This is a genomic window from uncultured Agrobacterium sp. (assembly GCA_913777615.1).
In the GTDB taxonomy this organism is placed as follows: domain Bacteria; phylum Pseudomonadota; class Alphaproteobacteria; order Rhizobiales; family Rhizobiaceae; genus Agrobacterium.
In genome coordinates this window covers 345,150-402,145 of record CAJYTK010000011.1, presented here as the reverse complement: position 1 = coordinate 402,145, position 56,996 = coordinate 345,150, and the positions used below count along the sequence as shown (strand labels likewise).

General features: G+C 57.3%; 55 protein-coding genes and 2 tRNA genes (2 of these 57 cut by a window edge). 22 read left to right on the top strand and 35 right to left on the bottom strand.

Annotation, left to right across the window (positions count from 1 at the left end):
- Both QZ862_RS10955 and QZ862_RS10950 read right to left on the bottom strand, forming a co-directional pair.
- A protein-coding gene (locus QZ862_RS10955) for an iron-containing alcohol dehydrogenase (protein WP_296035530.1) crosses the window boundary here: on the bottom strand, positions 1–107 show its start. Its footprint begins 1,054 nt before the window's first position; 107 of the gene's 1,161 nt are visible here — the first part of the coding sequence; the start codon lies at positions 105–107; its stop codon lies beyond the left edge, outside the window.
- 20 nt (positions 108–127) lie between these two features.
- A complete protein-coding gene (locus tag QZ862_RS10950; RefSeq protein ID WP_296099790.1) occupies positions 128–1,582 on the bottom strand; it encodes an NAD-dependent succinate-semialdehyde dehydrogenase in 1,455 nt (484 codons plus the stop codon).
- A gap of 89 nt (positions 1,583–1,671) precedes the next feature.
- Between QZ862_RS10950 and QZ862_RS10945 the strand changes: the two genes are divergently transcribed.
- Complete coding sequence (locus tag QZ862_RS10945; protein WP_296099789.1) at positions 1,672–2,448, top strand: IclR family transcriptional regulator; 777 nt, start codon at positions 1,672–1,674, stop codon at positions 2,446–2,448.
- Between the two features lie 75 nt (positions 2,449–2,523).
- Here QZ862_RS10945 and QZ862_RS10940 read toward each other — a convergent pair whose 3' ends face one another.
- From QZ862_RS10940 to QZ862_RS10930, 3 genes are all read right to left on the bottom strand, one after another.
- Positions 2,524–2,958, bottom strand: coding sequence for a pyridoxamine 5'-phosphate oxidase family protein (locus QZ862_RS10940; RefSeq protein WP_296099788.1), 435 nt, complete (start codon positions 2,956–2,958; stop codon positions 2,524–2,526).
- Between the two features lie 51 nt (positions 2,959–3,009).
- The gene (locus QZ862_RS10935; RefSeq protein ID WP_296099787.1) at positions 3,010–3,837 is read right to left on the bottom strand and encodes a DUF1206 domain-containing protein; all 828 of its coding nucleotides are present in this window, start codon (positions 3,835–3,837) and stop codon (positions 3,010–3,012) included.
- 146 nt (positions 3,838–3,983) lie between these two features.
- Positions 3,984–4,904 carry a LysR family transcriptional regulator gene (locus QZ862_RS10930; protein WP_296021593.1) on the bottom strand — a complete coding sequence of 307 codons (921 nt, stop codon included), beginning with the start codon at positions 4,902–4,904 and terminating at the stop codon, positions 3,984–3,986.
- Positions 4,905–5,000: 96 nt separating this feature from the next.
- On the opposite strand from QZ862_RS10930, the gene QZ862_RS10925 reads away from it, so the two are divergent.
- Both QZ862_RS10925 and QZ862_RS10920 read left to right on the top strand, forming a co-directional pair.
- The gene (locus QZ862_RS10925) at positions 5,001–5,330 is read left to right on the top strand and encodes a nuclear transport factor 2 family protein (protein ID WP_296099786.1); all 330 of its coding nucleotides are present in this window, start codon (positions 5,001–5,003) and stop codon (positions 5,328–5,330) included.
- Entirely contained in the window at positions 5,327–6,115 is a 789-nt protein-coding gene (locus QZ862_RS10920; protein WP_296099785.1) for an SDR family oxidoreductase, read from the top strand. The genes QZ862_RS10925 and QZ862_RS10920 overlap by 4 nt, the downstream gene beginning before the upstream one ends.
- 209 nt (positions 6,116–6,324) lie before the next feature.
- Here QZ862_RS10920 and guaA read toward each other — a convergent pair whose 3' ends face one another.
- The 22 genes from guaA to dnaN all read right to left on the bottom strand — a co-directional run bounded on the left by guaA (position 6,325) and on the right by dnaN (position 30,425).
- Positions 6,325–7,902 (bottom strand): glutamine-hydrolyzing GMP synthase, encoded by a 1,578-nt coding sequence (gene guaA, locus QZ862_RS10915; RefSeq protein WP_296099783.1) that lies wholly within the window; start codon positions 7,900–7,902, stop codon positions 6,325–6,327.
- Between the two features lie 82 nt (positions 7,903–7,984).
- A complete protein-coding gene (locus tag QZ862_RS10910) occupies positions 7,985–8,623 on the bottom strand; it encodes a 5'-methylthioadenosine/S-adenosylhomocysteine nucleosidase (RefSeq protein ID WP_296099782.1) in 639 nt (212 codons plus the stop codon).
- Positions 8,613–9,071: a PaaI family thioesterase gene (locus tag QZ862_RS10905; protein WP_296099780.1), complete on the bottom strand. Its 459-nt coding sequence runs from the start codon at positions 9,069–9,071 to the stop codon at positions 8,613–8,615. The genes QZ862_RS10910 and QZ862_RS10905 overlap by 11 nt, the downstream gene beginning before the upstream one ends.
- Before the next feature lie 111 nt (positions 9,072–9,182).
- Positions 9,183–10,985: an NAD(P)/FAD-dependent oxidoreductase gene (locus tag QZ862_RS10900; RefSeq protein ID WP_296099779.1), complete on the bottom strand. Its 1,803-nt coding sequence runs from the start codon at positions 10,983–10,985 to the stop codon at positions 9,183–9,185.
- Positions 10,986–11,100: 115 nt separating this feature from the next.
- Complete coding sequence (locus QZ862_RS10895) at positions 11,101–12,174, bottom strand: 2,3-butanediol dehydrogenase (protein ID WP_296099777.1); 1,074 nt, start codon at positions 12,172–12,174, stop codon at positions 11,101–11,103.
- Positions 12,175–12,328: 154 nt separating this feature from the next.
- Positions 12,329–14,209, bottom strand: a complete 1,881-nt coding sequence (locus QZ862_RS10890) for a sigma-54-dependent Fis family transcriptional regulator (protein WP_296099776.1) — start codon at positions 14,207–14,209, stop codon at positions 12,329–12,331.
- A gap of 117 nt (positions 14,210–14,326) precedes the next feature.
- Positions 14,327–14,779 (bottom strand): TspO/MBR family protein, encoded by a 453-nt coding sequence (locus QZ862_RS10885; protein ID WP_296021629.1) that lies wholly within the window; start codon positions 14,777–14,779, stop codon positions 14,327–14,329.
- Between the two features lie 143 nt (positions 14,780–14,922).
- Complete coding sequence (locus tag QZ862_RS10880) at positions 14,923–16,014, bottom strand: DUF1513 domain-containing protein (protein WP_296099773.1); 1,092 nt, start codon at positions 16,012–16,014, stop codon at positions 14,923–14,925.
- Between the two features lies 1 nt (position 16,015).
- Positions 16,016–17,137, bottom strand: coding sequence for an imelysin family protein (locus QZ862_RS10875; protein WP_296099771.1), 1,122 nt, complete (start codon positions 17,135–17,137; stop codon positions 16,016–16,018).
- On the bottom strand, positions 17,137–18,657 hold the full coding sequence (locus QZ862_RS10870; protein ID WP_296099769.1) for a di-heme oxidoredictase family protein: 1,521 nt from the start codon (positions 18,655–18,657) through the stop codon (positions 17,137–17,139). Before QZ862_RS10870 ends, QZ862_RS10875 begins: the two co-directional genes overlap by 1 nt.
- A gap of 96 nt (positions 18,658–18,753) precedes the next feature.
- Complete coding sequence (locus QZ862_RS10865; RefSeq protein ID WP_296099767.1) at positions 18,754–20,031, bottom strand: imelysin family protein; 1,278 nt, start codon at positions 20,029–20,031, stop codon at positions 18,754–18,756.
- A gap of 135 nt (positions 20,032–20,166) precedes the next feature.
- A complete protein-coding gene (locus tag QZ862_RS10860; RefSeq protein WP_296099765.1) occupies positions 20,167–21,456 on the bottom strand; it encodes an RsmB/NOP family class I SAM-dependent RNA methyltransferase in 1,290 nt (429 codons plus the stop codon).
- Positions 21,457–21,603: 147 nt separating this feature from the next.
- Positions 21,604–21,972, bottom strand: coding sequence for a septal ring lytic transglycosylase RlpA family protein (locus tag QZ862_RS10855; RefSeq protein WP_296021545.1), 369 nt, complete (start codon positions 21,970–21,972; stop codon positions 21,604–21,606).
- 381 nt (positions 21,973–22,353) lie between these two features.
- A complete protein-coding gene (locus QZ862_RS10850; RefSeq protein WP_296099764.1) occupies positions 22,354–23,232 on the bottom strand; it encodes an SDR family NAD(P)-dependent oxidoreductase in 879 nt (292 codons plus the stop codon).
- Entirely contained in the window at positions 23,233–24,369 is a 1,137-nt protein-coding gene (gene queG / locus QZ862_RS10845) for a tRNA epoxyqueuosine(34) reductase QueG (RefSeq protein WP_296099762.1), read from the bottom strand.
- 82 nt (positions 24,370–24,451) lie between these two features.
- A complete protein-coding gene (locus QZ862_RS10840) occupies positions 24,452–25,144 on the bottom strand; it encodes a glutathione S-transferase family protein (RefSeq protein WP_296021539.1) in 693 nt (230 codons plus the stop codon).
- Positions 25,145–25,813: 669 nt separating this feature from the next.
- Entirely contained in the window at positions 25,814–26,794 is a 981-nt protein-coding gene (locus tag QZ862_RS10835) for a complex I NDUFA9 subunit family protein (protein WP_296099760.1), read from the bottom strand.
- Between the two features lie 118 nt (positions 26,795–26,912).
- Positions 26,913–27,200: a DUF1330 domain-containing protein gene (locus tag QZ862_RS10830; RefSeq protein WP_296021534.1), complete on the bottom strand. Its 288-nt coding sequence runs from the start codon at positions 27,198–27,200 to the stop codon at positions 26,913–26,915.
- Positions 27,201–27,231: 31 nt separating this feature from the next.
- Positions 27,232–27,939: an orotidine-5'-phosphate decarboxylase gene (pyrF, locus tag QZ862_RS10825; RefSeq protein WP_296021563.1), complete on the bottom strand. Its 708-nt coding sequence runs from the start codon at positions 27,937–27,939 to the stop codon at positions 27,232–27,234.
- A gap of 5 nt (positions 27,940–27,944) precedes the next feature.
- Positions 27,945–28,526: a histidine phosphatase family protein gene (locus QZ862_RS10820; protein ID WP_296099759.1), complete on the bottom strand. Its 582-nt coding sequence runs from the start codon at positions 28,524–28,526 to the stop codon at positions 27,945–27,947.
- 15 nt (positions 28,527–28,541) lie between these two features.
- Entirely contained in the window at positions 28,542–29,135 is a 594-nt protein-coding gene (gene pmtA, locus QZ862_RS10815; protein WP_296099757.1) for a phospholipid N-methyltransferase PmtA, read from the bottom strand.
- 171 nt (positions 29,136–29,306) lie between these two features.
- The gene (gene dnaN / locus QZ862_RS10810) at positions 29,307–30,425 is read right to left on the bottom strand and encodes a DNA polymerase III subunit beta (protein WP_296099755.1); all 1,119 of its coding nucleotides are present in this window, start codon (positions 30,423–30,425) and stop codon (positions 29,307–29,309) included.
- Between the two features lie 292 nt (positions 30,426–30,717).
- On the opposite strand from dnaN, the gene rsmI reads away from it, so the two are divergent.
- The 9 genes from rsmI to QZ862_RS10765 all read left to right on the top strand — a co-directional run bounded on the left by rsmI (position 30,718) and on the right by QZ862_RS10765 (position 38,366).
- Positions 30,718–31,614, top strand: coding sequence for a 16S rRNA (cytidine(1402)-2'-O)-methyltransferase (rsmI, locus tag QZ862_RS10805; protein WP_296021561.1), 897 nt, complete (start codon positions 30,718–30,720; stop codon positions 31,612–31,614).
- On the top strand, positions 31,604–31,972 hold the full coding sequence (locus tag QZ862_RS10800; RefSeq protein ID WP_296021526.1) for a YraN family protein: 369 nt from the start codon (positions 31,604–31,606) through the stop codon (positions 31,970–31,972). The genes rsmI and QZ862_RS10800 overlap by 11 nt, the downstream gene beginning before the upstream one ends.
- 11 nt (positions 31,973–31,983) lie before the next feature.
- Positions 31,984–32,538, top strand: coding sequence for a sugar O-acetyltransferase (locus tag QZ862_RS10795; RefSeq protein WP_296099753.1), 555 nt, complete (start codon positions 31,984–31,986; stop codon positions 32,536–32,538).
- A 142-nt stretch (positions 32,539–32,680) separates the two neighbouring features.
- Positions 32,681–33,979: an extracellular solute-binding protein gene (locus QZ862_RS10790; RefSeq protein ID WP_296021522.1), complete on the top strand. Its 1,299-nt coding sequence runs from the start codon at positions 32,681–32,683 to the stop codon at positions 33,977–33,979.
- A gap of 357 nt (positions 33,980–34,336) precedes the next feature.
- Positions 34,337–35,188 (top strand): ABC transporter permease subunit, encoded by an 852-nt coding sequence (locus tag QZ862_RS10785; RefSeq protein WP_296099893.1) that lies wholly within the window; start codon positions 34,337–34,339, stop codon positions 35,186–35,188.
- Between the two features lie 11 nt (positions 35,189–35,199).
- On the top strand, positions 35,200–36,042 hold the full coding sequence (gene ugpE / locus QZ862_RS10780) for a sn-glycerol-3-phosphate ABC transporter permease UgpE (protein ID WP_296021520.1): 843 nt from the start codon (positions 35,200–35,202) through the stop codon (positions 36,040–36,042).
- A 12-nt stretch (positions 36,043–36,054) separates the two neighbouring features.
- Positions 36,055–37,158: a sn-glycerol-3-phosphate import ATP-binding protein UgpC gene (locus QZ862_RS10775; protein ID WP_296099751.1), complete on the top strand. Its 1,104-nt coding sequence runs from the start codon at positions 36,055–36,057 to the stop codon at positions 37,156–37,158.
- A gap of 87 nt (positions 37,159–37,245) precedes the next feature.
- Positions 37,246–37,827, top strand: a complete 582-nt coding sequence (locus QZ862_RS10770; RefSeq protein ID WP_296099749.1) for an XRE family transcriptional regulator — start codon at positions 37,246–37,248, stop codon at positions 37,825–37,827.
- Between the two features lie 11 nt (positions 37,828–37,838).
- Positions 37,839–38,366 carry a GNAT family N-acetyltransferase gene (locus QZ862_RS10765; protein ID WP_296099892.1) on the top strand — a complete coding sequence of 176 codons (528 nt, stop codon included), beginning with the start codon at positions 37,839–37,841 and terminating at the stop codon, positions 38,364–38,366.
- A 34-nt stretch (positions 38,367–38,400) separates the two neighbouring features.
- Here QZ862_RS10765 and QZ862_RS10760 read toward each other — a convergent pair whose 3' ends face one another.
- From QZ862_RS10760 to QZ862_RS10735, 6 genes are all read right to left on the bottom strand, one after another.
- Positions 38,401–40,908, bottom strand: coding sequence for a HAMP domain-containing methyl-accepting chemotaxis protein (locus QZ862_RS10760; RefSeq protein WP_296099746.1), 2,508 nt, complete (start codon positions 40,906–40,908; stop codon positions 38,401–38,403).
- A 244-nt stretch (positions 40,909–41,152) separates the two neighbouring features.
- Positions 41,153–41,329 (bottom strand): hypothetical protein, encoded by a 177-nt coding sequence (locus QZ862_RS10755; RefSeq protein ID WP_296099741.1) that lies wholly within the window; start codon positions 41,327–41,329, stop codon positions 41,153–41,155.
- Positions 41,330–41,736: 407 nt separating this feature from the next.
- The gene (locus QZ862_RS10750; protein ID WP_296021511.1) at positions 41,737–41,925 is read right to left on the bottom strand and encodes a Trm112 family protein; all 189 of its coding nucleotides are present in this window, start codon (positions 41,923–41,925) and stop codon (positions 41,737–41,739) included.
- Positions 41,926–41,934: 9 nt separating this feature from the next.
- On the bottom strand, positions 41,935–42,606 hold the full coding sequence (locus tag QZ862_RS10745) for an LON peptidase substrate-binding domain-containing protein (RefSeq protein ID WP_296099738.1): 672 nt from the start codon (positions 42,604–42,606) through the stop codon (positions 41,935–41,937).
- A 74-nt stretch (positions 42,607–42,680) separates the two neighbouring features.
- Positions 42,681–43,649, bottom strand: coding sequence for a thioredoxin (gene trxA, locus QZ862_RS10740; protein WP_296086282.1), 969 nt, complete (start codon positions 43,647–43,649; stop codon positions 42,681–42,683).
- Positions 43,650–43,704: 55 nt separating this feature from the next.
- On the bottom strand, positions 43,705–44,217 hold the full coding sequence (locus QZ862_RS10735) for a prolyl-tRNA synthetase associated domain-containing protein (protein WP_296099734.1): 513 nt from the start codon (positions 44,215–44,217) through the stop codon (positions 43,705–43,707).
- A 253-nt stretch (positions 44,218–44,470) separates the two neighbouring features.
- On the opposite strand from QZ862_RS10735, the gene QZ862_RS10730 reads away from it, so the two are divergent.
- From QZ862_RS10730 to QZ862_RS10720, 3 genes are all read left to right on the top strand, one after another.
- Positions 44,471–44,545: transfer RNA gene (locus QZ862_RS10730), tRNA-Gly, on the top strand.
- Positions 44,546–44,757: 212 nt separating this feature from the next.
- A tRNA-Gly gene (locus QZ862_RS10725) sits at positions 44,758–44,832 on the top strand.
- Between the two features lie 129 nt (positions 44,833–44,961).
- Complete coding sequence (locus QZ862_RS10720; protein ID WP_296099732.1) at positions 44,962–46,020, top strand: D-alanyl-D-alanine carboxypeptidase family protein; 1,059 nt, start codon at positions 44,962–44,964, stop codon at positions 46,018–46,020.
- Here the strand turns inward: QZ862_RS10720 and QZ862_RS21325 are convergent.
- The gene (locus QZ862_RS21325) at positions 45,902–46,198 is read right to left on the bottom strand and encodes a hypothetical protein (RefSeq protein ID WP_363315920.1); all 297 of its coding nucleotides are present in this window, start codon (positions 46,196–46,198) and stop codon (positions 45,902–45,904) included. The genes QZ862_RS10720 and QZ862_RS21325 overlap by 119 nt on opposite strands.
- A 210-nt stretch (positions 46,199–46,408) precedes the next feature.
- Complete coding sequence (locus tag QZ862_RS10710; protein WP_296035615.1) at positions 46,409–47,293, bottom strand: AraC family transcriptional regulator; 885 nt, start codon at positions 47,291–47,293, stop codon at positions 46,409–46,411.
- A gap of 197 nt (positions 47,294–47,490) precedes the next feature.
- Here QZ862_RS10710 and QZ862_RS10705 point away from each other — a divergent pair, with 197 nt between their 5' ends.
- From QZ862_RS10705 to QZ862_RS10675, 7 genes are all read left to right on the top strand, one after another.
- Positions 47,491–48,945 (top strand): alpha-glucosidase/alpha-galactosidase, encoded by a 1,455-nt coding sequence (locus tag QZ862_RS10705; protein ID WP_296099728.1) that lies wholly within the window; start codon positions 47,491–47,493, stop codon positions 48,943–48,945.
- Between the two features lie 111 nt (positions 48,946–49,056).
- The gene (locus QZ862_RS10700) at positions 49,057–51,138 is read left to right on the top strand and encodes an ABC transporter substrate-binding protein (RefSeq protein ID WP_296099725.1); all 2,082 of its coding nucleotides are present in this window, start codon (positions 49,057–49,059) and stop codon (positions 51,136–51,138) included.
- A gap of 114 nt (positions 51,139–51,252) precedes the next feature.
- Entirely contained in the window at positions 51,253–52,257 is a 1,005-nt protein-coding gene (locus QZ862_RS10695) for an ABC transporter permease (RefSeq protein WP_296099722.1), read from the top strand.
- Positions 52,258–52,259: 2 nt separating this feature from the next.
- Positions 52,260–53,381 (top strand): ABC transporter permease, encoded by a 1,122-nt coding sequence (locus QZ862_RS10690; RefSeq protein WP_296099718.1) that lies wholly within the window; start codon positions 52,260–52,262, stop codon positions 53,379–53,381.
- A gap of 18 nt (positions 53,382–53,399) precedes the next feature.
- Positions 53,400–55,055: an ABC transporter ATP-binding protein gene (locus QZ862_RS10685; RefSeq protein WP_296099715.1), complete on the top strand. Its 1,656-nt coding sequence runs from the start codon at positions 53,400–53,402 to the stop codon at positions 55,053–55,055.
- A gap of 20 nt (positions 55,056–55,075) precedes the next feature.
- Entirely contained in the window at positions 55,076–56,428 is a 1,353-nt protein-coding gene (locus tag QZ862_RS10680) for an alpha-glucosidase/alpha-galactosidase (RefSeq protein WP_296021487.1), read from the top strand.
- Between the two features lie 188 nt (positions 56,429–56,616).
- Positions 56,617–56,996, top strand: partial view of a hypothetical protein gene (locus QZ862_RS10675; protein ID WP_296099713.1) — the 5' portion only. Its footprint extends 70 nt past the window's final position; 380 of the gene's 450 nt are visible here — the first part of the coding sequence; the start codon lies at positions 56,617–56,619; its stop codon lies off the right edge, out of view.

The following is a 56,996-nucleotide window of genomic DNA, read 5'->3' as shown; positions in this document are numbered from 1 at the left end:
TTGCGCTGCGCGAACCGGACAGCCAGTATTTCACCAAGCTTTGCAGCTCCGCCCCACGCGATTTGCATGGAGGGAACGGTTCGAAACTCGAAGGGATTGATCGTCATAGTGTCCTCCCGATCATGTCTCAGCTGAGAGCCGAGCAGAGATATTTGATTTCAAGATATTCATCGATGCCGAAGTGGGAGCCCTCGCGGCCAAGACCGGATTGCTTGACGCCACCGAATGGGGCAACCTCATTGGAGATCATGCCGGTGTTGTGGCCAACCATTCCATATTCCAGAGCCTCCGCGACGCGCCATGTACGGCTGAAGTTCTCGGTGTAAAAATAAGCAGCCAAGCCGAACTCTGTGTCGTTGGCCATGGCAATCACCTCATCTTCCGTCTCGAAACGAAAGAGAGGGGCGACGGGCCCAAAAGTTTCCTCGCGCGCCACCTTCATCGCCTGTGTCGCACCGGTAATGACAGTCGGCTCGAAAAAGGTACCGCCAAGTGCGTGTCGTCCACCGCCGGTAAGGATGCTGGCGCCTTTCGCCACAGCGTCGGCGACGTGCTCCTCGACCTTCTTGACGGCGTCCTCATCGATCAATGGACCGATGGTGACGCCCTCCTCGACGCCGGCTCCGACCTTCATCGCCTTCACCTTCGCGGCAAGTTTTTCCGCAAAGGCGTCAAAAATTCCAGCCTGAACGTAAATTCGATTGCTGCAGACACATGTCTGTCCGGCATTGCGATACTTCGATGCGACAGCGCCCTCGACTGCGGCGTCGATATTGGCATCGTCAAAGACGATGAAGGGCGCATTGCCGCCGAGTTCAAGCGAAAGCTTTTTTATTGTCGGGGCTGATTGCGCCATCAGCACGCGCCCGACTTCTGTCGATCCGGTGAAGGAAATCTTGCGCACCGTGTCACTCTCGGTGAACACCTTGCCGATCTCCCGTGCCTTTCCCGTCACCACCTGTAGCACGCCAGCTGGAATGCCAGCCTCTTCGGCAAGCACGCCGAGAGCGAGCGCTGTAAGCGGTGTTTGCTCGGCAGGTTTGACGATCATCGTGCAGCCTGCGGCAAGTGCCGGCGCGGCCTTGCGAGTGATCATCGCAGCCGGGAAATTCCACGGCGTGATGGCTGCACAGACACCGATCGGCTGCTTGAAAATGGTGATGCGTTTGTCGGTCGTCGGTGCGGGGATAGTGTCGCCATAGACCCGCTTCGCCTCCTCGGAAAACCACTCCACGAAGGAAGCAGCATAGAGCGCTTCACCCTTGGCTTCGGCGAGCGGCTTACCCTGTTCTGCCGTCATCAACGCTGCGAGATCGTCGGCATGTGCGACCATCAGCTCGAACCAGCGTCTCAAGACAGACGCGCGCTCCTTTGCAGAACGGCTTCGCCAGCCGACGAGGGCTTTCTCCGCTGCTTCGACCGCATGCTCCACCTGAATTGGGGTCAGAGAGGGGACTTCAGCGATAACCTTGCCGGTTGCCGGATTTTCAACCTTGATCGTTTCAGAACTATCCGATTGAATCCACTTTCCGTTGATCAGACATGCATCTGTAAGAAGGCGAGGGTTCCTCAACTTGAGCACCGCATGATCTCCTGTTAAGTTCATCTAATTGAACTACGATCCATATATTGAACTATGCCGACTGCTGCCGACCCTGTCAAGGAGATGATATGCAAAATGACGAGCCCGACTCATCGTCCGCTCAAACCGTGCCGGCGCTACGTCGAGCGGTCGCAATTCTCGATATTCTCGCATCGGGCAAAAATCTGACAGCCGCTGAAATTGCGCGAACTCTCAGCCTTCCGAAGAGCACGGCACATGGGCTGCTGGCGGTGATGGGCGAGTTGGACCTGGTAGGCAAGTCGCCCGATGGCACGTTGAAGATCGGGCCTCACCCGCTTCGATGGGCCAACGCCTTTCTGTCGCAGCTCGATATCGTCACCACATTTCAGGAAGTGCTTGCGCGGGACCGTAAGCTCGACCCTTATACCGTAACGCTCACAGTTCGCGAGGGAGCGGAAGTGGTCTATGTCGGCTGTCGCAATTCGGATCAGCCGTTGGGGCAGACCTTCCGTATCGGCATGAGATTGCCAGCGCCGTTTACGGCAACGGGCAAGATACTTCTATCGGATCTCAAGCCTGCTGAACTCGATCGTCTGCTGACCGATTTTCCCAAGCCGCTGACACCGCGCAGTGTAGGCAGCGTTGAGGAGCTTAAGCGTGAGCTCGAGGTCACACGAAAACGAGGCTTTTCCGTTGATGACGGGCAGATCCGCGAAGGAATGATTTGTATCGGGGCCCCACTTCGTGACCATTCCGGCGCGGCCGTTGCCGGGATCGCGATCAGTATTTTACGCAGCGAAGCGAGCGATGATAAAATAGCGGAACTGGGAGCGCAGTTGCAGGCGATCGCCCAAGGCATGTCGGAGGGATTGGGGGGAGGCTGATGACCGTCCATACCTGCACGGGCGGGGAGTGTTCAGGTAACATCTGCAATCCGCTCTCCGCCCCCACCATATCACTTACAACTCGATTGCTCCGTTCTCCTCACCGTCCCAATATTGCACGCGCACGCCGCGCACCTTAATCAGGACCAAGCCAGGGGTATCGACGCCTTCGGTGAACCAACGATCTAGATCTGAAACCCAATGGCGTTCGAAAGCGGACTTATCCTCGATGAGTTCTGCTGCGCCTTCGATCGAGATGAACATGCCGGGCTTGCCAAGCAGGCTTGGCGGCTCAGTGAAGGAAAGAGTCACCTGGGGATTGCGATTGATATGGGAGACCTTGTGCGTGTCCTTCAGCGAGAAGAACCAGGAATCGCCATCATAGTCTACATCGCCATTGTTGCTCATGGGGCGGTTGGTGATTGCACCGGAGGAGCCATGTGTCGCCATCATGCAGAAGTCGATCTTCTTCATCGTTGAGGCGATGTCTTCGATTGTTTCACTTGTCATGGAGGGCTTCCTTTTTAAACGTTGAATCGCCGGAAAGTGGTACGTCTCTTGTTACCGGCCAGGGAGCGCAGATCGTACTGACCGAGTGACCGCGCTCAAGGACGGGCTTGGGATCGTGCGGTAGCGGGCTTCGATGAGATTGTAGATGCCAAAGGCCGCGAGCCCCGCGGCTACGCAGATGTAGAGTGCGCTGCCGAACGGCATCTGTCTTAGCCATTGCATCGCGTCGCCCATGCTGCCGGCCTCCTGTGGATCGACATTCATTCCGGCCGTGATGAAAAGGATGCCGATGATCGCAAACACCAGACCGCGTGCTACGAGCCCGTAGATGCAAATCCAGGTAGCGACCGCATTCTTGTCCGGGATGCGCAGATAGCGCTCGAACTTTCGCGTCAGTCCCTTGGCTGCAGTGACACCGCCGCCGATGACGAATCCAGCGCCGACCGCAATCAGAAGATAGGATCCGAAGGGCTGCGACATGATCCATTGGGCGAGATCTTTCTCACCCGAGCCTTCATCGCCGCCACCGGCAAGGAAGCTGTGGCCGAGCGCGAAGCCGGCAAGACCAAGGTATGTCACAGCACTTCCCACTAGCGCCGTTCGAATGACCAGGCCTTTGGCACTGGTGCCATGATCGTCCGTATCGGCAATGGCTTGCGCCAGACGCCAGCAGACGAAGCCGAGAAGGCCGATGCCGATGGCGCCCACCCAGATGCGTCCGAACGGCTGGCTCAACAGCGTCGAGATCGCCGATTTCGTTTCGGTTTTCTCGCCTGCCACGCCGGACAGGAGTGCCAGCCCGCCAACGAGCATGAAGACGATGCCGCGTGCGGCGTAACCGCTCTTGGCGAGTAGATCGAATCGGAAGGTTGAAGGCATGGCGGGTCCGCGGTGCTGGGAACTATGGGTCCCTAACGCGCCGTGCGATTGAAAGGTTGAGCTGTGGGTGAGAAAAAGTGTCGACGGCATCGTTGCCACTTCGCGTCGATGCACGCTTCACGACTGGTTTCAACAAGGATCGACGGCTAACCGCTCGAGCGCTGTGCTAGTCGTCCTGCCGCGTAGTCTCGTGCCAGTGCGATGAAGGCTTGGAAGGCTGCTGAGGAATTGCGCCGATTATAATAATAAAGGCAGAGCGGCACGAGCGGTGGAGTCCAGTCTTCGAGGATGCGAACAAGCCGTCCTGCGGTTATGTCTTCGCGGACATCGGCCTCCATAAAATAGCCGATCCCAACACTGTTGATTGCCGCGATCCGGGCCAATGAGGCTTCATCCAGCGTGATTGGTCCTTCGACATCAAGATGCAGCTCTTCTCCGCCCTTCTCAAATCGCCATCGCAGCAGGGCTCCATCTGGGAGGCGTCCGCGAATGCATGGGTAGGCCAGCAGATCCTGCGGCACTTGGGGAACATTTCGTTCTTCGAAAAAGGCGGGTGAGGCGACAACCGCCATGCGTCGCATTTTCCCCAGCGGTATGGCGATCGCGTCATTTGGCACAAGGTCCGCGCTGCGCAATCCCAGATCGAAGCCCGCCGCCACGACGTCGACAAGCCGACCCTCGGTCACAAGGTCGATGTGGACTTGGGGAAAGCGCTGAAGATAGCTCAACACCAGCGGCACCATGATCTCGCGCGCCGCAGTGGCAAACGCGTTGATACGCAAGGTGCCTGACGGCGTTTCCTGTTGAGCCCGTGCCGTGTTCATCGCATTTTGAATATTTTCCAGCGCGGGCTTGATTTGCGCGACAAAGATGCGCCCCGCATAGGTGAGCGAGACACTGCGTGTGGTGCGATTGAAGAGACGCACGGCGAGCTCCCGCTCAAGCTTGCCCACGGCGCTGCTGATAGCAGTGGTCGACATGCCGAGCTCCAAGGCCGCGGCTCGGAACGAGCCGCACCGGACGATGGCTAAGACTGCCTCGAGTTCAATGAGAGAGTGTCGCGTCATTGTCCCGATTTTCGTTACGCCCAATGCCGATCTATCTCGCTTATCGGGAGAAAAGTCCATGGCTAAATTAGCGTCATCACCAACAAGGAGATGGCCATGTCACTGAACATACCCAAACCAGTCGCCGAGTATATCGAGGCAAATGCCCGCCTCGATCTTGAGGGCATGATGAAGCATTTCGCCAAAGATGCCGTCTTCATCGATAACGGCAAACACTATGTCGGGCTTTCCAAAATCCGCCAGCTCCTTGAGGAAGAAGCGATCGCGGTGAAGGCGATCTTCGAGCCCGATACCGCTCGGGAAGAAAATGGCGACTTCATCCTAGAAGGCCCCGCTCACGGTGACTTCCCCGGCAGCCCGCTTCGCTTCACCTATCGTTTCACGATGGCGCAGGATGCCATCAAGACGTTGGAGACCAGGATATGATCATCCAGGCAAACCCCGATGAATTTGCGGGCAAGCGCGTGCTCGTCAGCGGCGGTACGAAGGGTCTCGGCCGCGCCACGGTAAAACGCTTTCTCGCCGGCGGCGCTCGCGTTGTCACAACCGCGCGCACAATCCAGGATCCCATTGAGGGTGTGGACTATGTTCAGGCAGACCTGACGACCGCCAAAGGCAGCGAAACGGTCGCCAAGGCGGCAATCGAGCGGCTTGGCGGTATCGACATTCTTGCTCATGTCATCGGCGGTTCCAATTCACCGGCAGGCGGCTTTGTGGCCTTGACGGACGAGCACTGGCTTGCCGAGCTGAACCTCAACCTGTTGGCAACGGTCCGGCTTGACCGGCTGTTGATTCCGCAGATGCTCGAGCGCAGTCAAGGCATCGTCGTGCATGTCACCTCCATTCAGTCGGTGTTGCCGCTGCCGGAATCCACGACAGGCTATGCCGCCGCGAAAGCTGCGCTGAGGACCTACAGCAAGTCGATCTCGAAGGAGCTCGGTCCCAAAGGCGTGCGGGTCAATTCCGTTTCGCCAGGCTGGATCATGACGCAGGGCGCCGGAGACTTTCTCGACATGCTGCGGAGCGCCAATGGCGGTACGATCGAGGATGCGCGCCAGTTCGTTCTCGACGCCTTGGGCGGGATATCGATCGGCCGCGGAGCCGAGCCGGAAGAGGTCGCGGATCTTATCGCCTACCTCGCCTCCGACCGCGCTGGCGCAATCCACGGGGCCGAGTTCGTCATCGATGGCGGTACGATCAAGACAGTCTGAGGCGGATCGCCAACCTGTCTACGACTGGACTGTGGTCATAACGATGGTCGACTGCAAGGCAATGATCATGAGCGCAAAGAGAGCGCAGGATATCCGATATATCCCACCATGTCTCCTCAATCGGCCAGATCTGCAAAGCCAAAAGCCCACAATATGCGGGCTTTTGGTATTCTTTCAAAGCTTGCTTGAGTCTAAACCGGGATGCGAGATCATTCCCACTCGATGGTGCCCGGCGGCTTCGACGTCACGTCGTAGACCACCCGGTTGATGCCCTTGACTTCGTTGATGATGCGGGTGGCCGCACGACCGAGGAAGTTCATGTCGTATGGGTAGAAGTCCGCCGTCATGCCATCCACCGAAGTGACCGCGCGCAGTGCGCAGACGAAATCATAGGTGCGATAGTCGCCCATGACGCCGACGGTCTGAACCGGAAGCAGTACCGCAAAAGCCTGCCAGATGGTGTCGTAGAGGCCAGCCTTGCGGATTTCGTCGAGATAGATCGCATCTGCCTTGCGCAGAATATCCAGCTTCTCGCGGGTGACGACGCCGGGGCAACGGATCGCAAGGCCGGGACCGGGGAAGGGGTGACGACCGATGAAGCTTTCCGGCAGGCCGAGTTCGCGGCCAAGAGCGCGGACTTCGTCCTTGAAGAGTTCACGAAGTGGTTCGACCAGCTTCATGTTCATGCGTTCAGGCAGACCGCCAACATTGTGGTGGCTCTTGATCGTGACGGACGGGCCGCCCGAGAAGGATACGCTTTCGATGACGTCCGGATAGAGCGTACCCTGTGCCAGGAAAGCTGGCGCACCCTTGCCATCCGCTGCAATCTTGGCAGCTTCGGCTTCAAAGGTCTCGATGAAAAGACGGCCGATAGTCTTCCGCTTGACCTCAGGATCGGAAACGCCGGCCAGTTCCGTCAGGAACAAGTCTGAGGCATCTACATGGACGAGCGGGATGTTGTAGTGGTCGCGGAACATGCCGACGACCTGCTCGCTTTCGGCAAGGCGCATCAGACCGTGGTCGACATAGACGCAGGTCAGCTGGTCGCCGATCGCTTCATGGATGAGGATCGCCGCAACCGAGGAATCGACGCCGCCTGAGAGCGCACAGAGCACACGGCCATCGCCGACCTGCTCGCGGATCTTGCGGATCATCTCAGCGCGATAGGCCGCCATCGTCCAATCGGATTTCAGGCCGACGATCTTGTGGACGAAGTTGGAAAGCAGCTTCGCGCCATCGGGCGTGTGGACAACTTCCGGGTGGAACATCGTGGTGTAGTAGCGGCGCTCTTCATTGACTGCGATGGCGAAAGGTGCGTTCTCCGACGTCGCTGCCACTTCGAAACCGGCCGGCAATTGCGTGACGCGGTCGCCATGGCTCATCCAGACCGGATAACGGCCACCAAGTTCCCAGAAGCCATCAAAGAGCGGGCTCGCCTTTTTGATTTCGATATCGGCTCTGCCAAATTCCGCTGCATGGCCGCCTTCTACGGTACCGCCGAGCTGGGTGCAGAGCGTTTGCTGGCCATAGCAAATGCCAAGAATCGGGATACCTGCATCAAACACTGCCTGTGGTGCGCGCGGGCTTCCCTCGGCCGTGACAGATGCCGGGCCACCGGAGAAGATGACGCCCTTCGGCTGCATTTTCTCAAACGCTTCTGCAGCGCTCTGGAACGGGTGGATTTCGCAATAAACCCCGGCTTCGCGGATGCGGCGCGCAATCAGCTGCGTCACCTGGCTGCCGAAATCGATGATGAGGATGCTGTCGGGATGGGCTATCTGGGTCATGGCGAGCCTTTAAAGAATTGCCGGGCGTAAGGCAACCCGGCGCATGCCCTGAAAAGCCAGAAAATGTGCCGCCTTGCAAGCATCAGAGTGTAATCGCCCCGACCTTTATCGCGTCTTTCAGCCTGTCGACGGCCTCTGCCAGTTTCTCGTCGATAATGTGGAGATAGTCCGTCCAGTCATCGATATGGTGAACATCCGCCTTACCATCGGAAATGCCACGCAAGGCGATCAGCGGAATGCCGAAGCGATGGCAGGCGCGCAGGATTGCGAATGTCTCCATCTCCACCATGTCTGCGTCGATACTGTCATAGGCGCTGCCGGACACCACATTGGCGCCGGTGGAAAGACGCGCGGTCGCAACGCCTGGTATGGAATATGGAAGCGGAACCTCTGCGGGCAGATCCAGAAATGGCGTGCGTCCTTTTTCAAAGCCGAAGGCTGAGGCATCCATATCCCGGTAGGATACACTGACAGCCTGATAGACTTTGGTCTGTTCCAACAGGCGCGAGCCGGCGGACCCTAGCGAAACCACGAGATGGGGCAGGCGCGCCTGAGCGTTCAGATCGCTCAATGTGGCAGTCAGGGAAACAGCAGCTTCAACAGGACCGACGCCCGTCATCAGCGGTCGAGAACGAGCTTTCAGATGCGGACCGTATTCCGCCTCGGCTGCCATGACGAAGAGAAGGCGCTTGCCGTCGATCTCGACCAGCTCATAGCTCATTTTCGCTGAACCCTTCGCGTCCTTTCAGAACCATCATCGTTCCCGTCATCGAAGCGATCAGCTTCGCAGGGCCGTCGGAAATGGCATAGGCGCGACCATCGGCCACGATGATGTTGCTGCCGGGTTTGGTGATCTCGCCGCGAAACAAAAAGCGCTCGCCCCGCCCGGGTGACATGAGGTTGACCTTGAACTCGATTGTCAGCAGAGACGCTTCCGGCTCAACGATCGTATAGGCTGCATAGGTGCAGGCGGTGTCGAGCGCGGCGGCTATGACGCCGGCATGAAGAATGCCATGCTGCTGCGTCAGCTTGGGATGAAAAGGCAGCTCTATTTCGACCAGCCGGTGCTCGATACGCGTCAGCTCCGCCTTGATTGCCTTGACCACACCCTGGCGCGCGAAGCTCTTTTCAATACGCTGGCGAAAATCGCCAGGATCGGTGAATGTCATTCCCCTGCCTTTCATTTTTATTGAAAAATGACATGGCCTCGGTCCAGGCGCAAGACAAGGGTGGTTGATCCGCCGGTTCTGTCCAACCGGCGGATCAATGTCATTTTCGCCTCATGCGAGATGATGCGGCTTTTGGAGACCATAGACCGGTGTTTCCAGTCCGACCTGCCGCGCTTTTAATTGCAGCGAGAGATATTGCGAGTAATGACGGGATTGATGCAGATTGCCGCCATGGAACCAGAGGGCTTGCTGCTGCGTCGGCTTCCACATGTTGCGTTGTTCTCCCTCCCAAGGACCCGGGTCCTTGGTCGTATTGGAGCCTAGTCCCCAGCATTTGCCGACCTTGTCCGCCACCTCGCGCGAGATCAGATCCGCTGCCCAGCCGTTCATCGAACCATAGCCGGTCGCATAGACCACCAGATCGGCGGGTAGCTGCGTGCCATCTTTCAGCACAACGGCATCCTCTGTCAGGTGAGACACATCCACCGCGGATTTCAGCCTGATCGAGCCGTCAATCACCAGATCGCAGGCGCCGACGTCGATGTAGTAACCGGAGCCGCGACGCAGATACTTCATGAAGAGACCGGACTCGTCATCGCCGAAGTCCAGCATGAAGCCGGCTTTCTTAAGGGCTGCGTAGAAGTCAGCATCTTTCTCCCGGATACGGTTGTAAATCGGAACCTGGAATTCATGCATGATCCTGTAGGGGAGCGAGGCGAAGATGAGATCGGCTTTTCGCGTGGTCATCCCACTGGCGACGGCGCGTTCCGAATAGAGATCGCCCAGCCCGATTTCCATCAAGGAATCCGACTTGACGATATGGGTCGAGGAACGCTGCAGCATGGTCACATCGGCACCTGCCTCCCACAGCGCAGCGCAAATATCATGGGCCGAATTGTTTGAGCCGACGACGACGACCTTTTTTCCGGAATAGGCGTCCGGGCCCGGATGCTGTGAGGAGTGCTGCTGCTCTCCCTTGAAGATATCCTGGCCTGGGAATTTCGGAATGTTGGGTTTGCCTGACATGCCGGTTGCCAACACCAGTTGCTTGGGCCGCAAGACGACCTCTTTCCCGGCGCGGTCGACAATTACGGTCCACTCTCCGGAAGTCTCGTCATATTGGGCCGATTTACAGGTGGTGGAACCCCAGTAGTTCAGCTCCATGACCTTGGTGTACATCTCCAGCCAGTCGCCCACCTTGTCTTTGGGGGTAAAGACCGGCCAGTTTTCCGGGAAGGGAATGTAGGGCAGATGATCGTACCAGACGGGGTCGTGCAGGCAGAGCGATTTGTAGCGCTTGCGCCAACTGTCGCCCGGCCGCTCGTTCTTTTCGATGATGATTGTCGGAACTCCGAGCTGGCGCAGTCTTGCACCAAGCGCAATGCCACCCTGTCCACCGCCGATGATGACGACATAGGGTTGCTCCGTGTAGCCGAGCTCGACGGCCTCTGCTTCACGTTTTTCCTTCCAGGTTCTGCGGTTGCGGTCATGCCCATGTTCGGCTCCCATTGGGCGTCTTGCACCTTTAGGCTCCTCATGTCCTTTCAGTTCACTCATGGTGGTGAGGAGCGTCCAGATCAGGCCATCCTTCAGCCGGACGTGACCATAGCCTCGGGCGGTAGCGGTCTCGAATTCGAACCAGCCCTCGGTTACGCCGCCACTTTCAGAGGCCTGCTCGTTCACATCCTGCCTGAAGCCGGACGGCTTGATGGCCGAGAGCTGGTTCGTCAACATGTCGCGGATGGCGTGATGGCCCTCCATGGTGTTGAGGTTCCAGGTGAAGGTTACGAGATCTCGCCAGTAGCAATCTGCCTGGAACAGGTTGACGGCGGCATCTATGTCTTGGGCTGCGAGCGCCTTGCCGAATTTGGCTAGGATCGTGTCGATTTTGGTTGTCGGACTGACATCAAGCATATTCATCTCCTCCATGGTTTTGCTTGGGTCTGATCACGAAGCAGCGGCCCGCTGCTTCGTGGAGTTCATTCGCATTCGCGTATCGGGCTCCTCTCCCTCACGCGGATGAGGGCATTTACCGTGAAAGATCGATCAGGATTTTCAGATGTGTGCCAGCAGGATCGAGCAGAGTATCGAAACCCTCCGACACGGCCTCATCCAGCGCTATGCGCTTCGTGACAATCTTCGTTGCCGGCAATTGGCCCGACGCAATGAGCCGTATGACCCGAGGCCAATAATGCGTCGGATATGCCCATGAGCCCTTGATCTCCAGGTCCTTGAAGGTGACCTGGAACCAGTCGATCGGATTTTCATGCGGGTGCAGCCCGGTCTGGACGACGACGCCTTGTTTGCGCACCGCATCGACGCAGGCCTTGAGGGCGTGTTCGTTGCCAACGCACTCGATTGCAACATCGCATCCGACCTGGCCCTCGGTGGCCGAACGAACGACATCGCCCGGATGGTCACGCTTCGGGTTGATGGTGATCACATCTGGAATAACATTTCGGGCAAGCTCAAGACGGGCATCATTGAGGTCTGACACGAAGAGCTGCGCGGCACCTGCTGCGCGCGCCGCCAGGAGCGTCAACATGCCGATCGGTCCGGCCCCTGTCACCAGGACGCTGTTGCCTGCGGTCACGCCGCCGCGATCGCAGGCATAGACGGCAACTGCCGATGGTTCGACCAGAGCCGCCTCCTCGTCGGTCATCTCGTCCGGAATTTTCTGCACGTTGTATTCATTGACTAGCGCTGCTTCTGCCATGCCGCCGCCTTCCCAGCTCAAACCGACAAGTGCCAGCTGGGTGCTGAGGTGGAAAAGGCCTCGATCCGAAAAGTAATCGCCTGACCGTGGCATGACGAGCGGTTGAATCGACACCCGGTCGCCGACACTGACCGAGGTCACACCTTGTCCGATGGCTTCAATTATACCGCCGAACTCGTGTCCCAGAATTTGCGGTCCGTGAGCGCCAGTAAATGGGTGGGGCTCGGTGGGAATAAAGATCGGGCCGTAGCTGTACTCGTGCAGGTCGGTGCCGCAAATGCCGACAAAGCGGTTCCGCACGAGAACCTGTCCGGGTCCCGGTTGCCTTGGCTCTGGAACAGTATCGGTCCGCAAATCCTTGGCTGCATGAAATCTGAGCGCGCGCATATTTTGTCCTCAGTGGCTTGTGATGCCAGACGAGGTGCAATGAGCGTGCCAGTCGATCTTGTTTGCTCAATGCCTGAAAATGCGGGAGTCGCTTGAAGCAGGACTGTCGCAATCGCAACAGGTGTGGCGCAACAGCTGTGGCACGTCCTCACACTCAGTGCGGTTTCCCTGCGCCAAGGCGGCGTAAGCGGCGGTGGAGCGTGGTGCGATCGACGCCGAGCTTGCGCGCCGCTTCGGATATATTGCCGTTGCAGGCTGCCAGGATGGCGTGAAGATCGCCGTCGCGGCCGTCTGTCGCTGTCGTGGCTGTGGTGCCGAGGAGCTCTGGAAGGTCGTCGAGCATAATCGTTCCACCGTCGCACAGCGCGGCAGCATAGGCGATGGTGTTGTCCAGCTCCCGGATATTGCCTGGCCATGTGTGGCGCAGAAATGCCAGACGCGCCGCGTCGGACAGTATGAGAGGCCGACCGGCTACCGCGTGTCTTTCGAGAATCCTGTCGAGAAGCCAGATAAAATCATCGCGGTCCTTCAACGCGGGCAGGGTGAGCACAGCAGCGTTCAGCCGGTAGTACAGATCCTCCCGGAATGCCCCGCTACGCACCATCTCACCCAGCGGACGATGAGATGCAGAGATTACTCTGAAACTGACCTTTTGCGGTGTGGAGCCACCAACGGGGAGAACTTCTCCTTCCGCCAGGACGCGCAGGAGCCGGCTTTGCGCTGCAAACGGCATGTCGCCAATTTCATCGAGGAAAAGCGTACCTTCATGCGCCTCCTCTACTAGTCCTTTGCGTCCTTTCGGCAAGGCGCCAGTAAAGGCTCCCGGCAAATGCCCAAACAATTCGCTTTCGATCAGCTGCTCCGGAATGGCCGCGCAGTTGACGGGAACGAAGCGACCGCGAACGCCGCTGGTCTCGTGAATGATGCGGGCGAGATGCTCCTTGCCGGTCCCTGTCTGGCCCTGCAGCAAGATCGGCAATCTGGCGGGTGCCAGTTTTTCGATTTTGCGCCGAAGATTGAGGACGGATGGATTATCGCCGCCGATCCCGTCGATGGCTCGCTGGTGTTTCAAACGTCCTTTCAAGCCAGACAAGCGACGCTGTTGAGGTTCGATTGCGTGGCCGTAAAGAACGGAACCGTTTTTTGAAACAATCCGCCGATCCTGCGGGAGACTGGAGCGTGTGAGGGAGGAAAGCTCGTCAAAGTCGGCCTCGAAGAATTCTTCCAGGCGCTGTCCGAGGAGCTCTTCCGGGGCGTGCCAATCCAACCCACGCGACGCAGCGAGAATGCGCGCGGCACCATGGGTCATTCCCGTGATCCGGCCAGCCCCATCGACGGAAAGCGCAGCTTCGGGATCGACATCCAGAAATTCCGGTGCAGCCGCAAACCGTAGCACAAGATCATGACGGCTGCTGGCCATCAGATTTGCCAGTTCGATCCGGCGCACGGTTGAGGACACCAGATGCCGTGCCATGTTCTGGCTGGCCTTCAGGATGGGAGAGCTTAATAGTGAAATATCCAGAACAGCAGCCAACGATCCCTGCGTGTCGTAGATCGGCGCTGCGGTGCAGGAAAGCGGGGTATGGGTGACATCGAAATGGTCTGTCTGGTGAATGGTCAGCGCTTCACCGGTCGCTATACAGGCACCCACCGCACAAGTGCCCGCGCGGGGTTCTGACCATTCCGAACCGAGATAGAGCCCCGCCTTTCGAAGATTGTTGTTAAATGAAGGATCACCCAGAAAATCCACCGTAACGCCCTGCCGGTCTGACAGCAGAAGCACATAGTTCTGCTCGGCCACTTGGCGATAAAGATTCTCCAGTGCAGAACGGGCAATGTGGATCAAATCTTCAGCCCGCTGGCGATGCTCACGCAGGCGACTTTCGGACACGATCACAGCCTCGCGGGCCTTGGTCGGATCCATTTGGTAGGTGTCGAGGCAGCGCCGCCAGGACGCTACCACCACGGCATCTCGCCCGGTATTGCGACCGACGCCGACATGTTCAATTTCCTGGATGTGATCCGAAATGTTCATGGTCCACCGGCCGTGGAGCGCCGCCTCCCGCAATTTTGCAGCGATCATAACCGGTTTTTTGCGGCGTTATCTACTTATGATTTCCAGAGCCGCGCGAAGTCTGAAGCGCTTTTGCGACTAATTCAGATAAAGAAGGCTCGCATTTAGCAGAGTCGCGAAGCTTACCCACGCTGCATAAGGCACGAAAAGCCACATGGACAGGCGGTCACGGCTGAACGTCATGAAGATGAATGCGATGATGCAGATTAGCATCGGCACGATGACGATTAGACCAGCTGCGAGGCTCTCCATGCCGAAGAACATTGGCGACCAGAGGAAGTTGAGCAGCATCTGGCTGCCCCAGAGCTGCATCCGACCACCCATGCGACTTTGCAACCAGGTACGGGCTCCGGCGATGGCGATCATGACATAAAGTGTGGTCCAGACCGGGCCGAAAATCCAGTTTGGCGGATTGAATGGCGGCTTGGTGAGCGACTGGTACCATTCACCGGGCACATTGTTGATTCCGATCAACGCGCCACAGGTTACCACGACAGCAATAAAGATGAGATAGATCAGCGCGTTCTTCATGCCCGAAAGAATGACGGCACGATGCTTTGGTTCCTCCATCTTTTTCACAAAAGACAGCATTGGCACGCAAATCGAAATCGATATTTGCAAAATCGCGATGCGTGAGCCCAAAGAGGTAAAGCGTTCAATGGAAGAAGAGCGCTTTAGCGCAGAATCCGAACGATGTGCTGGTCCCAGGCGACGTCGGAAACCTTCCCTGCAAAGTGGCCGTCATAGGAGGATGCAATGGTGCCTTTCGCTGATGCGGCAACTCCTGCTGCCTCTCGCACGGTCGTTTCGCTCAGCACCGCGCCACTCCGTTCATCCAGCGTGACGAAGGCGTTGCCATTGGGGGACGTCAACCCTACGACGCCCGCCTTCCGGTTGACGGCAATCGCACCGACGTAATTTGCCAGTCTGCTGGTCGTTTTATCGGGTAGCGCGACAAAACGAATATCGTCCCCTTTGGAGAAATAGCCTGCAAGCGGGGGAAGGTCGTTACGCGGACCTTCATATTGACAGGCGAACCAGATACGCCCGTCATTTCCCAGGTCGACACGGCGGGTAGAAAGCTGTCTCAGCCGTTCCGGCACACTGTGCTTCTGGAGAAGGTCTCCTGTGGTGGCATCCAGAAGGACGAGCGATGGCTCCATCTGGTCTATGTTGAGCTTGGTCCGGCCGAAATCCGGATGGGTTTCGATGCCCCCATTGGCGATAACGATCATCGTGCCATCGGGGCTCACGGTCATGTCGTGGGTGCCGATGCCGTGCGCGTCATATTCGCCGAGGCGGCGAAATCCGTTGCGCGCATCGTAGAGACCGATCACGCCGCGATTTCCGTCGAAATCGTTCTCGCTGGCGTAGAGGATCGTGCCATCTGGAGAAAATTGTCCGTGCCCGTAAAAGTGTCGGCCTTCCGGCGTGCTAATGACGGCGGGCGCTTTGTGGCCTTTAGGGTCGAAGGCGACGAAGAATGTGCCGGGCCTGCGAGCGAAAGCGACGGTCACCCCGGTTGCTGGACTGGAGGCCATGCCGTGTGCCCTTGCGGGCAAGGCCACCCTGTCGATGATCTCGCCCGCCTCGCTCAATGTCGCAACACCATAGGCACCATCGCGACTACGAAAAGCGGATGCAAAGACAGCGTCGGTTCGCTGCAGGGCAAAAAGGGACCGTGGCGCAAGTGAGGCCAGAAACGGAGCGCCCGCAGCCTTGATGAAGGTGCGCCGGTCGATCAGAAGCCGCCGATCTGTCGCCACGTCAGTCTCCGTCCGAGAAGGAGAAGCCGGAGCTTAAGCCAATGGCGCCGCCATATTGATCGTTGATGCGGTAGATCAGGTCCTTACCGTTCAACAGCAGGTAATCGACCTTGGCGCGTTCCTTGTCGTCTGCAAGGGCTCTTTCGACATCGGGACCGATGGTACCGGTGACGCGCACCATGGATTTAGCGATGAAATCTATAGAGCCGATGATCGAACGCTGATCGGGCGGCAGGAGGTCGCCCATATGCGCTGTGTGGAGCAGATCTTGAATGGCGGCGATATTGTCGCCAATGCTTTTCCAGGTAAGATCGGAGCGCCAATAGATGGCTGTGCGCGGAAATTTGGCATTGTCCGGCCCCTTGTAGAAGGTCTCTACTCGCTGATCGCGGACCGCTTCGGAGGCGTGGACGAGAACGCCAAGCAGCGCTACCAATGCCTCTCGTTCATCGCGAAAGACGGGATTGTCCGCCCCGGGCTCTTTCCAGTTTTTCGCCGTTCCATTCGGTTCGGTCCAGCTCGTCACCACCTCGTCTCCGATTTTAGCGAGATTTCCGGCGATTGCCGCTCCATAGCGGCAGCGGAAATCTTTCTTCTGCGACGTCAGCGTCTCGGCACCCGTGCCAAAAAGAACGAACTCCAGAGCACCGAGGCCCTGTGCGGCAACACTTTTACCTTTAAGGCCCTCCGCCGTCGTTACGCTTTCGTCCTTTTCTGCAAGGTAGCGCTGGACCTGCTTCAAGCCCAACCCCTTCTTGTCAGGATAATAGAGAATGCGCTCGAACCGGTTCTGCTCGATGACCGGCCCTACGCGAACGATTTCGATATGGGACCATGCATCGACCGTGGCGGCAAAGCCCTCTTTGGCATCCTGCATTTTCCGGTCTGAAGGCTCGGTACAAAGCGCCTGCATGCGGCTTTCCAGCAGGCGGGCCTTGTCGCGAAAATTTTCGTAGCCGGGGCGAATGAAACCATCCACGGCCTTCTCCATCGTCGCGCGCACCTTGACTGGGTCAAGCGGTGGCGGAGGCATCAGTTCGACGTCCTGAGCCTTGGCCACGTTTAACCCGAGAAAGATTGTCAGCGGCAGGATGGCGAGAAGTTTGCGCATCGAAATGTCCATCAAAGAGACTCCAGAAATGTCAGCAATGCCTGCCTGTCGGATTTTTGCAAGGCGGCAAAAGCGTCACGCGCGTTTTGCGCTTCGCCTCCGTGCCAGAGAACGGCTTCGGTCAGGCCGCGCGCCCGCCCGTCATGCATGTAGAATTCGTTGCCATTGACGGCGCCTGTCAGGCCGATACCCCAGAGCGGCGGCGTGCGCCATTCCTTGCCAGTCGCACCCCCCACCTGCTGCCCGTCCGCCAGAGCATCGCCCATGTCGTGCAGCAGAAAATCCGAATAGGGCCATATCAGCTGAAAGGAATGAAGCGGATCGCCCGCATTTCGTGTCGTGACGAATTTCGGCGTATGACAGGTGGCACAGCCGCTCTCATAAAACATTTGCTTGCCGCGCAGTACACTAGGAGCATCGACATTGCGTCTAGCGGGAACGCCTAAGTTTTCGGTGTAGAAGGTCACGAGATCGAGAACCGGCGAGGGTGCTTCGGTGTTGCCTAGCCGTGTTTGCACGCCCGTCGGCATGGCTAGACAGTCCGCCTGTCTCTCTGTGCAGTCCCCATAAGCATTAGGGGCATCAGGTGTCGATATGCCGAGATCATGAGAGAACGCCATGGCGGCCTGATCCCGCACGGTGGCATTCTGTGCTTTCCAGCCGAAACGACCGAGAGAGATTTTACCTGTCCGATGGTCGCGTACCCAGGCGGCTTTGCCGGAAATACCATCGCCGTTTTTATCATCGGGATCGGCATTAGCCAGAATGTCTTCCGCGGCAAGAGCCTCGATCAGGCCAAGCCCGAGCGTCGGCTGCGCGATCCGTGGTGAAACGGTGGTTGCCGCTTCAAGTGGTCCTTCGGTCAGCTCGTTTATGCTGTAGCTAGGCCTGCGCAATGATACGACCTCGCCGTCACTCAGTGTGACGTAATTGTCCTCATAGGAAACCGTCAGCTTGCCTTCGGCCTTAAGACCCGGCACGGCGAGATTTTGCAGTTGAGCCCCATAGGTCACATCCGGGAAGTTCAAGGCCTGATGATCTTGGACCAGGTTCTCTTCCGCATGTGTGCGTGCCGATCGGGCAAGACGCGCAATCATCGAGACGGCATCCTCCCCATTGCGCGGCGGGCGGCCGCGGCCGTCATTGATATGGCAAGTCTGACAGGAGCGGGCATTGTAAAGCGGGCCCAAGCCATCGGAGGCTTGTGTCGAAGAGGGTGCGGAAACCCACAGCTTCTGGAACAGCGCATGACCGAGCTTGAAGGTCTGGCCCTGGTCCAAGGTGATGTTGGCGGATGGCTGGGAGAAAGAGGTTGTGTCTGAAGCGGCTGTCGTTGTTGTGGCACCGGCAGACATGGCCTCGAAGGCCTCGGCCTTGGAGAAATCGCTGGCGGGTCTGGTAACGGCAAGAACGCGGGCGAGATCGCTTCCGGAGATATCGGAGCGTGTCAGGTCGGCAGCCAATGATGGGATGCCGCATAAAGCGATCGCCAAGGCTGGTGATAAAAACCGGATCGGATCAGTGTGCTTCATGTCCTCGGCTCACGGTGATCCGGCTTTGACAGTTGATAAAGCGTTGAATGAGGCCGTCCGCAGGAACGGCCGCATTCGATATGGTGTAGCAAGATCTTACTTGAAGACGGCGTTGGGATTGTCGAGGCTTTCGGAACCTTCCAGCTCGATCTTGCCAAGATCGAGAGCAGCAATGACGCGCTCGACGGTCTTGGTCTGGTCCAGCAAACCATCGATGGCTGCCTGAACCACGGCGTTGCCTTCCTTATTGCCTTCGCCGATCATCTGGTCATAGGCCTCCACCGTCTGGGCGCGCTTCTCCATGGCGTGCATGGCATCGAGCGTCTTGTTCAGCTTCGCCTTCATCTCGTCATCCAGCGCCTTGTCGCTAGCGGCAACGAGTTCGGATAGCGAAGGGCCTGTCATCTTGGTGCCGTCGGCCCGGATGTATTCGCCCGTATAGGCCGAGGCGATACCGATCGCGTCATTGAGGTGCGAGTTGTAGGTGTTGTCGGAGAAGCAGTCGTGCTCCTCTTCCGGATCGTGCAGCAGAAGGCCAAGCTTCATGCGCTCGCCGGCGAGCTCGCCGTAGGACAGGGAGCCCATGCCGGTCAGGATGGCAGTGAGACCCTTCTTGGCGTCTGCTTCGACATTCTTCGTTGCCTCACCGTCGGGTGCCCAGTTTGCGGCCATTTCCTTTAGGTCGGAAACCAGAAGCGTGGAGGCAGCCTTGAGATATTCGGCGCGGCGGTCGCAATTTCCGCCCGTGCAGTTCTTTGTGTCATAATCCGTGTAAGGGCGATTGCCTGCACCTGGGCCTGTGCCGTTAAGGTCCTGGCCCCAGAGCAGAAACTCGATGGCATGATAGCCGGTGGTGACGTTGGCTTCCACCTCGCCAGCTTCCGCAAGGCTGCGGATCAGCTCAGGCGTGATTTTCGTTGCGTCAACCGTTTCGCCACCGATGGTCAGCTTTTTATTGGCAATGATGTTGGCGGTGTAGAGCTCGTTCTCATCGCTTTCCGTACCGTAGGAGCTGTCGACATAGTCGACGAGGCCTTCATCCAGCGGCCATGCATTGACCTTGCCTTCCCACTCATCGACGATCGGATTGCCGAAGCGGTAGACTTCCGACTGCTGATAGGGAACGCGGGCCTTGATCCAGGCCTCACGTGCTGCCTTCAGCGTTGCTTCGCTCGGCGTGGCGATCAACGCGTCGATCGCCTTGTCCAGCGTTTGCGCTGTCGTCAGCGAATCCTGATATTTCGCCTGCGCCAGTTCGGCATAATGCTTGACGACGGCGGCGGGATCGGTTGCGGCTCTCGCGGGAGCCGCGGTGAAGGCTGACGATGCAGCAAAAAGCGCCATGCTGGCGCCCAGAACGGTTTTGCGGAACATGCTCTCTCCTGTCCAGCACTGCGGTAACGAGGCTGTGAAGGCGAGTTCTGAACCAATCATAAACTTGTGTCAAATATTCTAGTTTAGAAGCTTTCCAACTAGCAAGTTGCCACCATCATGTTGCGTGCCGGCAGGTTATGCCCGACGGGTCATGGCGCAGAAGAAGAAACCGTCAGTATCGGTCGTCGCAGGCGTCAGCGTGACGGTCTCGCCATCTGCCGAGTGAGGCTTGACAGCGGTCTGTCCAAAGGTTTTCGTCCATCTGTCCAGTGCGGACGTAATGGAGAATTCCGGGTTTTCAGTACAGAATCGACGGACCTGACGCTCGTTTTCTTCCGGAAGCACGGAGCAGGTGACATAGAGCAGTTCACCGCCGGGGCGGACGAAGGTCTTTGCCTGATCCAACGCATCTGCCTGCTGGCCGACGCGCTCTTCAAGATTGCGCTGTGTGAGACGCCATTTGGTATCGGGGCGTCTGCGCCATGTTCCGGTGCCCGTGCAGGGAGCATCGACGAGAACGCGGTCGAACTTCTCTCGGAATGCATTCAGTTCGGCGGGTCTATCATGCACCTGAACGTTTCGGGTGCCAGCGCGTTTCAAGCGCTCGATGATCGGCGCCAGCCGCTTGCGATCGGCGTCGAAAGCGTGAACCTGCCCCTTGTTGTTCATGCTGGCCGCCATCGCCAGCGTCTTACCACCGCCGCCAGCGCAATAATCAAGGATCTGCTCGCCCTCGACGGCCCCTGCCAGATCGGCGACGATCTGCGATCCTTCGTCTTGCACCTCGAACCAGCCCTTCTGGAATGAAAGCTCGGCTGTTACGTTGGGCAGACGCGATGGACCTTCCCCTGCCGGAATACGCACGCCTTGGCGAGCAATCCTCGTCGCGATGGCGCCTGACTCTTCCAGAGCCCTCAAGACCTTGTCGCGGCCTGCCTTCAGCGTGTTGGCACGAAGATCGAGTGTTGGGCGCTCATTCAGCGCCTGGGCCTGTCGAAGCCAGTCGTTCGGGAATGCGGCTTCAAATGAAGGCTGGACCCACTCGGGAATATCGCCCTGGATGTGCAAGGGCGCATCGGAGAGTGAACGCGAGGTCAGAGCCTTTAGGGACGTTTCCGAAAGAGATGGGGGCGCGAATTTGTCGCCGTCGAATTCCTGCGCCAGTTGCTCCGGCGTTTTTCGCCACTGGCGCAGCATGACGGCATAACCGAGCGCCGTGGCGCTGTCGTCATCCATCAACCATGCGTGGGAGAGTTTCATGCGAAGGGCATCGTAGACAATATTGCCGATGGCGGCCCTGTCGCCGGAACCAGCGAAACGATGCGCCAGTCCCCAGTCTTTCAGTGCGTCGGCAACCGGGCGTCTACGCGCCTCAATATCCGCCAACACTTCGATTGCTCCGGCCAAACGCCCGCCCAAACGCATTGTCTACCTCTTTTCATGGATTGCCAGGTTGGTAGACGCGAATGGCGGCGAGGGCAAGGCTTAGGCAGGAATTCCCGAAAAACCTCTTCGGAAAGTCAGAGCTTGGTCCACGTTAAAACCGTAACGCGGTCTTGCGAAACACAAACCTTAATTGGAGGCCATGACTTCGTAGCAAACCTTGGCGGTGCCGGAGCTTACCATGCCGAGGTTTTTGGCTGCCGCCTTGGACAGGTCGAGAACGCGACCCTTGATGAAGGGGCCTCGGTCATTGATGCGAACCACGACAGCCTTGCCATTGCGTGCATTGGTGACCTTGACCTTGGTGCCGAACCGCAAGGAGCGATGGGCTGCCGTCAGATTGGAAGGATTCATCCTCTCGCCGGAAGCAGTCTTGGAGGTCAGAGCATACCAAGATGCGCCGCCGCAACCATTACCGGCATTGGCTTGAAGAGGAGCGATAAAACAGCAGGCGGCAATAGTTGCTGCCGCGATAGTCATGCGTCGGATAGTCGTCAAACTGTGCTTCCCTGATACTCGGCCCCGCGCCGAATGAATTGCGAGGAGTGTAGGGCCGCGCAAAAATGGCAAAAACTTGCCTTCTTCCAATCACGAAGTGTTACAGACTGTAACATTTGTGATCATTGGGCTGTTTGACGGTTTTAGATAGCCGTCTATGATTCCGGAAAAATTTCTTTAGAATCAACTCGCAAGCAGAACGCCTTTGCGAAAACGGGTATTTACTGCACAGTTCACAAAAGACATGTGAAATAATTTTCTAAAAGCTGAAAAATTCTCCTAAATTTGCAGATTAATAAAAGGTTAAATATGAATTCGGCGATGATAAACTTCCCCGAAAGGGCTTCAGGATGAATTTTTCACCTTATCAAAGATGAACGTTTATTCATCTTTCCAGCTGCCGCTTTCCCACAATTGGCGAAGCGCCAGACGGTAATCGGGGTAGTGAAACGCGTAACCCATGTCGCGAAGTTTCCTGTTCGATACCCGCTTGTTCTCACCGTAGAAAGAGCGCGCCATGGCGCTCAGTTCAGCAGTTTCGAAGGCTTGCTCGGGCGGCGGGGCAATCCCCATCATCTTGGCGGCAAAGGTTACGACATCCTGCGGCGGAGCCGGTTCGTCGTCCGTCACGTTAAAGATGCCACCCACATTTTGCGAAATGAGGAATGCCGTCGCTGCGCCGATATCCTCGACACGGATGCGATTGAAGACCTGTCCAGGCTTGATCAGACGTCGGGCAGTGCCTTTCTCCAGATTGATAAAGCCGTTGCGACCTGGGCCGTAGATGCCAGACAGGCGAAGAATGCTGAGAGGCGCGTCTGCACCATCGCTTGCCATTTGCCACGCCTGCTCTGCCTGCACGCGCTCCAGCGACCGTGCCGACACCGGCTTGCACGGCGTTTCCTCATCGACCCAGGCGCCATCGTGGTTGCCGTAAACCCCAACGGTTGAAAGATAGGCCACCCATTGGAGTTGCGGCATGAGGGATTTCAGGTCACCGGAACAGATCCGCAGGAGCGGATCACCCGTCTTGCCAGGAGCAATGGATTGGATAAGGTGGGTAACTGTCGCGAGTTCCCTGCGCAAAGTCTCGCTCAGTGTGTCGCCGTCGAAAATGAATGGCGAGATGCCAAGGGACAGAAGCTTCTGGGCGTGCTCTGCGCTACGGGTGGTGCCGCAAATACGGCCAATGGTATCCTGAAGACTTTTCGCGATGGCTTTGCCGGAATATCCGGCTCCGAAAATCATCAGCTGCGACATCTATGCTCCTGCCATGCGCCATTCATCTCGCACGTCCGAATCGTCTTCGGTTGCGCGCGCCGCAGCGTAAGCGTGGAAACTTTGCGTGTCCATCAACTGCGAGAGCGCCCATACTGCCATACCTCGTACCTCGGGCGACGCGTCTGCGCTCAGCCTCTGGCATTGCTCGATGAAGCGTCGATCTTTTGAATTTCCAGCGGCGATCAGAACGTTGCGGATGAAGCGGTTGCGACCGATACGCTTGACCGGCGATCCGCTGAAAAAGGTCCGAAACGCGGCGTCGTCCAATTCCAGGAGAAAGCCAATCGACGGTTCTTTCAGATCGTCCCGGGCCTGCACCTTCATTTCGGAGGCACTGGCGGCAAATTTATTCCAGGGACAGGCGGCCAGACAGTCGTCGCAGCCGTAGATGCGATTTCCGATCATCGGCCTGAATTCGTGAGCGATCGGCCCCTTATGTTCGATGGTCAGATAGGAGATACAGCGCCGCGCATCCAGTTTGTAGGGCGCCGGAAAGGCGTTTGTCGGGCAGGAGTCGAGACAGGCACGGCAGGAGCCGCAGTGATCCTTTTCAGGATCATCCAGACAGAGCCGCGCCGTGGTGAACATGCTGCCGAGAAACAACCAGGAGCCGAATGCGCGGCTGACGAGATTGGTGTGCTTACCCTGCCAGCCAAGCCCGGCCGCAGCCGCCAACGGCTTTTCCATCACCGGTGCGGTATCGACGAACACCTTAACATTCTCGTCAGCGCGAGCCGCAAAGCGCGTGGCGATCTCCTTTAACCGGCCTTTGATCACATCGTGATAATCGCGATTGCGGGCGTAGACGGAGATTGCGGCCTTGTCCGGCTTTTCGAGGATGCCGCGCGGGTCTTCATTCGGTCCATAATTCAAACCGAACATGACAACGGAGCGGACATCGCCCCAAAGCGTCCTGGGAGAAGCACGGCGCTCTTCCGTCTCGGCCATCCAGCCCATCGTGCCGTGGAAACCGCTTTCCAGGAATTCGCGCAGCCGTTCAGGGGCGAGCGGAATGGCATCTGGCGAGGTTATCCGACAGAGATCGAAGCCGAGCGCCGTCGCTTCCGCGCGAACGAAATCCGTCAGCTTGCGGGCGCGCAGTTCCTGCTTCTGCAAGACCGTGTCGATTGCTTCTCTCCTGCGAAAGATGCCGGCGCAGCGCCAGCGTCCACGTCATATATAATGTGTGGTGGCAGGATTAGAAATCGAGATCGGCATAATGGGAAGAGGGTGCAAGACGCGGTACCCGCTCTGCCAGCAGAGGACGGAAGGATGGGCGCGACTTGACCCGCTGGTACCATTCCTTGGCTATCGGCGCTTCGAGCCAGTTGATCTCGCCGAGATAATCGAGAATGGAAACCGATGCGGCGGCGGCGAGATCGCTATAGCTCAGCCGATCACCGGCGATCCATGTGCGAGAACCGGCAAGCCACTCAAGATATTTCATATGCTGGCGAATGTTCGAGCGCGCAGTACGCAGCAGTTTCGAGTCTGGCGGCCCGCCACCTTGGGCCGCCGTCATCTGCAGTTTATAAACGCGCTCCCGCACCAGAGGCTTCGTCACGTCGTTTTCCATCTTCTGTAGAAACCATTCCGTCAGCCGTCGAATTTCGGCGCGCTGAAAAGGCTCTTCCGCAAGCAGTCGTCTATCGCGCTTGAGCACTCCGTGGGCTTCATCCAGGAACTCCGCCAGCACGTAAGGTCCACAGAGCGAGCGCATATTGTCGTCTAGGTAAACTGGTAAAGTGCCAGCCGGGTTGAGCGCCAGAAACTCCCTCCTCTTCTCCCAAGGTTGTTCCTCGACAAGATCGATCTGAAAGCCATATTCTGCGAGGATCAGCCGGACGAAGCGTGATGCCGTCGACATGGAAGAGTGATAAAGAGTTGGCATTTGCGCTCAGGGTTTGTGTTTCTTGTGGTTGCTTGTTTGTGGCCGAAAAAAGCTCAAAGTGCGGCCCCTGCTTGAAATAATAGTCGCAGCCATTTTAACGGAACTTTAATGCTGCATTGCAGGGATAACTTTCGAGCGTTTTTGAGCGACTGCAATAAAAAAGCGCCCTGGATTCGCCTCCGGGCGCTTGGTCATTTTTGTCGTATGGCCTTGGGGCCATCAAATATCACTGGGCCGAGATGGAGCTCGTTGCGCATGGGTCAACCCCATAGGCCGGCGAGCAACCGGTCTTGCCTGCGGCCACCGTGCCCGGCGCCATGAATGAACCTGCCAGAACAACCAATGCCGCACACGCAAAAAAGAGTGCGATAGACCTGCCCATTTCTCATTGCCTTTCAAAATTAAAATACGAGCGGTCGTGCCGCCGTTTGGTTGTTCGATGGAGGATGTGTCGTGAGTGTGGCGTGTACCAATAACTCAGCTTGCTGAACACCGGGTTAATGTGAAGAGTTTTTCACCGTTGCCCTTGTGCCACGCTTGCGGCGTTCCCCACGCGTTGTCGCGACATTCCCCCAAACCATCAAACGCGGCTGCGGTTGTCACGCCGCCGCGCCATCGGGATCATAACGGTCAGGGTAATCTTTGGTTGCAGTACGCCGAAAAAAGACCTCAGGCAGCCTTCCCGGCATTGCTGAATTGGCCGTGAGGGCGGTAGCTGACCAGATAGGTAGAGAGCACCGAGGTGATGCGAACAGGCGTGATGCCCATTCCTTCCAGAGTGAGCCCGGCTTTTTCCGCCTCAGCGGACACGACATTGTCGTTCTTCAACAGAGCAATCTGATCGGAGGTGAAGGGAGGCTTAATGAGCGGAATGAGGGAGGCCACCGAGCCCATCATGGATGCAATGCCAAAGGGCAGGTTGATCATCGGGCGTTCGCGGTAGGTTGCTTGCAGCACTGCCTCAAGACATTGACGGAAGGTCAATACGTCCTGGCCGCCAAGCTCGTAAGTAGCGCCGGGCTTCAATTGACCATCGACGCTGCGGGCCACGGCTTCGGCCACGTCCTCGACATAGACCGGCTGAAACCTGGTCTTGCCGCCACCGATCAGGGGCAGGAAGGGCAGAGTGCGCGCCATACCGGCGAACTTGTTGAAAAAGTCGTCTTCGGGACCGAAGACGATGGATGGGCGCAGAACGATGGCTTCCGGAAGAACAGAGCGGATTGCGGCTTCCGCGCGGCCTTTGGTGCGGGCGTAGCCAATAGAGGACTCCGCGTCGGCGCCGATCGCCGAGATATGAGTGAGCGTCGCACCTGCGGCCTTTGCCGCTTCTGCAACGGCGCGCGCACCGAATTCCTGAACGGCATCAAACGTATTGCGACCGCTTTCGAACAACAGACCAACGCAATTGACGACGTGATCGGCATCTTCGACGGCGCGAACGATGGAGTCCTTGTAGCGCAGGTTCGCCTGGGCAAAGGAAATCTGACCGACATTACCAAGCGGCTGCAAAAACCCTGCAAGATCCGGACGGCGAACGGCAACGCGGATCCGATAACCCCGCTTTGCCAGCGTGCGAACCACATGCCGCCCGACAAAGCCCGAGCCGCCAAAAACGGTGACGAGTGGAGGAAGGTTGGCCAAGGGCATGGGACGGCTCCTGCGAAGCGTTAATGGATATATTCTGGTGTCTTAGCCGAAAGCCGGGCGTACGGGAAGAGAGAACAGCGTCGAGCAGAAAGGGACCTGCGTGCGATCGTGGAATACGTCAAATTCCCTCGACGACGACCATTTCCGCATCCGCCACTTGCTGGCGAATTTTGGCTGCGGCTTGGTATTCCTCGGAGTTGTAGCAATCAACCGCGTGCTGCATGGACGGAAATTCTATCACCACATTGCGGGCGCGAGCCTGTCCTTCAAGTTCCGTGAATGCGCCGCCGCGAGCAATGAACTTTGCACCGTAACGTTCGAAGGCGGGCTTGGCTGTCGAAACATAATCCTTATAGCGTTCGGCGTCGCGAACATCCACACGGGCGATCCAGTAGGCTTTGGTCATGACTCAATCCTTCAAACGCTGCTGGTTGGCTTTATCGATTGGCCGGAAAGCTGGCGCGCAGCATTTCGTCCAGAATGGCCCGTGCGGCAGCCTTCGGATCGGCCGCCTTGACGATAGGACGTCCAACGACCAAGTGGCTCGATCCGCCCTGGATGGCGTCGGACGGCGTGACGACACGCTTCTGGTCTCCGGCGTCTGCACCGCTTGGGCGAATGCCTGGCGTTACGACCGCCATGTCAGGCCCAAGGATGTCGCGAACGGCTGACGATTCCTCGGCGGAGCAGACGATGCCGCCCATGCCGGCTTCTCTTGCCTGTTCGGCACGTTTGAGAACGAGCGACCGGGCGTCACCCTGATAACCTGCCTCCGTCAGATCGGCATCATCCATGGATGTCAGAACCGTAACGCCGAGAAGCGTGAGATCCGAGCCCTTGGCGGCAGCGACAGCCGCGCGCATGGCCTTCGGATAGGCGTGCAGGGTCAACATGGACATGCCCATCTTGGCAATGTTTTCGACGCCGGAGGCGACCGTGTTGTCGATATCCAGGAGCTTCATGTCGAGGAAGATTTTCTTGCCGCTTTGGGCAAGTTCGCGGGCAAAATCCAGTCCACCGGCAAAGACCAACTGATAGCCAATCTTGTAGAAAATGACGTCGTCGCCGATGGCGGTGACGATCGATTCAGCCTCCTTGACGGTTGGAACATCCAGGCCAACGATCAGGCGCTCGTTCGTGGTCATCATCTTTACCCCTGCCAGTTTTCAATGGGCGTCCAGTCGCATGTCACTTTCCGGTCCGCAAGATCGAATCTGAAAAGATTGCCGCCGCCGGGCGGCTGGTCGCCGTTGCGTCGGATGACGTCATGGCTAAGGTGACTTTTCAGCAGTGTTCCGACCGCGCCATGGCCGACAAAGGCGATGGGCTGGCTGGGGTCGTGATCGGCCAGCACCGTCTCGACAGCTTTTACGATGCGGGCCTGCGCGTCAGCCGCGGTTTCCCAGCCTTTGTAGCTAGCATGCGGATGGGCGAAGAACCAATCGGCGGCCTTCTCGAAGAGGTCGGGCGGAAGAAAACCGGTCGCGCTGCGATCGTTTTCGTAGATCGCCTCAACGTGTTCAACGTCAAGACCGCTGGTGCGGCCAAGATATTGTGCAGTCTCGATCGCTTTGGTTTCGGTGCTGCTGACAATTCGGCGCAAGTCTCGGACCCAAGGCTGCGAGAAAGCTCTTCGGGCTCGCTCTGCTCCTATGTCCGATAGTCCCCATTCCGGAACGGGAACTTTCGGATCGATGCGGACCTGCGGGTGGGTGATGTAAAGTGCGTACATGGCACCGACGTTAGACTAGGTGCGGGTATAGGTCCACAATTGCGCTGGCGGAATGTTGCGCACGACAAAGTCAAAATGGCGGATATGGTAGAGGTGAGGCTGCGCGACAATCGGTGAAACCGGGCCGTAGGAAATCTGCACGACGGGGCGACCGGATGGAATGCGGTTCAGCAGTTCGTCCAGAAGCTTGATTCTGGCAGCCATCGGAAAGTTCAGCATGGGAACGGCGGAAATCACGCAGTCGAACATCTGGTCCTTCTCGTCGCCAAGCGTCTTGTCCAGGTCAAAGGCGTCGCCATTGATGAAATTCACGCCGGGATAGCTGCGCAAAAGCTGCTGATAAAAATCCGTTGAATACTCGATCGCCGTCACCTGATCGGGCCTGAGACCACGACCGAGGATGGCTTTAGTGATGACACCGGTTCCGGGTCCAAGTTCAAGAACGGGTAGACCTGAGTGAGGGTTGACGACACTTGCCATCCTCCGTGCGGTGATGCCGGAGGTCGGGACGATCGCGCCGACTTTTTTCGGCTGATTGACCATCCCCTTGAAGAAGCGGATTTCTTCCTCGAATTTCCGGCCGAAGCGTTCTTTCAGGCTCAGTCCCATGTCTTGTCCCCTTATTTGTCGTCAAAACACCATTTGTTGAAACTATGGCGACATCTTGTCTCGCATGACGCAGATCAAAATGGAAATGTCGCTTATGGAAAAATTGTTCATATCGATAGAGCCAAAAAAAGCCGGAGGAAAATTCCGCCGGCTTCATTCAGGATTGTCGTCTTAGACGCGCATCGGCATCAGGACATAGAGCGCGTCGTCTCCCGCAGTGTCTCGCACCAGCGTGGGAGAGCCAGCGTCAGCCAGCAGGAAAATTGCATCTTCGCCGGATAATTGCGCTGTGATGTCAAGGAGATACTTGGCGTTGAAGCCAATTTCCATCGGATCGTTTTCGTAGCCAACGGCCACTTCTTCCGTAGCACTTCCCGAATCCGGGTTGTTGACGGTCAGCGTAAGTTGTCCATCGGTCAAGGCGAGCTTGACCGCACGTCCACGTTCCGACGAAATGGTCGAGACGCGGTCTACAGCCTTGGCAAAACTGCTGCAATCGACGCGCATTTCCTTGTCGTTTCCGGTCGGGATCACGCGCTGGTAGTCCGGGAAGGTACCGTCGATGAGCTTCGAGGTCATGACGATATCGCCGATGGTCAGGCGGATCTTGGCGTCGGACACTTCGACTGCGACTTCAAGCTCAGGATTGTCGACGAGCTTTTGCAACTCGCCCACAGTCTTGCGCGGAATGATGATGCCCGGCATGCCTTCAGAACCCGAAGGCGCATCCACGTCTGCACGCGCCAGGCGGTGGCCGTCGGTCGCGACTGCGCGCAGCTTCAGATCGCCGCCGCTTTCGATCGTGTGGAAGAAGATGCCGTTGAGGTAGTAGCGTGTTTCTTCGGTCGAAATGGCAAACTGCGTGCGATCGATCAGCATCTTGAGATCGGTCGCCTTCAGCTTGAAGCTATGTGTGAACGTGCCAGCGGTCAGGTCTGGGAAATCCGCCTCCGGCAGGCACTGAAGCGAGAACTTCGAGCGTCCTGACGCCACCGTCATCGAAGAGCCATCGGGGTTGGTAGCCAAAAGCACCTCCGAACCATCCGGAAGTTTGCGGACGATTTCATAAAGCAGATGTGCCGGGACCGTTGTGGCGCCAGCCTGCTCCACCATGGCGGGCGTTGCTTCCGTGACTTCGAGGTCAAGGTCGGTCGCCTTCATGTCCAGATTGGCGCCGGATGCGCGCAGCAGAACGTTTGACAGGATCGGGATGGTGTTGCGCCGTTCAACCACACGATGCACGTGGTTCAGCGACTTCAAAAGGTTGGACCGCTCGAGAGTAATACGCATGGACGCTACCGCTTTCAACCGTTGCGATCCGGCGGCGCCGGATCGGCAAGATAGTCTTTCCCGGCCTGATGCCGGACAATGGGACAGGCAAAATGGCAGAGTTATCGTGCAAAATGCAAGAGGCGAGGATGCGCGCGCAGTTCCAATTCAGCGCTATCGCTCGTGATCCACAGATAAGAGTGACATCTTGAGCTTGTTCCGCCGCCGCCTATTGCCCATAAGTGCTTAAAGAGAATACCGGAATGGATTGGAACTGGCCGTGGCAGACGAAACGATAGATGACCAGACGGACATGCCTTCGGGCAAGAGCTTCCGTATCGCCGGCGTTTCGGTTCCGGCGCGGCCATTGGAGAATGCTCTCTATCTTGTTGCCACGCCTATTGGCAATCTGGGTGACATTACTCTGCGTGCGCTGGAAACCCTGAGTGCGGCCGACGTTCTCGCCTGCGAAGACACGCGCGTCACCCGCATTCTTCTGGAACGGTATGGAATCCGCAATCGGCCCTATGCCTATCATGAGCATAATGCGCAAGAGGCGGGGCCAAAGCTGATCGCGGCTCTGGAGGCCGGAAAGTCGGTGGCGCTGGTGTCGGATGCTGGAACGCCGCTCGTTTCAGATCCCGGATATCGGCTTGGACAGTTGGCGCTCGAAGCCGGTTATCGCGTCGTGCCGATCCCTGGCGCGTCTGCGCCGCTTGCTGCTCTCGTCGGATCGGGCATGCCGAGCGATTCCTTCTTGTTCGCTGGCTTCCTGCCGGTCAAGGATCGCGGCAAGCGCGACCGCTTGGCCGAGCTTTCAAAAATTCCGGCAACCTTGATCTTCTTCGAATCTCCGCACCGCATCGGCGCATCCGTTCGTGTCGCGGCGGAGGTGCTTGGTCGCGAGCGTCGCGCAGTCGTTTGTCGCGAACTGACCAAGACATTCGAGGAGTTTCGTCGCGGGACTTTGGGCGAGCTTGCGGAATATTATGACGAAGACCGCACCGTGAAGGGTGAGATCGTGCTCCTCGTTGAGCCGCCATCCTATGACGAGATACCCGATATTGAGGATGTCGAAAAACTGTTGAAGGATCTGGTGTCCACCATGCCGGCGGCCAGGGCTGCAGCCGAGGCGTCGAAGCTGACCGGCTTGCCGCGCAAGGAACTCTATCAGCGGCTCCTGGACATGAAGGACAGCAATGGCGGCTGATGCGCGGCATGTGAAACGACGCCGGGCCGAAAAGCGCGGTCATGCCGCCGAGTATTGGGCAGCACTCTATCTCATGCTGAAAGGCTATCGCATTCTGGCGCTTCGATATCGCACCCCGCTCGGCGAGATCGATCTGATCGCCCGGCGAAAGGATGTGATCGCCTTCATCGAGGTGAAGGCCCGCAAGCTGGAAAAGGGTGCGGTGGATGCTGTCGGTGCGAGCTCGCAGAGGCGGATTCGGGCCGCCGCGGATCTTTGGCTGAGCCGACGCCGCGATTCCCATCGTCTTTCTCTTCGCTTCGATATTGTTGCTGTTCTTCCACGGCGGCTACCGGTTCATTTCATCGATGCCTTTTAGAGGATACGTCCATGTCGAGTGAACGCGAAAAGATGGCGGCTGGTGATTGGTACAGCTGTCTCGACAGTGCATTAGGGAACTTGCGCATGAAAGCCCGCGTCGCCGTTCATCAGCACAACACCCTGCCACCCGACGAGCGCGGGGCAATAGCGCCCATGCTGCTTGCGCTTTTGCAGTCGGCTAGCGGAAGTGCCTTCATCGAAGCGCCATTTCATTGCAGCTACGGTTTCAATATCAGCCTCGGGGAGAGGGTCTATCTCAACGCAGGCTGTACAATCCTAGATTCCGCTTCCGTCGACATCGGCACCGGCTCGATGCTCGGTCCCGGCGTCCACATCTACTGCGCGGATCACCACCGCGATGTCACTCTGCGCGGGCAGGGTATCGAGAGAGCAAGGCCGGTCACGATCGGCAAGGATGTCTGGATCGGCGGCGGCGCCATCATTCTGCCCGGTATAACCATTGGCGAGGGTGCGATTGTCGGGGCGGGCGCGGTCGTGACGAAGAGCGTGGTAGCCGGTGACATCGTTGCCGGCAACCCCGCTCGCCCGACAGGTCGGCAATGATCTACCTCAGGTGGCTGCTGGTTGCTGAAGCACAATCATCATCGGCTTTTCGTAACAAATCTGAAATGAAACTGTAAAATTCGCGTCATGGAAGGCCCCTATTCGCATCCTCACCCAGCAAGGGCGGTAGAGGATCGAAAAGATGATCAAGAAAATTTCAATGGCCGTTATGGCCTTCAGCGTTTCCGCAACGTCTTCCATGGCGGCAACCAACATCACCTTCTGGCATGGCATGGGTGGCCGTAATGGCGAAGTCATCAATGAGGTCGCGCAGAAGTTCAATGCCGCACAGAGCGCCTGCTCGTTGACGCCCGTTTCCAAAGGATCTTACGAAGAAGCGCTGGCCAGCGGTATCGCTGCCTTCCGCTCCGGCGAACAGCCGAACATTCTTCAGGTTTTCGATGCCGGTGCTGCAACCATCATCAACGCCAAGGGCGCTGTAGTCCCGGCGGAAGACATCATCACCAAGGCAGGCTACACGTTTGATCGCGAAGCCTTCATCCCTGGCGTTCGCTATTTCTATGCAGCAACCGACGGAAAGTTCGTCGGCATGCCGTTCAACTCTTCCGCTCCGATCATGTACATCAATACCGACGCCCTGAAGAAGGCCGGTGTCGAGGCGCCAAAGACCTGGGAAGAGTTCGAAGCGATTGCGCCAAAGCTCAAGGAAGCCGGCTTCATCCCGCTCGTCCAGTCGCAGCTGACCTGGGAGTTCACCGAAAACTTCTTCTCGCGCAACAACATCCAGTTCGCCACCAACAACAATGGCTATGACAGCGTCGTCGATACCAAGCTCAAGGTCACCGACCCGAACCTGATCATGATGTTCGAAAAGCTGAAGTCCTGGAAGGATCAGGGTTACTTCGCTTATTACGGTGCCGGCTGGAACGACAACCAGAAGCCGTTCGAAGAAAACAAGGTCGCTCTCTGGATCGGTTCGTCCGGTTCCTTTGGCGGTCTGCAGAAGACGGCGCAGATGCCTTTCTCGGCAACGTTCTTGCCCTACTGGGGCGCAATCAAGGGCGCTGGCACCAACTCCTTCATCGGCGGCGCAGCCCTGTTTGCCATGTCCGGTAAGCCTGAAGCTGAAAATAAGTGCGTGGCCGACTTCTTCCAGTTCCTGACTTCGCCTGAAATTCAGAAGTTCTACCATGAAGCAACCGGCTACGTGGCCATCACCAAGGCAGCTTATGAGCTGGCAAAGAAGGAAGGCTATTACGAGAAGCAGCCTGTTGCCGAAGTCGGCATCAAGCAGCTGTCGCTTCCAGGCGGCGAGTGGTCCAAGGGTTATCGCCTCGGCTTTTACCCGCAGATCCGCGCCATTATGGAACGTGAATATGGCCGTATCTTCTCCGGCGAAGTTTCCGTGAAGGACGCCTTCAACATCATTGAGAAGGAAGGCAACGACCTTCTGGCCCGTTTCGCCAAAACCGCTGGCTGATCACTCAAGCCATGCGCTGGATGGGCCTTTCCTCATCGCGAGGAGAGGCCCGTTCCAGTGTTTTAGAAAGCGTCAAAACCTCAGTTATTCGGGGACCTGACCCGAGCACCGACCGGCATACTCGTTATCGCGGGTGGGATGGAGGTGACAGAAACCCGAGACTACAGCGCTTTTTGCCAAATTCGCGGGCCGACCTGTTTGTTGAAGTCCGGCCATAACCAAAGAAGGTTTGCGAACGTGACCTACGCTCCCATCCAACCGAGCGCTACACAGGCGCTCCCCGGTCCTGTTGCAAAAGCAAAAAAGCCGGTCGTAGCGACCGAGACGGCCAAGCGCGTCCAATTTTCCTCGTCGCTACTGCCTTACCTCTTTTTGGCGCCGCAACTCCTGGTCATTTTCGTTTTCTTCTATTGGCCGTCCGTGCAGGCGGTGCAGTCCTCTTTTTACATCGAGGACCCGTTCGGTTTCGGATCGACATTCGTCGGGCTTTCGAACTACTCCGACGCGCTGTTCAGCGCGGAGTATCTGAACATCGCCAAATTCACCGGCATCTTTACCATCCTCGTCACTGTGTTTTCACTCGCCATTGGACTGTTGCTCGCGGTCAAGGCGGATACGGTGATCCGCGGGGCGTCGGCCTACAAGACGCTGCTGATTTCGGTATACGCCATCGCGCCTCCGGTCGCGGGCCTGATCGGCATGATGTTCTTCGATCAGCATATCGGCCCCTTCGTCAAAATTGCAGCCTTCTTCGGCTGGCACATGCAGGTGGGCGTCAACTATTTCGACACGGCCTTCGCTATGGTGTTCGTCTCCGTATGGAAGCAGATCCCATATAACTTCATCTTCTTTCTGTCTGGTCTCCAGAGTGTTCCAGTCTCCGTGCGCGAAGCGGCCTATCTTGATTGCCGCTCCGGCTTTCGCCGCTTCTGGACCGTGATCATGCCTCTTCTTGCGCCCACGGCCTTCTTCCTGCTGATCATCAACGTTACCTATGCCCTGTTCGACACCTTCGGCGTGATCGACGTGATGGTGAAGGACAAGGCGGCCAATAACCCGATCACTCTTGTCTACAAGGTGTTTCTCGATGGTTTCCGCGGCAACGATATCGGCGGCTCATCGGCGCAGTCCGTCATCCTGATGGTGGTCGTTTTCGTTCTGACCGTCCTGCAATTCCGCTTCCTCGAAAAACGCATTCATTACGGTTGAGGTGTTGACCCATGTATAAGACCAAGCCTCTCGACCATCTGGTGCTGATCCTCGGCTCGCTGTTTCTGGTTCTGCCGGTCATCGTTGCCTTCATGACATCCACCCATACCGCAGCCGAAATCCACATGAACGGATTGGCGCTAACGCCTGGCGATAATTTCGTCGGTACTTATGAAAAGGTGCTGACACAGAAAGGCGGCTTCACCGGCCAGGTGACCGGGTTCAACATGGTGATGAACTCGTTGATCCTCGGTATAGGCTTTGCAGTCGGCAAGATCGTTCTGTCGATGATGGCGGCCTATGCTATCGTCTACTTCCGCTTCCGCTTTGCAACGCTCGCCTTCTGGATCATCTTCACCACGCTGCTTTTGCCGCTCGAGGTCCGCATCATGCCGTCCTACGAGGTGATGAGCAAACTGGGGCTGCTCAACTCCTACACTGGCCTGATCGTGCCTCTTCTGGCCTCTGCCACCGGTACTTTCTACTTCCGCCAGTTCTTCAAGTCTGTGCCCGACGAGTTGCTGGAGGCTGCCCGCATCGATGGTGCCGGGCCGATCAAGTTCTTCATCGACGTGTTGATCCCTCTGTCGCGCACGATGGTGGCGGCCATCTTCATCATCATGTTCGTTTATGGCTGGAACCAGTATCTCTGGCCCATGCTGATGACCAATGATGAGAGGTTCTTCACGCTGATGCGTGGCATCAAGTCGATCCTGCAAGTCTGGGTCGGTTCGCAAATTCCCGATTACAACGAGGCTTTCGCGCTCGCAGTTCTCGCCATGCTGCCTCCGGTGATGATCGTCGTCATCTTCCAGAGCTGGTTCATCAAGGGCCTTACCGAAAGCGACAAATAAAGGATACCGACAATGGCCGAGATCGACATCCGTCAGATCTGCAAGGATTATTCAAACGGCATGCGCGCCGTCCACGATGTGGATATCGCAATCAAGGATGGGGAGTTCATTGTGCTGGTCGGCCCGTCCGGCTGTGGCAAATCCACACTTCTGCGCATGGTAGCGGGCTTGGAAGAAATCTCCGAGGGGACGGTTAGCATCGGAAGCCGTGTCGTCAACAATGTGGAGCCTGCCGATCGTGACATCGCCATGGTGTTCCAGAACTACGCGCTCTACCCGCATATGTCGGTGCGCGAAAATCTCGAATACGGTCTGAAGAACCGGAAGACGCCGAAGGCGGAGATCGATGCTCGCGTGGCGGAAGCAGCGCGGATGCTGCAACTGGAGCCTTATCTGGAGCGCAAACCGCGGGCTCTCTCCGGCGGGCAGCGTCAACGTGTTGCCATGGGTCGTGCCATTGTGCGCAAGCCTGCGGCCTTTCTCTTCGATGAACCGCTCTCGAACCTCGATGCCAAGCTGCGCGTCTCGATGCGCGGGGAAATCAAGCGGCTGCAACGCCGCCTTGGCACCACCTCCATCTATGTCACGCATGACCAGTTGGAAGCCATGACGCTGGCGGATCGTCTCGTGGTTCTGAATGCGGGACGCATCGAACAGATCGGTGCGCCGCTCGATGTCTATCACACGCCCGCCTCCACCTTTGTCGCAAGCTTCATCGGTTCTCCTGCGATGAACCTTCTGTCTGGCGAACTGCATGGTGATCGTCTGGCGATCGGTCCTGCTGTCTTGTCGTTGAATGGTGTTGCGCCGACCTCCGGCCCGGTGACGGTCGGAATTCGGGCGGAAGATCTGCACATCGCAAATGGTGATGAGCCAGCCTTGCCGTTCCGTCTCGATTATGTCGAGGAACTCGGCTCGCAGCGGCTGGTGCATGGCGTGGTTGGCGATCAGCCGCTCACGGTGGCGCTTTCCGCCGAACTGCAGCTTCCGGAAATCTTCGCGCTCACCATCAATCCCGGAAGGCTGCATTTCTTCGACAAGGAGACCGGCAAGCGGATCGATGTCAGGCTCAATGAGCAGAGTGCGCAGCCGCAAGTCGAACGGGCAAGCGTCTGATCAACAGTAAGGAAGCCGGAGTGCGCGATGCGCCCCGGCTTCATTTTTGTCCATTGACTCCATTATAAGATCGAATATTCTCTTATCATGGAAAATCAAAGTGACCCGCTTGAACCGGTAATCGCCGCAAGGCTCAGGCTTCTGCGAGAGCAAAGTGGACTGACGCTCGATGGACTTGCGACGGCGTCCGGCGTGAGCCGCGCCATGATATCCCGCATCGAAAGAGGCGAGGCGAGCCCTACGGCATCATTGCTTGCGCGCATCTGCGCCGCACTCGGCCTGTCTCTGTCGCAGTTTTTCGCCGAAGGCGAGGCGCCGCCATCACCGCTGGTAAAAAGAAGCGATCAGCCGACGTGGAAAGATCCGGAAACCGGTTATGTCCGCCGCGCCATCTCGCCGCCCCGTACTGGCTCGGATGTCGATATCGTCGAAGTTTCGTTACCCGCATCCGCGCGCGTCAGCTTCCCACCCCACCCGGCCAGCAAGGGCATGACCCAATATGTCTGGCTGTTCGAGGGCGCACTCCACATGACGCTTGGAGAGCAGACCTACCGGCTAGAGCCGGGTGACTGCCTCTTCATGCCCGTTGGGGAGGGCCACATTTTTCACAATCCGTCCGATAGTCCCGCTCGCTATGCCGTCGTGCTGGACCAGAGAAAGCGCATATGATGGAAGAGAATATTATAAACATCCGGCTTTTAGACCGCCAGGAGACACTCGATGCCCTGCCGGATCTTTGCGAAGTCCTGTCGGACTGCGTCAATGGCGGAGCCTCTATCGGCTTTATGCTGCCATTCGGGCCGGACGACGCGTGCAGCTTCTGGCAGGATGTTGCAGAAGCGGTGGGCCGTGGCACGACACTCCATGCGGTGGCAGAACGCGGTGGGAAAGTGGTTGGCACGGTTCAGGTGGGTCTTGCCACCAAGCCCAACCAGCCTCACCGGGGTGACGTGATGAAGCTGCTGATCCATCGAACAGCCCGTGGTCTTGGTCTGTCACGCCAATTGATGGCGCATGTGGAAGCGGAGGCGGCAGGCCTTGGTCGGACGCTTCTCGTGCTGGATACGGCAACAGGCAGCGAGGCCGAAGCCATCTATCCGCGCTTCGGCTGGCAACGCGCCGGCGGCATCCCAGATTTCGCACTCTTCCCCGATGGACGTTACTGCGACACGACCTTCTTCTACAAACGCATAGGTCCGACCGAATGACCGGACCTGTTGTAGAAGGCCTGCTCTGTTGGAATCAGGCTGCGTAACGGGTTGCAGCACTGTCCTTCGTCACGCGGAACTGCTGCAGCAATTGCAGCAACTGGTCTGTCTCGGTGTTGAGTTGCTGCGTTGCGGCGCTCGTTTCTTCTACCATGGCGGCATTCTGCTGGGTGAGGACATCCACCTCTCCAACAGAGCCGTTGATTTGCTGGAGCACCACCGCCTGGTCCTGAGTGGACTGGGTGATCTGATGCACCTGATCGGCGACTTCCGAAATCCGGACGCCGATTTTTGCCAGGGCTTCACCCGTCTGATTGACAAGGTTCGAGCCCGCCGAGACTTCCTGCGTCGAAACGGCCACGAGCTGGCGAATTTCTTTCGCAGCAGAGGCCGAGCGTTGCGCCAGTTCACGCACCTCATGTGCCACGACGGCAAAGCCCTTGCCGGCCTCTCCGGCGCGCGCGGCTTCCACGCCTGCATTCAGCGCCAGCAGATTGGTCTGGAAGGAGATGGAATCGATGACCTCGATGATGTTGCCGATCGTCTGCGACGCTGCCTCGATCCGCTCCATCGCGGCCACCGCACTTTGGACGATTGTCAGAGAATCATCCGTATGGCGGCGGGTGTCGTCCACGATACCGTTTGCCTGGCGGGCGCGTTCCACCGCGTTACGCATATTGGAGTTGAGCTCATCCACTGCTGCAGCGGTTTCTTCTAGCGAGGCGGCCTGGCGTTCGGTACGCCTAGAAAGGTCGAGCGTTGAGGCCGACATCTGCTGTACGTTGATCTGGATGGTTCCGACATTGTCCTGGATGCCGCCAATGGTCTGGCGCAGCCTTTGCATGGACTGGTTGAAGTCGAGACGCAATTGCTCCAGATGGCCGGAAAAGGGCGTGTCGATCATGGTGGAGATGTCGCCAGCCGAAAGCCGCTTCAGTCCCTCTGCGAGTGCAGACACCGCGACCTGGATCTGACGGTCGAGCTCTTTACGCTCGGCATCGTTCATCTGCCGCTCCGCCTCTGCAGCAGCTCGTTGTTCTTCTGTCTGGGCTTCAAGCCGCATACGTTGCGTCGCATTTTCCTTAAAGACTTCCAGGGCACGGGCCATCTCGCCGATTTCGTCATGGCGATTATTGCCGTTTACAGCGACATTGACGTCGCCAGTGGCAAGACGTTTCATGGCGTTGACAATGGTTAGGATCGGCCCCTTGAAAGTCAGCACCAGACCGATGCCGGCGAAGATGGCAACCAGAATGCCAGTCACCATGGCCGAAATCGAAATGCCGTTTGCCTTGTTGCGCTCGGTGTCAGCGGCCAGACGCTGGGACTCGGCAAATCCAGTCAGTTGTTGCCAGATATGGCCAATCTCACCGCTTGCCTTGGCAAAAGCGGCTTTGCGCTTGTCGACCATGGTCAACAGCTCGCCGGCATTTTTGTCGAGCTGCCCTGAGAGCGCGTCGATCCGTGTCGCGCTTTTGCGTGCGCTTTCCGACATGGTCGTATCAGAAATCATGGTCCCCGCGGACACGCTGAGGCGAAACGCCATATCGCGGACCCGTTCCAACCCATCCTTTGTGGGCGCTGCGGTAAAGCCTGCCATATCAAGCTGCATGTTCTTCGCGTCTTCGCCGATCTGGCGCGCTGCATCCAGAAATTTGGCGGCAGCCTCCATCTTGCCATCCAACTGGCCGAACATTTCGGTTGCCTGACGAGACTTGACGGTTGCAAAGCCCTGGAGACGGATCGTTGAGGGGCGCATCATGTTGATGGCCTGATCGATCGTTCCAAGCGTCGCGTCATTCACGACACCGATATCCACTTGCTGGCGGATCTGTTTCACATTGTCGGCGATCTGATCGATGACGAGCTTCTGATCTGCGACCGCGATTGTGGACAGGGCCTTTGCCGTTGCTTCCAGCTGGTCGATTGCGTCGCGTATGACGGCAATCTTTTCCTCCGGTACGGTCCGCTTGTTGAACTCGGTGACCATCGCGGCAATGAAAGTCGCGCCGCGAACGAGCTTGTCCGCCTCTCGCAACATGTTTTTCGCTTTGGTTTCGTCCGTTTCCAGTGTGCTGCGCATATTGGTCGCATTGGCCAGAAGTCCGGAAAGCTCCTTCGTTACGGCTGCCATATCGGCGTTCATTTGCGATCGGAGCGCCTCTTCCTTCTGGTGAAAGGTCCAGAGTTCGTCCACTTGGACACCGACAAGGGAGGTTCTGCTAATAGCATCGAGAATGGCCGGATCGTTGCCATCACCGGTCATTTTGAGAAAGGCAATCTGTTCATCAACTTGGCGGTGAAGCCCTTTCCGCGTTTCTTCCGTTGTGTTGTGAAGAAAAGAGGTCATGCTTTCATAAACGTTCTTGAAACCCGTCAAGGATTGCAGGGTCGTATTCGAGATATCCATGCGCCCTTGAAGCAGCTTGGATGTGTAAAGACCTGAAAGACCGACTGCGAGAATACTTAGAATAAACGGCGCGATGAAGACGATAACTTTAGTCTGGATTTTGAATCGCGCCAGAACTCTATCGATGAACATGTCTTTATGAAACCTTTTCTCGAATTATGTATTTGTTTCACTTCGGTTTTCCTCAGTGACGACTTTTGCAAGCAAGTTCTGAAAAAAGGTTAAATAAAACGACATATTTCTCACCACTCATGCATGAGTCGTGAGCTGCTGCTCGTCAAAATGATGCCCGATACGAGGTCGAACTGTTGCGGGGTAGTGATTGGGAAAAAAGAGCACTTCTGCTTGAGGCACTCTTTTTTAGGTAGAGGTGCGGTCAGCCGGAACCGGGATTGACGCTATCGTCTTCTTCCGGCAAAGACCCCGCGCCCGGTGTCTTGCTTTTATCCGTCAGGTGCTTTTTGGCGTGTGGACCCGCGGTCGGGAGATCATTGTTCTTCCCGCTCGGTGTGTCTTTTTCTTCAATTGTCTCGCGTGCCTTTTTGTCTTCCATTTTAGAGGCTCCTCATCTTTGGGCAGCGCCATGTGTCCTCGATCGAACGCGTGGGGAATATGAGAGTTCCTTCCGCCACATCCCGATGAAGTCCGATAATCTGCCGCGGCTCGTCTATCGCTTTGGCGCTCGCGCCAGCTCAGTCGCTATCGCCTGCCGCGATCTTCGCCTCCGCAGGCCGCGACTATTCAATACTGAAAAGACGATGAGGCCTCAGAGCAGGGCACTCGGAATGTGGCCTCTAATGAAAACGCCTGCCAAAACAGCCTCTTAGCCGCTATTCGTTCACGTGTCTTGCGGGATATCCGAAACCGAAATAGTGCAGGAAGGAGCCATGCGTATAAGCCGTTAAAACAAGGAGAACGACGACATGAGTCATCTGACGCCGCGCCTGCGGGCAGGAAGCGTCAGTCCTCGATCTTGCGGGCTTCTGAAATCAACATGATCGGCACGCCGTCGCGAATTGGGTATGCAAGCTTGGCGCTTTCGGAGATCAGTTCGTGGTGCTCGCGATCATAGGCCAGTCTGCCTTTGGTGAGCGGGCAGACCAGCAGATCAAGGAGTTTCGGATCGACCTTGCTCAGCTTCTCATCCATGCGCGGGGCTCATTGCAAAACGGTCCCGCCGTCCATGCCGCCTTGAGCGAGAACGATTTCCATAATTGCGATCAGCGCATCTGCGCGCGATTTAAGATCGGGCGCTTCGAGCAGCGCTTGCTTTTCCGCCGGTCCAAATGGAGACATCATCGAAAGGGAGTTGACCAGCACCTGATTTCCGGCGCGTTCGACACTGTCCCAATCCGCTTCCAATTGGTTCGATTCCAGAAAATTGCGGAAGACACGTAAGAGATTGGCGCGATCGATGTCTCCCTCGCCATCCTCACCGGACAGGTCTGCAATGAAGGGAGCCTGCTTGAAAACGCGGTAGGGCAAACCCTTATCCACCTCATCAATAAGCCTGAAGCGGCAGACGCCGGTAAGCGAAACGATATAGCGCCCGTCGCCGGTTTCGGAGAAGGAGGTGATGCGCCCGATACAGCCGATGGGGCTCAATGCGCTGCCGTCTGCTCCCGGGTCCTGCGACTGAAGGGCTGGTTGAACCATTCCGATCAGCCTATGGCTCGCAATGGCAGCGTCGAACATCGCCAGATAGCGCGGCTCGAAAATGTTCAGCGGCAGATGTCCTTCCGGCAATAACAGAACACCGGACAGGGGAAAAACAGGAATAGTATCAGGTAGGTCGCTGGCTTTCAGATATCTCGCATTTCCGACATGCATCGGAGGCTTCCTTATGTCTTATCGTTCCCGCTCCCCTGTAGATGAGGAGCGGTTGGTTAAAGCGCAAGACGTGGTTAGGAAAAGAGTATCGAGGACAGTTTCCTGCGGCCGGAAATGCTCGCCGGGTCCTTGAACCCCCAGATCTCGAAAAATTCGACAAGCTGCTTGCGTGCCGCATCGTCCTCAAATGTACGATCCTTGCGCATAATGGTCAGCAGTTCCTCGACGGCCTCTTCACGCTTACCCTGGGCATTCAAAATCTTTGCAAGCTTCAATCGCGATGCATGGTCATCTGGGTTCAGCTGGAGTGCCTGTTGCAAAGCGTTGGGATCACCAAGTTTGCGAGCTTCGTCGAACTGCGCCAGCTTTTTCGAAGCAGCCTGCACCGCAGCATCCTTGGCGAGTTCTTCCGGTAACGAGGACAAAAGTTCGCCCGCGCGCTCGTACTGACCGACGGCGATCATGCATTCGGCAATGCCTGCGACAGCGGCGGCGTTCTCGGGGTCGGCCTGCATCACGGCGCCGAACAACTGCGCCGCATTCTGGTAATCCTGGGCTTCCAGCAATTCCCTCGCCTCTGCGAGCGCTGCTTCGATCTCGGCCTTCTGATCATCACCCGCAGGGCCTGCGAGCTTCTCGATGAATTGCAGGATCTGGCTTTCAGGCACCGCACCCATGAAGCCATCGACGGGTCTTCCATCGACGAAGGCGACAATGGCTGGAATCGACTGAATGCCCAATTGACCTGGAATGGTCGGATGGTCGTCTATGTTGAGCTTCACCAGCTTGACGCGCCCACCGGCCTCATTGACCACTTTTTCAAGCACGGGGGTCAATTGCTTGCACGGTCCGCACCACGGCGCCCAGAAATCCACCAGGACTGGCTGCCGTCGCGATTCGTCCATCACATCCTTGGAGAAATTCGCCGTCGTCGTATCTTTGACGTGGGAGCCTTGAGAGCCGGATGAGCCACCGCCGAAATTTGCCGAAGCGGTCATATGTCCTCCAAGAGAGGCTCCGTAAGGGTTATCCGTTCCGCTCATATCTCGTCTCCAATATCATCTCGTTCCGGTGCGATCATACCGCACAGATCGTGGTTTATTCCGTGACTTTCAAGATCAGCGGCGTGTGCCTGGTCGCCTCCAGAAAGCGCACAAGATCGTCGCGGCCAACGGTCGTCGTTGCATCGTTGCTGAGTGGGTGACCGTTGATAAGGTCATGCTTCATCAATTCGCTGTCGAGCACGAAGGTCACCTGCTGCCCGGTGTCGTTGATGGCGCCGAACACGGTAACCGAACCTGGAATGACGCCGAGATACTCCAGCATCTTTTCCGGCTTGCCGAAGGAGACCTTGCTTGCGGCCCCGATAGTCTTGTGAACAGTTTTGAGGTCTACCGCCGCGTTCTCTTCGACGGTGAGCACGAAATACTGATCCTTCTTGTCTTTGACGAAGAGGTTCTTGGTATGGCCGCCTGGAATAAGATCGCGCAGCGATTCCGATTCAGCGACGGTGAAGACCGGCGCATGCTGCGTGGTGCTATGTTTAATGCCAAGGCCATCGAGAAAGCTGAAAAGATCCTGCGCCGTCTTTGGAGAATTCTCTGCAACCATCACTCAGTGCCTCTGCTCGTTTTCCTGCTCTTGACGAAAATGCATAGGCCCGCCGGTGCTCTTTTGCAATCCACTGCGCTACAAAGCACCGAAAAGACGAGCTTTTACCGATGCTTGCAGCATTTCAAAAAAAATCGTGCCGGTTTTTGTCATTTCCCTGTTGCATTTGAAAATTTGTTGAGCGATATAGCGCCCGTCGCCGCAAGACGGCGCCCGCGGTTCAGCGATCTACCCCGAACCGTCGGATATTTGAGCGGGTGTAGCTCAGGGGTAGAGCACAACCTTGCCAAGGTTGGGGTCGAGGGTTCAAATCCCTTCGCCCGCTCCAAATTTCTCAAGTCACTACAGGTCACACCGACACACGCTCTGCTCGTTGAGCAATATGTCTTGGCCTGACGTGGGCATTCAAACCCAGTCAATATATCGAACGACAACTGCATTTATCGCTTGCATTTAAAACTCGGTTGAGCGATATAGCGCTCGTTGTCGCAAGACGGCGCCCACGGTTCAGCGATCTACCCCGAACCGTCGGATATTCGAGCGGGTGTAGCTCAGGGGTAGAGCACAACCTTGCCAAGGTTGGGGTCGAGGGTTCAAATCCCTTCGCCCGCTCCAATTTCTCCAGAAATCAGTTATCGCTTTCTTGCATAGCAGCTTACGCTCTCGTTACTCCTGCTTATGTGGCATCCCGGCCGTTTAGCTGATAAGGGAGCCGTCTTTGGATGACCACTGGAAAGCATGAAGATGAAAAGACTGATTGGCTCCGCCTTATTGGTATCGTTGCTCGGCGCACCATTTGCTGCAAGCGCCACACCAGTGCTTGTGCTTGATGCCGATAGCCATGAGGTCCTGGCTCAGGAAGACGCAGGCGTTCCCTGGTACCCGGCATCCACCACGAAATTGATGACTGCCTTTTTGACCTTTGAGGCATTGCGTGAGGGGCGCATCACGCTGTCGACGCCCGTCACTATGACGAAGAAATCGGTCAGCGAGGCATTTTTGGAGTCTGGCCTGTCCCAAGGCCAAGCCATGACGCTCGAAGACGCGCTTTATGCCATGATCGTCGCCTCCGCCAATGATGTCGCCATGGCCGTCGCGGAGACAGTCGGTCACGGCGAGGCGCCCTTTGTGGAAAAGATGAATGAAGCGGCCAAGCGTCTGGGCATGACGGGAACACATTTTTCCAACCCCAACGGGTTGTTCGACAAAAACAATTACACGACAGCGCGTGATCTCGCGATCCTGGGTCTGGCGATCGAGCAGCAGTTTCCGCAGTTTCAGAACTTCTTTCAGGTTTCGGCCGTATCGATCAACGACAAGGAAATTCCTTCCAACAATCTTCTTCTCACCCGTTATCGCGGCACGACCGGTTTGAAGACCGGGTTCTTGTGTGCCTCTGGGCGCAACTTCGTCGGCGTGGCCGAGCGCGACAACCGCCGCCTGATGGTCGTGGTGCTGGGGGCTACGACGGAACGTGAACGCAACGAGCGTTCGGCAAAGTATTTGACCGAAGGATTTGAAGGGCGCCTGTCGCCGAGCTTGGGCCGCGTCGAAGCCATTGCCAACCGTCCTGACGTCAAGCCGGAAGATATGCGACTGCGCCTTTGTACCAAGCAGAGCGAGCAGTATGAGGCGACGCGCGAGGCAATGTACCCGATGGGGCTACCGGGCCAGCCAAGTTATCTCAATGATGAAATACCCGGCATCGTTCACCGTGTAACGACATGGCAAAATGAGGCTGCTGCCGCAGATATGCCTGTACCGTCACCGCGACCGATCGAAAACCCGGTACCGCGCAATTGAGGCGTGAGCGGTAAACGGCAGCTAAGCTTTTTTGCCCGGACGCTGTCCTCGTATGCCCTGTCTGCCGGTCTATGATTGGCTCAACGTCGATGTCTTCCAGAGAACAGGAGTAGATGTAGCCCTGAATGAGGTTGCATCCCATATCGGTAAGCATCTGGAACTGATGGGCTGTTTCCACGCCCTCAGCGACGCAATCGAGAGAGGGATCACGAGAAAGCAACTGACAGATCGCACGATCTTCTGACAGGCTTCGCTGTCGGTAAGGTTGCGGATGAAGCTGGCACCGACTTTAATCTTGTCCAGTGGCAACCGCTGGATCTGGCTTTTAGGTTGGAGTGACCTGTTCCGAACGGTCATGGGGCATGCGCCCGCCGGTCGATGAGCGCTTTCATTTTGCGGCCCTTGGATACATTCCGCTGGTGCGAAATTCGCTAGGGTTGGTGCCATAAAGCCTGCGGAAAACCTTCGAAAAATAGTTCGGGTCATCAAAGCCGCAGAGAACCGAGACTTCCTTGATCGGAATGTTCGCCGCCGTGGTCAGCAACTTCGCAGCCCGCCTCAAGCGCCGCTGCAGCACGAATTCTGCTGGCGGAACGCCCTCATTGGCAGTGAAGATCCGTGAGAAATGGGCACGGCTGAGCCCTGCCACGGCAGCCAGATCGTTGACGGACAAGCGCTCGTTAAGGTGTCCGTCGATATAGCTCAGCACTTGCTGCATGGTGCGGTACTCGCCGCCAAACGAGGCATGTGACCCGAAGACATCATCATAGAGTGTCATCGCGGCCTCATAGGCGACCGCGGAGGCAGCCCCAGGTGTTTCGGCGCCATTGACTAAACGGGAGCAGCATTCTGACAAGTGATTGATCGTCTGCGGCTGAAGTTTGAGGATCGGCCCAGTGACTGCGAGGATATTGCGATGAATTCGCAGAGCCTCTTCCCCGTTCATGGAAATCCAGAAGAACTCCCACTCCTTATCCTGATCGAGCCAGTAACGATGATTGTGAGGAACGAGGACAAGCAGGGTTTCGCCTGGCTTGACGACGTAATGGCGGTTTTCATAACGCAGATTTCCAGCGCCGCTGATACAGTGTTGCAGGACCGTAAACGGCGTCTGTCCGCGCTTTCTTCCATCCCAATCGTAATTGCCATTTCGACGAACCTCATAACCACTGCTCGTCGGCATCGTGTGCAGCGTCTGACGACCGCGCGGCAAGGAAACAGTGCGCATGCACGGGCCTTGATCGATCAAATCTCGCAGCACAAAATTACCCATGAAAGCATAATCCTTCTCTGGTCTAGCCAATCTTTATACGCATAATCGCCCGCAGAGGAGACGGCCAAGAGGATTTTATCGGGATAGTTCGGTCAAGAATCTCGATTTTCCAGCGTGATGGAAGATATGGGGAGTTTTTGTAATCCAGCTGTTCTTTGGCCAGTTATGCCATTCAAATTTAGGGAAGAGGTGGCGTTATGAGTTTCAAAATTGCTATAATCGGTGCTGGAAGCGTCGGCTTCACAAAAAAACTATTTACCGATGTGCTGTGCGTGCCGGAATTCCACGACATCGAGGTAGCACTTACCGATGTCAGTCAACATAATCTGGATATGATAAAGGCAATTCTGGACAAGATTGTCGAAGCCAATCGCTTGAACGTCAAGGTGACTGCGCATACGGATCGCAAACGCGCACTGGAAGGCGCGAAATACATCATCAGCTGCGTTCGCGTCGGCGGTCTGGAAGCCTATGCCGACGACATCCGCATTCCGCTGAAATACGGCATTGACCAGTGCGTTGGCGATACGATCTGCGCAGGCGGCATTCTGTATGGTCAGCGCAACATTCCAGTCATCCTGGATTTCTGCCGCGATATTCGCGAGGTCGCCGCGCCGGGTGCGAAGTTCCTCAACTACGCCAATCCAATGGCCATGAACACTTGGACTGCCATCGAATACGGGAAGGTCGATACCGTCGGCCTCTGCCACGGCGTTCAGCATGGCGCCGAACAGATTGCCGAAGTTCTGGGTGCGAAGTCACCTTCCGAACTGGATTACATCTGCTCCGGCATCAACCACCAGACTTGGTTCGTCGATCTGCGGCTCAACGGACGCAAGATTGGCAAGGAAGAACTGATTGCCGCCTTCGAAGCCCATCCGGTCTTCTCGCAGCAGGAAAAGCTCCGCATCGATGTGCTGAAGCGTTTCGGCGTCTATTCCACCGAAAGCAATGGCCACCTGTCGGAATACCTGCCTTGGTATCGCAAGCGGCCGGAAGAAATTTCCCGCTGGATCGATATGTCGGACTGGATTCACGGCGAAACCGGCGGCTACCTCCGCTATTCGACCGAAACGCGCAACTGGTTCGAAACCGAGTTTCCGCAGTTTCTCGCCGCCGCCGACAAGCCAATCGATCCGGCCAAGCGCTCCAACGAACATGCCAGCCATATTCTGGAGGCGCTGGAAACCGGACGCGTTTATCGCGGTCACTTCAACGTCAAGAACAATGGTGTCATCAGCAATCTACCGTCCGATGCGATCATTGAATCGCCAGGCTTCGTCGATAGCTTTGGCATCAACATGGTTTCCGGCATCACCCTGCCGGAAGCCTGTGCGGCAACCTGTATGGCGTCCATCAACGTGCAACGCATGTCGGTCCATGCCGCAGTAACGGGCGATATAGACCTGTTGAAGCTTGCCGTCCTGCATGATCCGCTGGTCGGAGCTGTCTCCACGCCGGAAGAGGTATGGCAGATGGTCGACGAGATGGTGGTGGCGCAGGCGCAGTGGCTGCCGCAATATGCCGATGCTGTTCCAGCGGCGCGCGAGCGGTTGAAAAATGCAACCGTGAAGACCCGCGAATGGGAGGGGTCTGCGCGTCGCGCCGTGCGCTCAATCGAAGAATTACGTGCCATCAAGCAGGCGAGCTGATCGCGAGGAAAAGGCTCGGCGGCCCTGAAAGGGGCCGTCTGTGAAGCCGGGCGGGAGGTCCGGTTTCGATTAAATATGGCGGCGCGCCGCTATTAAAAATGGGGAGTGAGGATGACTAACCGATATCTTGCAAAGACGGCTGCCCTTCTCGTTGGCGTATCCGCCCTGGCATATGGCGCGATGGCCTCGGAACTGACGGTCGTACCGCAGCCGCCGGATTTCCCGGCGCAGACCAAGGTGCAATATGTGGATGGCTCGGCCATTCTCGAATATAAGGCACTGCCGGAATATCATGAGCCTGACTGGGTGACGAAGCAGTTCGTCGACCAGAAGAAGCTGCCGCCGGTCAAGGATCGTCTTCCGAAAGAGCCGATGGTCTACAAGACTGGAAACATGCCCGATGGCGTTGGCGTCTACGGCGACACCTTGCGCCACGTCATTGGCGGTCGCCCGGAAGGCTGGAACTATTGGGCAGGTCAGAACCAGGGCTGGGGCGGCATCGATATCGGTCTCTTCGAGTGCCTGACGCGCACCGGCCCGCTCTTCCAAGTCAAGGCCGACGACCTTCAGCCGCTTCCAAATCTTGCCAAGAGCTGGGAATGGTCCAAGGACGGTCACAAGCTGACTATGAAGCTCATCGAAGGCGCGAAGTGGTCCGACGGCCAGGACTTCACATCCGACGACGTGATGTTCTACTGGGACGACAACGTCCTTGATCCAAACGTGTCGCCGCTGAACGGCGCAACGCAGGAAACCTTCGGCACTGGAACGACGCTGAAAGCCATCGACAAATACACGATCGAATGGACATTCAAGGACGCGTTCCCGAAGCAGTTCATCTACAACATGGCTTATGGCACCTTCTGCCCGGGTCCCGCCCATATGCTGAAGCCGCAGCATCCGAAATATTCCAAGAACACCTACGATCAGTACAAGAACGCGTTCCCGCCGAGCTACATGAACTTCCCGGTTATGGGCGCGTGGGTACCGGTCGAATATCGCCCTGACGACATCATCGTCATGCGTCGCAACCCCTACTACTGGAAGGTGGACGAGAAGGGCAATCAGCTCCCCTACTTGGATGAGACGCACTACAAGCTCTCGACCTGGGCTGACCGCGACGTCCAGGCCGTTGCGGGCTCCGGCGACATATCAAACTTGGAACAGCCGGAAAATTTCGTCGAATCGCTGAAGCGGTCTGCGCAGAAGGATGCGCCAGCACGACTTGCCTTCGGACCGCGTCTGATTGGTTACAATATCGAGATGAACTTCTCCGCCAATGGCTGGGGTGATCCGGATGCCCGCCAGCAGGCCATTCGCGAGCTGAACCGAAACGAGCACTTCCGTCGAGCCATCACCATGGCGACCAACCGCAAGGAGCTTGGGGATTCGCTCGTGAAAGGCCCCTTCGTCGCAACCTATCCAGGCGGTATTCTGTACGGCTCGAACTTCTACGATCGTCAGTCGACCTTCTTCTATCCTTTCGATCTCGAAGGCGCACAGAACGAGCTTGCTGCAGCTGGCCTGAAAGACACCGACGGCAATGGCATCGTCAACTTTCCCGCAGGCACCGCTGGCGGCAAGGATGTCGAGATCTCGATGCTGGTCAGCAATGACTACACGACCGACAAGAGCCTCGCCGAAGGCGTTATTGCCCAGATGCAGAAGCTCGGAATTCGGGTGGTTCTGAACGCTCAGGCCGCCAAGGATCGCGATGCGGCAAACTTCTCGGGCAGGTTCGACTGGTCGCTTCACCGCACTCAAGCCGAAGTGGCGTCCGTGGTGCAGAATACGCCACAGTTGGCTCCCACCGGTCCGCGGACCAGCTTTTTTCACCGCGCCAATAACAAGAATGAGATCGACCTGATGCCGTTTGAAAAGGAGCTTGTCGATACCATCAACAAGTTCACGCTCTCAAGCGACCCGAAGGAACAGGCCGAGCTGATCAAGCAATATCAGAAGATCGCCACGACCAATGTCAACACCGTCGGCCTTGTGCAGTATCCCGGTGCTTTGATCATCAACAAGCGTTTCAAGAACGTGCCGAACGGTACGCCGATCTACATGTTCAACTGGGCCGAAGACTCGATCATCCGCGAACGCCTCTATGTGCCTGCGGCCGATCAGGGTGACTACCAGCTCTTCAAAGACATGCTGCCTGGCAAGCCTGGCGGCGATGGTCCGCAGAAGTAAGCGATCCTCCCGGATCCGCGTCCCGCAGCATCAGGCGGGGCGTGGAACCCAAATGGTGGCGGTTTAGCGGCTTATAGCCCTGGACCGCCACCGTCCCCTCGAGGAGAAGTTCGAATGTTGAGGTTTCTGGTTACCCGCCTCCTGTCGGCAATTCCATTGCTTCTGATCCTGAGCATCGTGACATTTGCGATCATCCAGGCGCCGCCCGGCAACTATGCAGATTATATCCGTTTGCAACTCATGAATCTCGGAGGCGCGTCCTTCGAGCAGGCGGATGCTCAGGCGAAGGCCTACGCCGTTGCGCATGGTCTCGATAAGCCGCTTGTCATCCAGTATTTCAACTGGATCTGGAACATGGTGGCCAAGGGCGATTTCGGTTACAGCATGTATTATAATCGGCCCGTCGGCGAAATCGTCGCCGAGCGCCTGCCACGAACGCTGATTCTGGCGCTCGTCTGCCACATCTTCGCGTCCATACTCGGCATCACCTTCGGCATCCTAGCCGCCACTAGGCAATACAGTTGGGTCGATACGATCCTTTCCGGCATCGCCTTTCTCGGCATGACCATTCCGCGCTTCCTGATGGCGCTGATCATGGTCTATCTCCTGGTCTTCCATTTCAACATCAGCGAAATCGGTAACTTCTTCTCGCCGCGATACGGCGGAGCGCACTGGTCCTGGGACAAGTTCGTCGACCTGGTAAAACATGTCTGGCCGGTGGTCGCCATCGCGACGTTCGGCGGGCTCGCCTACAATATGCGCGTGATGCGCGGCAATCTGCTCGATACGTTGAACGCCCAATACATCGAAACGGCCCGCGCCAAAGGCTTGCGCGAGAGCGCGGTCGTCATGCGCCATGCGGTGCCAAACGCCTTGCATCCGCTCATCATGTATCAAGGTGTGGTTCTGCCCTACATGCTGACCGGCGAGATCGAGGTCGCGATCATCTTCGCGCTGCCAACCGTCGGACCGGCCATCGTTGGCTCCATGCATGTGGGCGACGTCTATGTGACAGCAACCTTCATGCTGGTGCTGGCCGCCACGCTCATCATCGGCAATATCATCGCCGACATGCTGCTGGCAGCCCTTGATCCACGTGTCAGACTGGGAGGAGCGTGACCATGTTGGTTCCAGCCGAAACCACAATCGAGCCGACCGTAAAGAGCATATCTTCCGGTAACGAAAGCTACCAGGCCCTGGTATGGCGTCGCTTCCGTCGCTCCTTCACCGGCATGCTCGGCCTGGTGCTGGTTTGCACTCTTCTGATCATGGCGGTCTTCGCAGGCTTCTTCGCCCCCGTCGATCCGATGGCATCGGAAGATTCCTTCATGCCGCCGGAATCGATCTCCATTCACGACAAGGACGGCAACCTGGCGATGCCCCGCGTCTATCCGATGGTCGATTCGGAAAAGCTCGATCCCATTACGTTCCAGCCCATCAGCGGCCCGGATTTCGACAATCCTCGCATGCTCGGCTTCTTCGTCACCGGTTTCGAATACAGGCTCTTTGGCTTCATTCCTTCCACGATCCATTTCTTCGGATCGACCGATGGCAAGCCGGTCCATTTTCTTGGCACGGACAAGCTGGGCCGCGACATTCTCTCCCGCGCAATCTACGGCTCGCGCATTTCGCTGATGATTGCGTTGACCGTGGTCACAGTTGTTACTGCGATCGGAACGACTGTCGGCATGGTCTCCGGCTATCTTGGCGGTGCATTCGACACGTGGACACAGCGCTTCGTCGAACTCGTGCTCGCCTTTCCACAATTGCCGCTTTATCTGGCGCTGACATCACTGATCCCGGTCACCGCGCCGACAAATGTCTTCCTGGGCTTTGTAATCATCGTCATGTCGGCGCTCGGCTGGGCGCAGATGTCGCGCGAAGTGCGGGGCAAGACGCTGGCGCTAGCCCGTATCGAATATGTGAAGGCGGCTATTGCCATTGGGGCGACGGACCGGCGCATCATCTTCCAGCACATCTTCCCGAATGTGATGAGCCATGTGATCGTGGCCGTGACGCTGAACATCCCAACCATCGTTCTTCTTGAATCCTTTCTCGGCTTCCTCGGATTTGCGGTGAAGCCGCCGCTGATCTCCTGGGGCCTGATGCTGCAGGATACGGCCAACTACTCAGTCATCGGCTCGTATCCCTGGATCCTCGCGCCCGTCGGCTTCGTGTTGGTCACGGTCTTCGCCTTCAATGCGCTGGGCGATGGTCTGCGCGATGCGATCGATCCCTATTGAGCCGAGAAAGTGATCACGATGACACAAAACCTCATCCCTGAAACTCGTCTCGACGCGGCACTTCACACGGAAGAACCGCTTCTCGATGTCCGTCATGCCGGCGTGAACTTCAAGACCGAGCATGGCGAAGTTTCGGCCGTCCAGGATATTTCCTTCCAGCTATACCGCGGCGAGACGATTGCCATCGTTGGCGAATCCGGGTCGGGAAAATCGGTCACTGCACGTCTGGTCATGGGGCTCTTGTCCAAGCGTGCCACGGTCAATCCCAATACGCGGGTGAAGTTTCGCGGCGAAGAGATTTTAAAATATTCGCGTGAGAAACGCCGTTTACTGCGTGGTAGCCGGATATCGATGATCTTCCAGGAGCCGATGAGTTCGCTCAATCCGCTCTATTCGATCGGCACGCAGATTGCCGAAGCGATCCGCGCACATCGCAGGGTCGGCAAATCTGAAGCACGTAAACAGGCTATCGCGCTTCTCGCCGAAGTGCGTATTCCCGACCCCGAATTGAAGATCGACCAATATCCGCACCAACTGTCCGGCGGCCAGCGTCAGCGTGTGATGATTGCCATGGCGCTTGCCAACAATCCCGACCTCTTGATAGCCGATGAGCCGACAACTGCGCTCGACGTCACGGTTCAGGCGCAGATTCTCAATCTTCTGCGCGACTTGCAGCGCAAGCACGGTATGGCCGTGATCCTGATTACCCATGACCTGACCGTGGTGCGCCGCTTCTCGGATTATGTCTATGTCATGCAGAAGGGCCTGCTGCAGGAACACAACACAACGGCCGCACTCTTCGAGGCGCCGCAGCATCCCTACACGCGACATCTCTTGGGCTCTGAGCCTCGCGGCCGTGCGAAGCCGCTGTCGGATAACCAACCCATCCTGCTGGAAGGCAAGAATGTCCGTGTGTCCTTCGGCCTTCGCAGTGGAGGTCTGTTCCGTCCGGTGTTTCACGATCTCGTTGCGGTCGACGGCTTGTCGCTAGATCTGAGGCGACATGAAACGCTTGGGCTCGTTGGCGAGTCCGGCTCCGGCAAGACAACCTTCGGGCAGGCGCTTGTGCGGCTGATCAGCAATGAGGGCGGGGAAATCTTCTTCGACAAGCAGGCGATCCATGACAAGGACCGAGACGGGATGCGCCCGCTGCGTTCACGCATGCAAGTGGTGTTTCAGGACCCGTTCTCCTCGCTCAATCCGCGCATGACGGTTGGCCAGATCATCGGGGAGGGGCTGGTCGTCAACAACATCGGCACGACCAGCGCCGAGCGGCTGGATCGGGTGCGCACGGCACTGAGAGACGCAGGTCTGCCCGACAATGTTATCAACCGCTTCCCGCATGAGTTTTCCGGTGGTCAGCGGCAGCGCATCGCCATTGCCCGCGCGATCGCGCTTGAGCCCGAGTTTCTGCTGCTGGACGAGCCGACTTCAGCACTCGATCTGTCGGTGCAGGCACAGATCATTGACCTGTTGCGCAAGCTGCAGGACGAAAAGGGACTGAGCTATCTCTTCATCTCGCACGACCTGAAGGTCGTGCGCGCTCTTTGCCACCGCGTCATCGTGATGCAGCGCGGGCAGATCGTGGAGCAGGGCTCCGTCGAAGAGGTACTGTCCAATCCCAAGACCGAATACACGCAGCGGCTGGTCCGGGCCGCGTTTGAAATCGCATAATTTCCAGACTGGAGAGAGAAATGGCAAGAAATCCCAAGATCGCTTTTATCGGGGCAGGGTCCACGGTGTTCATGAAGAACATAATTGGCGACGTGTTGCAGCGCCCAGCCCTGTCCGGTGCCCGCATTGCGCTGATGGACATCAACCAGCAGCGGCTGGACGAAAGCGCCATCGTCGTCAACAAGCTGATCTCGACGCTCGGCGTCAGCGCCAAGGCAGAAACCTTTACCGATCAGCGGGCAGCGCTGACCGATGCGGATTTCGTCGTCGTCGCCTTCCAGATCGGCGGCTATGAGCCTTGCACGGTCACCGACTTCGAGGTGCCGCGCAAATACGGCCTGCGCCAGACGATTGCCGATACGCTCGGCGTGGGCGGCATCATGCGCGGTCTTCGCACCGTGCCGCATCTGTGGAAAATCTGTGAGGACATGCTGGCCGTCTGCCCGAACGCCATTATGCTGCAATATGTGAACCCGATGGCGATCAACACTTGGGCGATTGCGGAAAAATACCCCACGATCCGCCAGGTCGGTCTCTGCCACTCCGTTCAGGGAACGGCGATGGAACTGGCGCATGATCTCGATATTCCCTACGAGGAAATCCGCTATCGCTCAGCCGGCATCAACCACATGGCGTTCTTCCTCGAATTCGAACACCGCCTACCGGATGGCAGTTACAAGAACCTTTACCCGGATCTGGTGCGTGGTTATCGCGAGGGCCGGGCGCCAAAACCCGGCTGGAACCCTCGCTGCCCGAACAAAGTGCGCTATGAGATGCTGACGCGTCTCGGTTACTTCGTCACTGAAAGCTCCGAGCACTTTGCCGAATACACGCCCTACTTCATCAAGGAGGGCCGCGAAGACCTGATCGAGAAATTCGGCATTCCGCTGGATGAATACCCGAAGCGCTGCATCGAGCAGATCGAACGCTGGAAGGGAGAGGCGGATGCCTATCGCTCGGCGGACAAGATCGAGGTCAAGCAGTCGAAGGAATATGCCTCTTCGATCATCAACTCGGTGTGGACCGGTGAACCTTCGGTCATCTACGGCAACCAGCGCAACAATGGCTGCATCACCTCGCTGCCCTATAACTGCGCGGCGGAAGTACCCTGCCTAGTCGATCATAACGGCGTGCAGCCAACCTTCATTGGCGAGTTGCCGCCGCAACTGACGGCGCTGATGCGCACTAACATCAACGTCCAGGAACTGACGGTGCGGGCGATGATGAGCGAGAACCGCGAGCACATTTACCACGCCGCCATGATGGACCCACACACGGCGGCCGAACTTGACCTCGATCAGATATGGTCGCTGGTCGACGATCTTCTCGTCGCACACCGCGACTGGCTGCCGGAGTGGACGCAGGCGCGTTGATGAAACAAGGCGCGGCGGCGCCAGGATGCCGCCGCCAATGCTTCAATATCTTAGATGAAGAAGCTGCACCTCTTTAGGTTGCGCGGCACATTGTTGCCATTTTGACGCCTATGTTCTCACACGAGCCACTGCTTCCTGTGCGCATTTAGCTGGAGGCTCGGCGCTGTAGGGGATTTTGAGGAGAGCATATGCTTCGGATCGTGTCACTCACGCTTGCCTTGTCTATTGCGGGTATCGCGCAGGCGCAGGAACGCAACATCACCATCATTGGAGGCCAGGTCAGTGTGCCGGTCGGCCTGACGGTTCAGGTCAAGTCCGTCTCTATCGGTCCCGATGCCACCAAAATCCGCCTTCTGGCAAGCTTCGATAATCCCGGCACTAACTTCGTTAATATGAATGATAGTGAAAACGCCTATCTCGCCTGGGGGGAGGGCGAGCAGGAACGTCTGCACATGCGCCAAATCCCCGACAATCGGTGGATGCGGATTGCCAATGGTAAGACGATGGAGGGGGATATCATCTTCCCTGGCACCATCCCCGTCAATGTCGAGAAGGTGTCTCTCGTTTT

Excerpts from the sequence above, each read along its gene's own strand:
- QZ862_RS10930 (WP_296021593.1), bottom strand. The coding sequence starts at position 4,904 with ATGACGCGACACTCTCTCATTGAACTCGAGGCAGTCTTAGCCATCGTC.
- QZ862_RS10745 (WP_296099738.1), bottom strand. The coding sequence starts at position 42,606 with ATGCATGTCGGAAATGCGAGATATCTGAAAGCCAGCGACCTACCTGAT.
- QZ862_RS10775 (WP_296099751.1), top strand. The coding sequence starts at position 36,055 with ATGGCCGAGATCGACATCCGTCAGATCTGCAAGGATTATTCAAACGGC.
- ugpE (WP_296021520.1), top strand. The coding sequence starts at position 35,200 with ATGTATAAGACCAAGCCTCTCGACCATCTGGTGCTGATCCTCGGCTCG.
- dnaN (WP_296099755.1), bottom strand. The coding sequence starts at position 30,425 with ATGCGTATTACTCTCGAGCGGTCCAACCTTTTGAAGTCGCTGAACCAC.
- QZ862_RS10945 (WP_296099789.1), top strand. The coding sequence starts at position 1,672 with ATGCAAAATGACGAGCCCGACTCATCGTCCGCTCAAACCGTGCCGGCG.
- QZ862_RS10875 (WP_296099771.1), bottom strand. The coding sequence starts at position 17,137 with ATGGACATTTCGATGCGCAAACTTCTCGCCATCCTGCCGCTGACAATC.
- QZ862_RS10700 (WP_296099725.1), top strand. The coding sequence starts at position 49,057 with ATGACTAACCGATATCTTGCAAAGACGGCTGCCCTTCTCGTTGGCGTA.
- QZ862_RS10685 (WP_296099715.1), top strand. The coding sequence starts at position 53,400 with ATGACACAAAACCTCATCCCTGAAACTCGTCTCGACGCGGCACTTCAC.
- QZ862_RS10690 (WP_296099718.1), top strand. The coding sequence starts at position 52,260 with ATGTTGGTTCCAGCCGAAACCACAATCGAGCCGACCGTAAAGAGCATA.
- QZ862_RS10755 (WP_296099741.1), bottom strand. The coding sequence starts at position 41,329 with ATGGAAGACAAAAAGGCACGCGAGACAATTGAAGAAAAAGACACACCG.
- QZ862_RS10910 (WP_296099782.1), bottom strand. The coding sequence starts at position 8,623 with ATGAGCTATGAGCTGGTCGAGATCGACGGCAAGCGCCTTCTCTTCGTC.
- QZ862_RS10835 (WP_296099760.1), bottom strand. The coding sequence starts at position 26,794 with ATGCCCTTGGCCAACCTTCCTCCACTCGTCACCGTTTTTGGCGGCTCG.
- QZ862_RS10770 (WP_296099749.1), top strand. The coding sequence starts at position 37,246 with ATGGAAAATCAAAGTGACCCGCTTGAACCGGTAATCGCCGCAAGGCTC.
- guaA (WP_296099783.1), bottom strand. The coding sequence starts at position 7,902 with ATGACCCAGATAGCCCATCCCGACAGCATCCTCATCATCGATTTCGGC.
- QZ862_RS10695 (WP_296099722.1), top strand. The coding sequence starts at position 51,253 with ATGTTGAGGTTTCTGGTTACCCGCCTCCTGTCGGCAATTCCATTGCTT.
- QZ862_RS10800 (WP_296021526.1), top strand. The coding sequence starts at position 31,604 with ATGGCGGCTGATGCGCGGCATGTGAAACGACGCCGGGCCGAAAAGCGC.
- QZ862_RS10925 (WP_296099786.1), top strand. The coding sequence starts at position 5,001 with ATGTCACTGAACATACCCAAACCAGTCGCCGAGTATATCGAGGCAAAT.
- QZ862_RS10900 (WP_296099779.1), bottom strand. The coding sequence starts at position 10,985 with ATGCTTGATGTCAGTCCGACAACCAAAATCGACACGATCCTAGCCAAA.
- QZ862_RS10830 (WP_296021534.1), bottom strand. The coding sequence starts at position 27,200 with ATGACCAAAGCCTACTGGATCGCCCGTGTGGATGTTCGCGACGCCGAA.
- QZ862_RS10735 (WP_296099734.1), bottom strand. The coding sequence starts at position 44,217 with ATGGTTGCAGAGAATTCTCCAAAGACGGCGCAGGATCTTTTCAGCTTT.
- QZ862_RS10920 (WP_296099785.1), top strand. The coding sequence starts at position 5,327 with ATGATCATCCAGGCAAACCCCGATGAATTTGCGGGCAAGCGCGTGCTC.
- QZ862_RS10935 (WP_296099787.1), bottom strand. The coding sequence starts at position 3,837 with ATGCCTTCAACCTTCCGATTCGATCTACTCGCCAAGAGCGGTTACGCC.
- pyrF (WP_296021563.1), bottom strand. The coding sequence starts at position 27,939 with ATGACCACGAACGAGCGCCTGATCGTTGGCCTGGATGTTCCAACCGTC.
- QZ862_RS10790 (WP_296021522.1), top strand. The coding sequence starts at position 32,681 with ATGATCAAGAAAATTTCAATGGCCGTTATGGCCTTCAGCGTTTCCGCA.
- QZ862_RS10840 (WP_296021539.1), bottom strand. The coding sequence starts at position 25,144 with ATGCCAACTCTTTATCACTCTTCCATGTCGACGGCATCACGCTTCGTC.
- QZ862_RS10890 (WP_296099776.1), bottom strand. The coding sequence starts at position 14,209 with ATGAACATTTCGGATCACATCCAGGAAATTGAACATGTCGGCGTCGGT.
- QZ862_RS10705 (WP_296099728.1), top strand. The coding sequence starts at position 47,491 with ATGAGTTTCAAAATTGCTATAATCGGTGCTGGAAGCGTCGGCTTCACA.
- pmtA (WP_296099757.1), bottom strand. The coding sequence starts at position 29,135 with ATGGGACTGAGCCTGAAAGAACGCTTCGGCCGGAAATTCGAGGAAGAA.
- QZ862_RS10895 (WP_296099777.1), bottom strand. The coding sequence starts at position 12,174 with ATGCGCGCGCTCAGATTTCATGCAGCCAAGGATTTGCGGACCGATACT.
- QZ862_RS10905 (WP_296099780.1), bottom strand. The coding sequence starts at position 9,071 with ATGACATTCACCGATCCTGGCGATTTTCGCCAGCGTATTGAAAAGAGC.
- QZ862_RS10680 (WP_296021487.1), top strand. The coding sequence starts at position 55,076 with ATGGCAAGAAATCCCAAGATCGCTTTTATCGGGGCAGGGTCCACGGTG.
- QZ862_RS10885 (WP_296021629.1), bottom strand. The coding sequence starts at position 14,779 with ATGAAGAACGCGCTGATCTATCTCATCTTTATTGCTGTCGTGGTAACC.
- QZ862_RS10870 (WP_296099769.1), bottom strand. The coding sequence starts at position 18,657 with ATGAAGCACACTGATCCGATCCGGTTTTTATCACCAGCCTTGGCGATC.
- QZ862_RS10750 (WP_296021511.1), bottom strand. The coding sequence starts at position 41,925 with ATGGATGAGAAGCTGAGCAAGGTCGATCCGAAACTCCTTGATCTGCTG.
- QZ862_RS10865 (WP_296099767.1), bottom strand. The coding sequence starts at position 20,031 with ATGTTCCGCAAAACCGTTCTGGGCGCCAGCATGGCGCTTTTTGCTGCA.
- QZ862_RS10710 (WP_296035615.1), bottom strand. The coding sequence starts at position 47,293 with ATGGGTAATTTTGTGCTGCGAGATTTGATCGATCAAGGCCCGTGCATG.
- QZ862_RS10820 (WP_296099759.1), bottom strand. The coding sequence starts at position 28,526 with ATGTACGCACTTTACATCACCCACCCGCAGGTCCGCATCGATCCGAAA.
- trxA (WP_296086282.1), bottom strand. The coding sequence starts at position 43,649 with ATGAGCGGAACGGATAACCCTTACGGAGCCTCTCTTGGAGGACATATG.
- QZ862_RS10860 (WP_296099765.1), bottom strand. The coding sequence starts at position 21,456 with ATGCGTTTGGGCGGGCGTTTGGCCGGAGCAATCGAAGTGTTGGCGGAT.
- QZ862_RS10850 (WP_296099764.1), bottom strand. The coding sequence starts at position 23,232 with ATGTCGCAGCTGATGATTTTCGGAGCCGGATATTCCGGCAAAGCCATC.
- QZ862_RS10760 (WP_296099746.1), bottom strand. The coding sequence starts at position 40,908 with ATGTTCATCGATAGAGTTCTGGCGCGATTCAAAATCCAGACTAAAGTT.
- rsmI (WP_296021561.1), top strand. The coding sequence starts at position 30,718 with ATGCCTTCGGGCAAGAGCTTCCGTATCGCCGGCGTTTCGGTTCCGGCG.
- QZ862_RS10940 (WP_296099788.1), bottom strand. The coding sequence starts at position 2,958 with ATGACAAGTGAAACAATCGAAGACATCGCCTCAACGATGAAGAAGATC.
- QZ862_RS10720 (WP_296099732.1), top strand. The coding sequence starts at position 44,962 with ATGAAAAGACTGATTGGCTCCGCCTTATTGGTATCGTTGCTCGGCGCA.
- QZ862_RS10795 (WP_296099753.1), top strand. The coding sequence starts at position 31,984 with ATGTCGAGTGAACGCGAAAAGATGGCGGCTGGTGATTGGTACAGCTGT.